Raw genomic sequence first — 57,671 nt, 5'->3', positions numbered from 1 at the left:
CTGCTGCGGGAGTCGAACGTCGCCGGGCCGTTCACCGCGTCGTCGTCCTCGGCCGCCGTCACGGTGAGAGGTTGAGGGACGTCCCAGTTGTCCGGGGTGAAGGTCAGCGGTGGTCCGGCGGACAGGTCCGTGTCGCCGGAGACCCGCGCGGTGCCCACGATGACGTTGCCCGGGGGCTGCTGGCTGAGCCGTACCTGGACGCCGGCCGTGCCGCCCTCGGGCACCGTGATCCTGGTGGGGGAGAGGAGGATCCGCAGCCTCGGGGGGGAAGGCGAGGGGCTGGGTGATGGGGTGGGACTCGGCACCACCTTGACCGTGCACGGCACGCCGTTGAGGGCGAAGTCCGTCGGCGGCGGGTTGCTGCCGGTCCAGGTTCCGTTGAAGCCGATGCCGAAGGTCCCTCCGGAGCCGATCGACCCGCCCCACGCGGGATTTCTGGCGGTGACCTGCCGGCCGCTCTGGCTCCACTGCGCGCTGAAGCCACTGGTGATCCGCTGGGTGCTCGGGAACGTGAACGTCAGCGCCCAGCCCGAGATCGGGTCTCCGGTGTTGGTGATGTCGATGAAGGCGGTGAAGCCGCCCGACGAGGTGCCCCAGCTGTGCGAGGTATAGGTCACAGCGCAACCGGCCGCCGCCTCGGCGGAGGTGGCCGTGCCGCCCATGACGGCCCCGGCCGCGAGCAGCGCGGTGGCCGCGGCCGACGTCAGAACCCTGTTCCGTGACAAGCCCTTACCAAGTCCCACGAATGATCATCCTCCCGTGAGCCGCCCCGTTGAGCCACCCTGTTGGCCGCCGCCCGTTCGCGCCGGCGGTTCCAGGTTCGGACGGTTCTCGGAGGATGTACAGACACCGTTGTCGCCCGTACGGTCATCGCCTCCCCGAGTCGGTGTGAGGCTTGGGAAAGAACCTTCGAGACCTCGGGAAACGCCGCCCTCGCGCCCGCTGTCCAGGTGGGGACGGCAAGGCGGAGCCGGATGAAAGATTCACCCGAAACCGCACCCGTGCTGCCCGCACGATGTGGCGCTGCACCAGGAACGCGATACCGCCGAGCGCTGCGTCAACCGGACGAAGGAGTGGCGGGGGCCGGATCTGCTTCCGATAGATCGTCTTCGTGACCACCGTGTTCCGAGCCGGCTTGTTCATGGTCTTTTTGATCCTCTGGTGATCAACTGGAGCACCAGTGGCACCGCTGTCATCGCTGCCCCCGCTTCCGTTGCCTGAGTGGAACTGATCAAAACCGCCCTTCTCGTTCTTGCCGGAGTCGGCATGATGGTCGGTGGTGGTGCGGCTGCAACCACGGATCGTAGGAAAGATGCCTCCGGCGGGGGCACTTCGGCTCCGGGATGATCGACATTCCGGCCGTCTCTGAGTTGTCGCCTCTCCGGGGTGGGACGAGGCAGACGGGAAGGTCAGGCAGGACCGGTGGTGTTTGCGGCGTCGCTCCAATAATCTAAGCGCGTCCTGATCTCCGAAAGGTGTGAAGTGCGCATACTTGTCACAGTTATTGCGGCTACGGCATTCCTGGTCGGTTGCACTCCCAGCGGCGGTAACGTGCCTGAGGCAAAGCGTGCCACCAGGACGACGATGTCAGGTGCGTCCCAGACCCTCGTCGACATTTCGCAAGGCGTCAAGACCAAGGTTCTACTGCACCATGTGGAAGAGCAGGGGCTGGTCTCCACCTGGAGCGCGGACATAGAGGTAGGAACGTCTTTCCGGCTCGCCACCGACTGCGTCGGCGCGGATGGGACGATGATGATACGAGTCGGAGGAGGCCAGTTCCCTCGACGATGTTCGACCGGTCCCGGCGACATACGAACCAGCACGATTCCCAATAGGGTGGAAAATCGCCGCATCAAAGTAGAGGCGCCACCTGGTGCCAAATGGGCCGTTCTCATCGCGCAGCCTTCGAAGACGGATCATTAACAGCGGAATGATCTGGCGGACGGTCATGCCGTCGTTCGGTTTCTATTTCCTGGGTCCGCAGACTCTGATTTTTCCGGCTTGATGTGCCGTCTGCTGAAAACACGGCGATATGGATCCCTCCAGATCCCACGTCGCCATACCCGTTCTAACGGGAACTTCCGGAGAGCGGGGCCGTCCAGATCGCCCGTGCCTCATTGATCGGCCAGGGAAGGGGCTCTTGGACCTGACGGCCACTGTCGAGTTGGAGGGTTCGCCGGATGAACGCTCCGCCGGAGACCTCACTGTTCATCCATGACCGGCACATGCCTGTGGGCCGGTTGGTCACGGCCGTCGGGCGACCGGCCCACAGCACTCATGGAACACGCGCTAGGTGGCGTCCCGCTGGTCCAGCCACTTCAGAATCGCCTGGTTGGTTTCTTCGGGCTTTTCTTGCTGGATCCAATGACCGCAGTCCAGGCTGACCACTTCCGCATCGGGTACGAAATCTGTCAGTCTTTCGAACTTCTGGATCACATCCCGGTCGCCGTAGATCATGAGTGTGGGCTGTTGGACGATCGGGTTCACGTCCGCCAGCAGGTGCCAGTTGCGGTCAAGGTTTCTGTACCAGTTCACACTGCCCGTGAACCCCGTCGATTCGAAGGCGGAGATGAAAACGGCCAGTTCGCCGTCGCTCATCAGGGGCTCACCGAGTGGTGTCTCCGCTCTGGCGAGGTCGATCAACGACATACCCGGCCGAGGCTCTCTGGGAGGCTCGTTCTTCCGGTACAGGTTGCGAAGGAACTGAGATGTGTTCTCCTCGAACACGGCGTCCGCGACGCCTGGCTGCCGATTGAAGTGGACGAAATAGAAGTCGCCGCCAAGCACGTCTTCCATGAACTCGATCCAGGGCTTTTCCCCGCGCTCCTGGTAGGGCAGGCTCAGGTTGATCACTTTGTTCACCCGGTTCGGATGCAGCAGGGTCAGTCCCCAGACGACCATCGCCCCCCAGTCGTGACCGACAAAGGTGGCGTCTTCGTACCCGTAGTGATCGAGAAGTGCGATGAGATCACCCGACAGGTGTTCGATGTCGTAGTCAGTTACCTCGGCCGGACGGGATGAGTTGCCGTAACCCCGCTGGTTCGGGACGATGACGTGATGGCCCGCCGCGGCGAGGGCGGGCATCTGGTGGCGCCAGGAAAAGGCATGCTCCGGCCAGCCGTGACAGAGCACAATGGGTTTTCCCGCATTCTGCCGCCCGGCTTCGAAGACTTCGAGTTCCACACCGTTGACGGAAACAAGGGTGGGCTCGGGAAAATCGGTTGGATCAAACATCGTATTTCCTCTTTATTTTTTCGGGGTGATCAGGGAGCGAACGTGCCCGAAGACAGCGTCGGCGCACCCCTGACAAGCCGAGGGGCGTTCGCTCGCGGTCGGCCTCGCCGGTGAGGTCGTGTCACCATCTTGCCGACCGAAACCGGTCACCTCATGACCGGTTTCATGTGAGAGGTTGTCGGCGTGCGAACCGACCGGCTGGTGGCCATCCTCCTCTTGCTGCAACGGCGCGAGCAGGTGACAGCGGCGGAGGTCTCCCGAGAGCTGGAGGTCTCCGAGCGCACCGCCCGCCGCGACCTCGACGCCCTGGCCATGGCCGGGGTGCCCGTGTACTCCACGCAGGGCCGAGGCGGCGGCTGGCGCCTCGTGGGCGGCGCCCGCACCGACCTGTCCGGGTTGACCGCGAGTGAGGCCCGCGCCCTGTTCCTGGTCGCCGGCCAGGCGTCGGCCGCGACGCCGGCCGTGAAAGCGGCTCTGCGCAAGCTCGTCCATGCCCTGCCGGAGCCCTTCCGGGTGCAGGCCGAGGCTGCGGCGTCGTCGTTGGTCGTGGACCCGCGACGATGGGGGTCGAGTCGGGTCGAGCACCGACCACCTCGCTTCCTCGACGAACTCCAGGACGCGGTGATCCGCGGCGTCCAGGTGCGGCTCGGCTACGTCGACAGCAAGGGCGCCGAGACCGAGAGAACCGTCCACCCGCTGGGCATCGTTTCCAAGGGTTCGTCGTGGTACCTCGTCTCCGACACCGAGACCGGCCGGCGGACCTTCCGGATCGACCGCGTGTCGTCCGCCGACCCGACCGGCGATCCCGTGCACCGGCCCGAGGACTTCGACCTCGCCGAGAGCTGGCGCGAGATCGCCGACGAGGTCGACCGCAGGCGAACGCCCCTCGAGATCCGGGCGGTATGCGCGCCCCACGGGATGGGCCTGCTCCGGATGGTGCTCGGCGGCCGGCTCGAGGTGGGAGGTTCCACGACCGACGGCCGTATCGAGGTCGTGATCCGCGGTTACAACGAGTACGCGCTCGCCGGCGAGCTCGCCGGGCTGGTCGAATGGCTCGAGGTGACCGGCCCCCCGGGTGTGCGAGACCACCTGGCCTCGATCGGCAAGGCGCTCGTCGAGCGATATGGCTGAGACCGGCCCGAGCGCTTGCCGACCGGTTCGCCCGCGAGCTCGAGAGGCACGGGAGAACAGATGTCACAGCCGCCGCGCCTCGGGTCAGGGGGGTTCGAGCCCCCCGTCGGGCCTGCGGACCCGGGCGGCCCATCGTTCGTGCGCGTGCGTCGAGGGCGGGTACTTCGCCGCCTGGACCTCGTCGAGCTCGATGCCCCAGCCCGGCGCGTCCGACGGGTACAGATGGCCCCGGCGGATCACCGGTGTTCCGGGGAACACGTCGTGGACGGCGTCGGCGTACACGTGGCCCTCCTGGATCCCGAAGGCCGGGGTGGTCACGTCGAGGGCGATGTTGGCCGCCATGCCGACGGGGGAGACGTCGGCGGGGGAGTGCCAGGCGGTGCGTACCCCGGTGAACTCGCACAGGGCCACCAGGGCGCTCGCCGGGGTGAGGCCGCCGATCGCCGACACGTGCAGCCGCAGCAGGTCCACCCCGCCGCCCATGACCAGCCGCGCGGCCTCGGTGGCCGAGGTGAGCAGCTCACCGGCGGCGACGGGCACCGGGGACGCGGCGCGGATCTCCGGCAGCCGGTCGAAGAACTCGGGCGCGACCACGTCCTCCAGGAAGAACAGCCGGTACGGCTCCAGCGCCCGCGCCAGCGTCACGGCCTGCTTGGGCGTGAGCCGGGAGTGGACGTCGTGCAGCAGCTCCACCTCCTCGCCCAGCTCCGCCCTGGCCCGGCGGAACAGCTCCGGCGTGGTGCGCAGGTAGTGCTGGACGTCCCACCCGTCGGGATGGGGCGCGCCGGGGTACCCGCCTCCCGCGCGGGGCGTGCCGTAGGAGCCGAACCCGGGCTGCGCCGTCTGCAGCCGCACGTGCGTGACGCCCGTCTCCATGATGGCCCGGGCCCGGTCGAGGGTCTCCGGGATCGTGGCGCCGCCCGCGTGCAGGTACACCGGGGCGGCCGTGCGGACCCGCCCGCCGAGCAGCTCGTACACCGGCATGCCCGCCCGCCTGCCCGCGATGTCCCACAGCGCCATGTCGACGCCGGAGATGGCGTTGTTGCCGACCGGCCCGTCCCGCCAGTACGACGAGAAGTGCAGCATGCGGAAGATGTCCTTGATGTCGGCCGGGTGCCGGCCGATCAGCATGGGCGCGAGATGGTGTTCGACGGCGCTCGCCACCGCGTGGAAGCGCTGGGTGAACGTCGCGCAGCCCAGCCCGTACAGCCCCGGTTCCGAGGTGTCCACGCGCACCACCACGAGGGGCACGCCGCCGGGGGCGGTGACGACGGGCCGCACCGAGGTGATGCGCAGGCCGTCGCGGGCGGGCCAGGGGCTCTGCGTCTCGGGCATGGGGACGCCCAGAGGGCTCGGGCCGCTCGGGGTCCTTGGGCCGCTCGGGAGGTTCGGGACGGGGGTCACGGGGCGGCTCCGGGTTTCATGACCAGGCGGGCGGTTCCCGACGCGCGGGGCGTCGTGGCGCGGAGGACGATCCGGTGCAGGTGGTCGCCCCACACAGCGGACAGCTTGGGGTCGTCGAGCGGCAGGCGCTCGACGTCGGCGGTGAACGCCTCCGGGTCGTAGTGGACGAGCAGCGGGCGCGACCGTCCCATGACGGACACCAGTCCGGGCGAGGTGCCGACCTCGCCGTGCGCCATCAGGCACAGGGCCAGCCTCGACGGGGAGCGCCGCAGCTCCCAGCGGTCCTCGACGGTCACCTCGGGGTCGTCGCCCCGTTCGAGCCGCAGGGTGCGGCGCCACTCGCGGACCCCGGCCTGTTCGGGCCAGGCGGGGGCGAGGTCGAGGGAGAGTTCGGCCCGGTCGGCGGTGAGCGCGCAGGAGACGTCGCGGGCGCGGTGCTCCGGGCCCGCGGCCTGCATGACGCCGTCGATCTCGGGGAGGTTGTGGTACGAGCTCCGCATGGTCCAGATGCCGTACCGGCCGGGGCCGAACGTCCGCGCGGTGTACTCGCCCACCCCCGCGTCGACCAGCACCGGACGGCCGTCCAGCGCGACGACGAACGACCCGACGTCGTTGTGGTTGTGGCTCTCCGCGTTGTGGCCGCCCTTGGCGGCGAGGAACAGCCCGCCGGGCGACCCGCGCCGCTCGCGCGCGACCATCACCTGCACCGACGGCAGCCAGGCGTGTTCGACGTACGGGGCCTCGGCCGGGGGCGCGTCACGCCACCCGGTGTCGAACAGCCCGGCCAGCGTGCGGCCGAGGCCGACCTCGTGGTGGACGAGCGGCGGCCCGGTCCGGCGCGTCGCGCGGGCGTGCGCGACGACGTCGCCGTCGCCGGTGAGCAGTCCGGCCCGGTGGGGGATGTCCAGCGCCGTCTGGTCGGGCAGGTGCGCCCTGCCGTCGGCGAAGTTGACGTACCAGTCGCCGCCGATGTGCATCCGGTGCAGGTAGGCGACCATCTCCCGGACGACGGGGACGGCGAACGCGTCGAGCCGGCCACCGCTCGCCGAGCGCAGCGTCTGCAGGCTCTCGGCCAGGCACGCCCCGGCCCGCCACCAGTACGACACGCCCTCCTCGCACCCGCCGTCGGGCCCGTACCCGGCGACGAAGCCGTCCAGCCCGCGAACCGCCCGCACGACGGTCTCCAGCATCGCCTCCCGGCTCCCGGACAGCAGGAGCGCGCAGGTGAGGATGTTGGAGTGGATCCACGGGTTCCAGTTGTTGACCGGCCTGACCCGGTCGTCGTACCAGTGCCAGTGACGGGCGAGGTAGGGGGTGAGGAGCCGGTGGCGCACCTCCTCGCGAAGCCTGCGGCGCACCACGGCGGAGGGCGCGTCCAGCGCGGGGCCCGCCACCAGGTCGGTCCAGGCGAGCAGGGCGGCGGTCTCGGCGGCGAACAGGTCGACGAAGGGCCGTCGCGGGTCGGGCAGCTCGCCCCCGTCCTCGCGGGCGAACTCCTCGTGCGCGGGCAGGCACCAGGTGCTCTCCTCGCACAGCAGCCAGACGCCGTCGCGCACCTCGTCCAGCCACCGCTCCTCCCCGGTCACCCCGGCGGCGAGCACCGCGGCCGCGAGCCTGCGCCGCCGTTCGAAGTACGGCCGCTCGAAGCCGACGCGGTCGCCCGTCCGGGCGTAGCCGGAGAACAGGCTCGCGGGCAGGGGCGGCCAGGGGACGGCGGCCGCGCGCCGGGCCTGCTCGACCAGGCTCCGCCGGGTGGCCGGCTCGATCCGTTCCCAGGCGGGGTCTCCCAGGACGGGGAAGGGGCGCCACGCGCCGGGTTCCGGCAGGTGGGCGGCGAGCTCGCGAGGTGAGAGGACCGCCTCCAGCGGCCGGTCGCCCCTTGGCGGGTGAACGGCCTCCAGTGGCCGGTCGGCCTCGACAGGGCTCACGGGGTCGACGCTCTCCGGTGGGTGGTCCATTCCGGTGGAGGCAACGCGATCGACACTCTCCGGTGGACGGCCCGTTTCGGGGGGAGCCACGCGGTCATCCCTTCAGCCCGGTGAAGCCGATCCCGCGCACGATGTGCCGCTGGAAGATCAGGAAGATCAGCAGCGGCGGGATCGTCGCGATGAGCAGGCCCGCCACGAGCAGGGCGGGATCGGCCGCCTGCGCCAGGCGGGGCAGTGCCACCGCGATGGGCTGGGCCCGCGGGTCCGTGATGGCGATCAGCGGCCACAGGAAGTCCTTCCAGGCGTTCATCACGGCGAACAGCGAGATGACGGCCAGGATCGGCGCGGACATGGGCAGCACGATCCTGCGGAAGACGATCCAGGCACCGGCCCCGTCCACCCGGGCGGCCTCGAAGAGCTCGCGCGGGATCGCGTCGAAGAACTGCTTGGCCAGCAGGATGTTGAACGCGTGCGCCCCGGCGGGCAGCCACACCGCGAGCGGGGTGTTGGCGATGGAGACGTTCAGGCCGGGCAGGTCGAGGATCGTCAGGTAGAGCGCGACGAGCGTCACCGTGGCGGGCACGAACAGCGTGACGAGGAACGCGCCGTAGACGTAGCGGCCGTACCAGGGCCGGATCACCGACAGGGCGTACCCGGCGGTGGTGGCGACGAGGAGCTGGGTGAGCCACGACCCCGCCACCAGCACGACCGTGTTGAGCAGGTAGTGCCTGATCTCCAGGGTGGTCCAGGCGTCGGTGAAGTTCTCCCACCGGGCCTGCGACGGCCACAGCGTCAGGGGGTCGCCCAGCAGGTCGGCGGTCGAGGAGACGGCGGCCTTGAAGGTCCACAGCAGCGGGCCGAGCCCGGCGAGCAGCAGGCCCGCCAGGAGCAGCACGTGGGTGATCCGCCACCCCGTGCCGGTGGCGGGCTTGCGCCAGTCGGCCTGCGAGAGCACGCCGCGGCCGGGGGAGGAGGTCGTCATCGGGCTCCCCATCCTCTCGTCAGTCGCAGGTAGAGCGCCGACACGACGGCGAGCACGCAGGCGAGCAGGACGCTCAGCGCGGTCGCGGTGCCGTAGTCGCCGAACAGGAACGCGTAGCGGTAGATCATCAGCAGCACGGTGACGGTCGCGTTCTCCGGCCCGCCGTCCGTCATGACGTACGGCTCGGTGAAGACCTGCAGGCAGCCGATGATCTGCAGCAGGAGCAGCACCAGGATCACCCCGCGCAGCTGCGGCAGCGTCACGTGCACGACGCGCCGGGCGACCGAGGCGCCGTCGGTCTCGGCGGCCTCGTACAGCTCCCTGGGCACCCCGGACAGGGCGGCCAGGTAGATCAGCACGGCCCCGCCCGCGCCCGCCCAGGTCGCCTCGATCACCAGGCTCGGCATCGCCCAGGCCGGTGACTGCAGCCACGGGTAGGGACCGAGGCCGACCAGCCCCAGCAGGCCGTTGACCAGGCCGGAGTCGGGGTCGTAGAACAGCTTCCACAGCAGGACCGACACCACGGGCGGCACGATGACCGGCAGGTAGACCAGCACGCGCGCCAGCCCGCCGAGGCGCCGCAGCTCGGAGATGAGCACGGCCACCGCGAGCGGCCCCGGCAGCCCGATCAGCAGCGACAGCACGGTGTACCAGAGGGTGTTCAGCAGCGCGGTCGGCAGCAGCGGGTCGGCGAGAAGGATCTCGAAGTTGCGCAGTCCCACCCAGACCGGCGGGTCGACCAGGTTGGTCTGCTGCAGGGAGAGCACCACGCTGCGGCCGATCGGCCACCAGGCGAAGAAGGCGAAGCACAGCAGCGCGGGGAGCAGGAACGCGAGCCCGGCCAGGGCGCGCCGGTCGCGGTCGGAGCGCCCGGCCCGGCCCCCGGCGCCGCGCCCGCCGGACCTCGCGGCGGACGCGGCGTCGGCGGGGGGCGGCGCGGTGGTGAGGACGGGCATCACCGCTGCTTCTGGAGGATGGCGTTCACCCGCGCCTCGGCGTCGGCCAGGAGCTTGGCCGGGTCGGCGTCCTTACGGGTGAGGACCGCCTGGGCGACCGGGTCGAGGGCCGCGTATATCTCCTGGCTGGCGACCTGCGGCTCGGGGGTGAAGGTGAAGGCGCCCAGCGACTTCACGTAACCGGCGAAGTTCTCCGCGGGTACGTTGGCGTGCGGGGTGATCGCCTCCCTGACCTTGTCCGCGGTGGCCTGGTCGAAGATGGGCAGGACCGGGACGCCGACCGGGGTGCCGTCGGCGGCGGCCGCCTTGGCGTTGGTGACCGCGGCCCCGGTGTCGAAGTTCGGCCGCAGGTAGCGGAACCGGATCCACTTGACGGCCGCGGCCCGCTGCGCGGGGGTGGCCTTGGCGTTGACCAGGTGGATCGTGCCGCCCACCAGCGTGGCCGACCCGGCGCCCTGCGGCATGGGCCCGCCGCCGAAGTCCTCCGGCTTGCCGCCGTTGGTGATGTAGGCGGGATAGATGTCGGAGGGGGAGGTGACCCACATCCCGACCTTCCCCGCGGAGAACTGGGCGATCAGGTCCTCCTGCTTGCCCAGCACGTTGCCGCCCATCGAGTCGTCCTCCCAGCGCATCGCGCGCCAGCGGTCGAGGACCTGGCGGGCCGCGGTGTCGTTGAAGGACGCGGCCCACTTCCCGGGCTGCGTCTCCTTGATCATCGACCCGCCCTCGCTGTAGGTGTAGGCCGTCAGGTGCCATCCGCCGCTGTTGTTGGTGGTGATCTCCCCGAAGCCCGTCGCACCCGTCTTCTCGGAGATCTGCCTGGCGTACGCGCGCACCTCGTCCCAGGTCGCCGGAGGCTTGTCCGGGTCGAGCCCGGCCCTGGTGAACAGGGAGCGGTTGTAGGCCAGGCCCAGGGCGTACGCCTTCTCCGGCAGGCCGTACGTCACGCCGTCCTTGGTCAGGTAGGACATGATGTCGGGGTTCAGCGCGCCGAACTCGGTGAGGGCCGTGGCCTCCTTCGTGATGTCGGCGACCTGCCGCCGCTCGATCAGCCCGGCCGGTTCGGTGAGCGGGACGCGCAGCACGGTCGGCGCGCTGCCCGCGGCGAGCATGGGGGCGAACGTCTTGACGTCCCAGGGCAGGTCGGAGCCGGTGACCTTGATGTCCGGGTTGGCCTGCTCGAAGGCCGCCACCTGGTCCTTGAAGAGCTTGAGCGCCTTGGCGTTGGTCGCGGCCGGCATCCCCATGACGGTGATCGTGGTCGCGCCGCCCGCCTCGGGGGCGTCGTCCTGGGCGCAGCCCGTCGCGCTCACCGCGAGCGCGAGCAGGAGAGCGCCGGAATTCAACCTGCGGAACTGGGATTTCATCCTTGACCTCCATGAACGGAAGCGCGCCGCCCGGGACCGACGACGACATCGGTGTGACGCCGGGGTGCCCGTCCGGTTACGTCCTGGCAATAGTGGTCGGGCATCACACAAAAGACAAGACCTATGAAACATAAGTTTCTAAGTTGTATATTTTGTGTCGCAAGTGCTCAGTTCCTTGACCTGGCAGGAGCCCATCGCAGTGACCCAGCGGCCCGAAGCGCTCATCGTCATGGCGCGGGAGACCTATCGGCAGTTGTTCGACGACGCGCGCCGCGAACGCCTCGCACGCCTGGCCAGGACGGGCGCGCCGCTGTGGGCGACGGAGCTGGGTTCGGCGGCCGTACGGGAGCGGCTGGCCCAGGTGGAGGTCCTCATCACGGGATGGGGCTGCCCCCCGCTCACGGCGGAGGTGCTGGCGGGCGCGCCACGACTGCGGGCCGTCTTCCACGCGGCCGGCACCGTGAAGGAGCACGTCACCGGCGCCTGCTGGGAGCGCGGGCTCGTCGTGACGTCGGCGGCGCGGGCCAACGCGATCCCCGTCGCGGAGTACACGCTGGCCGCGATCCTGATGGCGGGCAAGCGGGCGCACCGGTTCGCCGCCGCCTACCGCCGCAACCCGGGGACGTGGGAGCCCTGGCGCGACGCCGTGCCCGACCCCTCCAACTACCGGCGTACGGTCGGCATCGTCGGCCTGTCCAACGTGGGCCGCAGGGTGGCCGCGCTGCTGCGCCCGTTCGACGTCACCGTGCTCGCGGCCGACCCGCACGCCTCGGCCGCGAGCGCCGCCGCGCTCGGCGCGTCGCTGGTGGACCTCGACACCCTGCTGCGGCGCAGCGACACGGTGACCCTGCACGCGCCGCAGCTCCCCGAGACGCGGCACCTGCTGGACCGGCGGCGGCTCGCCCTGCTGCGCGACGGCGCCGTCGTGATCAACACCGCCAGGGGCGGCCTGGTCGACACCGCCGCCCTCACCGAGGAGTGCGCCGCGGGGCGGCTGGACGCCGTCCTCGACGTCACCGACCCCGAGCCGCTCCCTGCGGGCTCGCCGCTCTACACGCTGCCCAACGTCGTGCTCACCCCGCACATCGCCGGGGCGCTGGGCTCGGAGACGTACCGGCTGGCGGACGCGGCGCTGGACGAGCTGGCGTGCTTCGCGGAGGGCCGGGCGCCGCTGCACGCGGTGGACGGCGCCGACCTGCCGAAGATCGCCTGAGCGCCTTCTCCCGGAGATCGCCCGAGCGCCTGGACGGCCGGGCGCCCTGTCCCGGCGGGGTCATCCGCCGGGACAGGGCGGGCGGGTCAGTTCACCGTGGGGCCGGTCTGCACGGCGGTTCTCACCAGCGGTGACGTCGTGTCGGTGGTCCGTACGTAGGAGGAGTGCACCCCCCTGGGCAGCCAGACCTTCAGGCGGTACGCCTTGCCGTCGGTGTAGACGGTGTCGGACGGGGTGACCTCGGCCATCCTGCGGACGACGCCGTCGAGGACCAGGTCGACGGAGAACGGCGGCCGGTTGTCGGCGTCGGTGTAGGTGGCGGTGAAGGTGAACGCGGTCGTGGCCGTGCCGGTCGCGGGGCTGAGGGTCACCCCGCTCAGCGCCGGCGCGGTGCCCTCCGGCTTGCCGGTGAAGGAGACGTCGTCGACGTGCACCTCACCGTCGGCGTCGGCGGTCTGCTGCAGCCAGATCTCCATCTTCACCCTGGACTTGTCCATCAGCGGGAACGCGTTCAGGTCGAAGTCGTAGGTCGTCCAGGTGTTCGGCACGGTCAGCGGCGCCGTCCCCGAGACCCGGTAGCCCTTCGTGCCGTCGTTGAGCGCGACCCACACCCGCGCCCCCGGCGACGGGCTCTTCATCACGACGCTGAGGTAGCGGTAGCCGGAGGCGTCCACGGCGTGGTGCCAGGGCTGGAACTTCGCCTGCGAGGAGGCCGAGGCCGGGTTCTGGAAGAACCGGCCCGCGGTGCGCCCGTCGATGGTCTGCCTGGTGTAGATCCCGATGCCCGCCTGGTTGTTCCACCAGTTCACCCACGCCATGTTCTGCGAGCCGAAGACCCCTCCGCCGCCGAAGTCGTCGTAGACCAGCGGCGTCTGCGGGGTCGGCGGCGGGGGCGCCACCGTGAGGTGGGTGGAGGAGTAGGTGTGCGCGCCGTTCGCCTGCGTCCCGCGCACGTCGACCCGCCGGTTGGTGTACGGCGTGACGCCGTCGACGTTGACCGTGCCGGTGTGGACGCCGTTCACCAGGGGCATCGGGGTGTGCTCGGGCCCGAGGTCCGCGCCGCTCAGCGTGGCGGCGGGCTGGGCGAAGACCGTGACGTCGCCGGTGACGAGGTCGCCGATGACCGGGGAGGTGACCGGCAGCCTGATCGGGGACTGCGCGGCGCTGCTCGGGTTGCCGTTCGACCTGATCAGACCCATGATCGTGTAGAGCAGCCCGGCCTGGATGCTGATGCTGTACTCGTTGTAGCGCCACTGCTGGGCGCTGTCCTGCCACATCGGCCGGTCCGCGTACCACGGGCTCGCGCTCCTGGGGTCCTGCGGGTCCCTGGCGTTGGGCCCGCTCACCATCGCCCCCGGAACCACCACGCCGGTGCCGGTCTGGTCGTCGGCCTCGGCGTCCAGCCTGGTGTGCAGGAACTTCACGTGCCTGGCCCCGACGCCGGACACCCAGCTGACGTTCCACGGGTTGGCGCCGAACACCCAGTACGTCCCCTTGAGCACCGCCCGCAGCACCCGCTGGTCCCCGAACAGCTCGTAGTAGCGCATCATGTCGCCGAGATAGGAGACGTGCGGCTCGTTCACCCCGAAGTTCTTGAACTGGTTGAGCACGCCGTACGGCGTGTCGTCGGCCATCGACAGGAAGAACTCCACCTGCCGGGTCAGCAGCTCCTTGATCTTCTGCTTGGTCGCGGCGTTCGCCACCGGGTGAAACTCGGCCATCGACAAGGGCCGCAGGTCCCAGTAGTTGGTCGAGGCGAGGTCGTCGAAGGTGAGGGCGCCGATCTTGGCGGTGGCGGCCTGGCCGTAGGGCGCCTCGCCGGTGAGCAGGAACAGCTCGACCTCGGCGAAGAGCAGCGAGTTGGACAGCCCGCCGCGCGTGGAGTAGGAACCGATCGGGTCGTCGGGGTGGGCGGCGGCGTAGTCGTGGAAGGTCCTGGCCGTCTCCTCGCAGAGCTGGGCGAACGCCTGGAAGTCCGCGACCCTGCCCGCGGCGACGGCTCCCGTGCTCAGGGCGCCCTCGATGGCGCGGGCGGTGGCGGCGAGCGCGCCGGCGGCCTTGGCGGAGCCGCCCACGCCGAGCCCGCTGATCCTGCGGTCGTCGGAGGTGCCGGGGACGTTGTCGGTCTGCGTCTCCGGGGGGTCGAAGGTGCCGTTGCCCCGCACGTCGTACATCGCGCCGTCGGCGACGGCGGCCATCTTGACAAGGTACTCCGCGCCGAACCTGGCCTCGTCCAGCAGGTCGGGCACGCCGTTGGCGTCGTTGTCGAACCGCACCCGCGCCGAACCCTGGTTGCGGAGGTAGGCGAGGGCGATCTGGCCGCCCACCCACTGGTTGCCGCCGTACTTGCCGTAGTCGCCGGCGTCGTACCACCCGCCGGTCAGGTCGTGGTGGACGGTGCCGTCCGCGGAGGCCGCGTCGTCGAGGTGCCCGGCGCCGTGGAACACCTTGGCGGAGGGCGCCACGCTGCTGTATCCGGCCGGGTAGACCGAGGAGGTGGCCACCGAGGCGCGCTGCAGCCGGTAGAACGCCGTCATCTCGTCCTTGTAGCCGTCCCAGACGTCGTCCGCGACGTCGAACGGGGGCGAGGAGACGCCGTTGACCCGGAGGGTGTACCCGGTGCCGAGCTGGGTGAGGGCGGTCAGCTCCACGCTGTAGACCCGCCTGCCCCACACGACGCCGTGGTCGGCCAGGACGCAGCCCGGCAGGACCACGGCGCCGCCGCGCACGACCTCGCAGGTCCAGGGGGAGAGCTTGTCGGTGGCCACGACGTAACCGGCCTTGTAGGAGCCGGAACCGTATCCGGCCTGGCTGACGGCGACCTGTTCGACCGTGCCCGCCGCCCGCGCCGGGAGGGCGGGCAGCAGGGCGGCCACCAGTGTGGACAGCACGGCGACGACCGCGACCGGCAACAGGCGCCGGAGTGATCGAGCGTGTGGGGGGAGGGACATTGTTGGGCTCACGCTCCTTCCATCTGGCTCATGTTCATACACACGAAACCAGATGGCAAGAAGTGTGAAATATTTAGATAGTTCGGTTTGCTTCTTGTTCCATCGGGGTCGCGATTCGCGGGTCCCACCCTTCCGGGAGCGGGTCCGGGCGCGGGCACGTGGAGGCGACGTCGACGAACTCGCCCCGCTCGGCGGACTCGCCGATCGAGGTCATCACGTCCAGCACGTGCAGTCCCAGCTCGCCGCTCGCCCGGTGCGGGCGGCCCCGCCTGAGGGCGATCGCCATCTCGGCGACGCCGACGCCGCGCCCGGTCACCGTCCCGGGCACCGGCAGCGCGCTCCACCCGGTCTCGCCCGCCCGGCGCGACCGGAGCGGGCCGCCGAAACCGTTCGGGTTCGGCCCGGCGACGGTGGCCTCGGTGCAGGTGAACTCCAGGAAGTCCTGGCGGCCCAGCGGGGAGTCGAAGCTGAAGACCGTGGTGGCGACCGCGCCGGAGGCGAACTCCAGCAGCGCGGTCACGTGCGTGGCGACCTCCACGGGGAAGCTCGTGCCCGCGCGCGGCCCCGCGCCGATGACCCGCCGGTCGAGCGACCTGCCCGACATCGCCGTGACGCGGGCCACCGGCCCCAGCGCGGTGACCAGGGCCGTCAGGTAGTACGGCCCCATGTCGAACAGCGGCCCGCCGCCCGCGCGGAAGAGGAACTCCGGATCGTGGTGCCAGCGCTGCGGCCCCGGCCCCTGCATCAGGGCCACCGCCGAGAGCGGCCGGCCCGCGCCGCCCCCCGTGAGCAGCCGGAGCATCGCCTGCAGGCCCGCGCCCAGGAAGGTGTCCGGCGCGCTCCCCACCCGGACGCCCGCCCGTCCGGCCGCCGCCAGCAGCCGCCTCGCGGACTCGCGGTCGAGCGTGAGCGGCTTCTCGTTGTAGACGTGCCGGCCCGCGGCGACCACGGCCTCGGCGACCTCGGCGTGCGCGGCCGGGGTCGTCAGGTTCACCACCAGCTCGACCTCGGGCAGTCCCAGCGCCTCCTGCGGGCCGCAGGCGTGCGCGACACCGTGCTCGGCCGCCGCGGCCTCGGCCCTCGCCCGGTCGAGGTCGGCGCACGCCACCACGCGTACGGAGGGGAAGTCCGCGAGGTTGCGCAGGTACTGCCCGCTGATGACGCCGCAGCCCACCACGGCCACACCGACCGGCCTGTCGCCGATGTTCACGGAGCTCGTGCCGCTCACGGAGCTCGTGCCGCTCATGCCGGGAGTCCGGTGAGGCCGGAGAGGTAGTGCCGCGACCGGGCCAGCGCGTCCAGCATGTCGCCGTCGCACCGGTCGAGCTCCACGATCCGCCACGCCCCCGGGGGCGCCGCCGCCAGGATGGCGGGGATCGGCAGGGTGCCCGAGCCGACGGCGGTCATGGGCGCGTCGACCGTGCCGGGACCGTCCTTGACGTGCAGGTGGGAGACCCGCTCTCCCAGCCGCCCGAGCAGCTCAGGCACGTCGGCCCCGCCCACGTGGGCCCAGTAGACGTCGACCTCCAGCAGCGCCTCGGCCTCCAGCAGGTCCGCGAACAGCTCGAACGCGGGACGCCCCGCCACGACCTGGGCGAACTCCCAGTGGTGGTTGTGATAGCCGAGCCTCAACCCCGCCCGGGCCGCCCATCTGGCGGCCTCGTTGACGCGGCGGGCGCTGTCCTCGACGCTCGCCCGGTCGGCGAACCCCTCCGCCGCGATCGCCGGGACGATGACGGTGTCCGTGCCGATCCCCCTCGCGGCGGCGGCCACCGCGTCCCTGCGCTCGTCGAGCAGCGGACCGTGCAGGGACGATACGGTGAGCCCGGCCGAGGCCAGCGCGTCGCGGAAGGCGTGCGGGTCGTCACCGACCAGGCCCGCGGTGGGCTCCACGGCGCGGAACCCCATCTCGGCGACGGACCGCAGGATCGCGGCCGGTCGCGTGGCGATCTCGGTGCGAACGGAGTAAAGCTGTACAGCGGGAACAGGCACGAACAACCCCTCATAACTTTACATTTTGGCGCATTTATGTTACGAATACTTTTCGTTAGTGGTCAATAGTTTCAATCAAGATGAGATTCCACGCCTCGGCGACAGGGGGTCACAGGTGCTGAGTGCTGAGCGAAGGTCGCGGATCCTGGAGTCCGCGCAACGTGAGGGGGCCGTCCGCGTCTCCCAGCTCGTCGGCGAGCTGGGCGTCTCGCACGTCACGGTCCGCCGGGACCTGGAGGCCCTCATCTACGACGGCGTACTGGAGAAGGTCCGCGGCGGGGCGATGCTCAAGAGCGTCCCCGCCGAGTCCGCGTCCCCGGGCCATGGCTCGGGCGGCGCCCCGGCGCCCCACCGCACGCTGGGCGTGCTGATACCGGCCGCCTACTACTTCCGCCGCGTGGTCGACGGCATCCGGTCGGTCACCGCGGGCACGGGCGGCGACGTCCGCCTCCTGCTGTCGAACTACGACCGGGCCGAGGAGCCGAAGCTGGTGGCCGAGCTGGTCTCCACCGGATGCGCGGGTCTCCTGCTCGCCCCGTCGGTGGGCGGGAACGACCACGACGCCCTGGCCTACCTCGACGACGTGCCCGTGCCCGTCGTGCTCATCGAACGCGCCGTGCCCGGCGAGGAGCTGGGACGGCTGTCCACGGTGCGCTCGGCGCACGAACGCGGGGTCGCCAGCGCCATGCGCCACCTGCGCGACCTCGGGCACACGCGGGTCGCGCTGATCAGCAGGGGTGACTCCCAGAGCGCCGTCTTCGTGCGCCGCGGCTGGGTCGACGCCATCGCCAGGTACGGCATGGACGCCGACGTGCCCAACATCACCGGCGAGAGGCTGGGCACCGGCCCGGCCTGGGGGCCGGGCGGCCCGGCGGCCGTGCTGGAGGAGCTGACCTCGGCCGGGGTGACCGCCCTGCTGTGCCACGGCGACGAGGACGCCCTGGTCCTGCTGCAGCACGCGCGCACCCACGGCGTCTCGATCCCCGGGGACCTGTCGCTGGTCGCCTACGACGACGAGCTGGCCAGCCTGGCCGATCCCCCCCTGACGGCGGTCGCGCCGGGCAAGGAACAGGTGGGCGTCGTCGCGACACGGCTGCTGTCCGACCTGATCGAGGGGCGGCTGGGCGAGTCGCCCGTACACATCCAGATCGAGCCCCGGCTCCACATCCGCCAGACCACCGCCCGGGCCCGCAATGCCTGACCGGGTGCTGGTCACCGGCGCGGCGGGCCACGTCGGGCGCGCGGTCCTCGACCTCCTCGCCCGGGAGAACGTGGCCGCGACCGCCCTCGTACTCCCACCGGGGGATGGGGCACCGGGGGATGGGGCGCCGGGCGGCGGGCCGTCGGGGGGCGGGCTGCCGGGAGGAGGCGTGTCGCAGGGCGGAGCGTCAGGGGGCGGAGTGTCAGGGGGCGGGCCGCCGGGGGGTCATCTCGGCGGCGAGCTTCCCGCCGACCGGGTCGTGGTCGGCGACGCCCGTGACCCGGACGTGGTGGCCGAGGCCATGAAGGGCGCAGACGGCGTGATCCACCTCGCCGCGCTGCCCTCGCCCCGGCTGGGCACGCCGGAGGACGTCTTCACCGGCAACGCGCGGGCGACCTTCGTCGTGCTGGAGGAGGCCGGGCGTCGCGGGGTGGGCAACGCGGTGATCGCCAGCAGTTACGCGATCGGCGGGCTGCCGTTCGCGGTGCGGCCGACGTCGCCGCCGTACCTCCCGGTCGACGTCGCCACCCCGTTGCGGATCACCGACCCGTACGCGCTGTCCAAGCGGGCGGACGAGGCGACCGCGGAGATGATGGCCCTCCGCCACCGGATGACCACGGTCGCCCTGCGGTTCCCCTTCGTCGGCGACGCGGAGCGCAGGCTGCCGGAGACGGCGGCCAGATACGCCCGCAGCCCGGAGGCGGGCGCGGCCGACCTGTGGAGCTACCTCGACATCCGCGACGCCGCCCGCGCCCTGCTGCTGTCGCTGTCCGTCACCGTCCCCGGCTCCCACGTGCTGTACGTCGCCGCGCCGGAGACTCTCTCCCCGCTGCCCACCGAACACCTTCTCGACCTCTGTCACCCCGGGGTTCCCCGGCGGCGCCGCTTCCCCGGCCGTACCGTGCCGATCGACCTCGAACCCGCGTCCGCCCTGCTCGGTTTCACCGCGCGGCACCTCCACCCGGTGCCCGCCGAGGACTGACCGCCGTCCCCCGGCCCGTCCTTGACAGTGTTGTCGACGGGAGGACAATCTGTTGCGGGAAGCGCACTTCGTTTCGGACTGCGCAACGACGGAGGTGGGTATGCCGGGCCGACGCGTCGTCATCATCGGGGCCGGGGTCGTCGGGGCGGCCCTCGCCGACGAGCTCTCGGCCAGGGGCCGGGATGACGTCACCGTCGTCGACCAGGGCGCCGTGCCCGCCACCGGGGGATCGTCCTCCCACGCGCCGGGCCTGGTGTTCCAGACCAACCCGTCCAAGACCATGGCGGAGCTGGCCCGCTACACCGTCGAGAAACTCGTCGCCCTCGACTGCTTCCTCCAGGTCGGTGGCCTGGAGGTGGCCACCACGCCCGAGCGGCTCACCGAGCTGCACCGCCGCCACGGGTGGGCGACCTCCTGGGGGATCGAGGCGCGCCTGCTCACCCCCGGCGAATGCGTGGAGCGCCACTCCCTGCTCGACCGGGACATGATCCTCGGAGGGTTGTTCGTCCCCACCGACGGCCTGGCGAGGGCCGTACGCGCCGTCGAGGTCCAGCTGGCGCGCGCCCGGGAGCGGGGCGTCCGGGTCCTCGACCGGCACGAGGTGCTGGACATCCGCGTCGAGGACGACCGGGTCACGGCCGTCGTCACCGACCGGGGCGAGATCCCCGCCGACCTCGTGGTCTGCTGCGCCGGGATCTGGGGCCCGAAGGTGGCGGGCATGGTCGGCATGGCGCTGCCGCTCACCCCCCTCGCCCACCAGCTCGCCTGGACCGGCCCCGTCCCCGCTCTTTCCGGGCAGGCCGAGGAGGCCGTCCGGCCGATCCTGCGCCACCAGGACGCCGACCTGTACTACCGGGAGCGGTTCGACCGGCTCGGCGTCGGCTACTACGGCCACCGGCCGATGCCGACCACCGCCGAGGAGATCCTCCCGATCGCCGACGCCGAGGTCATGCCGTCGGTGCTGCCGTTCACCGCCGAGGACTTCGCCCCCGCCTGGGCCGAGACGAAGGCGCTGCTGCCCGCCGCCGGGGAGGCCGGGCTCGAACCGGGGATCAACGGCCTGTTCTCCTTCACCACCGACAACATGCCGCTGCTCGGGCCTTCGCGCGACGTGGAGGGCTTCTGGGTGGCCGAGGCGGTGTGGGTCACCCACTCGGCGGGGGTGGGCCGCGCGATGGCCGAGTGGCTCGCCGACGGCCACTGCTCGTCCTTCGACCTGCACGAGTGCGACGTCAACCGGTTCGAGGCCCACCAGCTCGCCCCCGAGTACGTCCGCACCCGCGACTGCCAGAACTTCGTCGAGGTCTACGACATCATCCACCCGCTCCAACCGGCCGAGAACCTGCGCCCGCTGCGCACCAGCCCCTTCCACGCCCGCCAGCGCGAGCTGGACGCGTACTTCCTGGAGGCCTCCGGCTGGGAGCGCCCCCAGTGGTACGGCGCCAACGCGCCCCTGCTCGACGGGCGTGACATCCCCCGCCCCAACGACTGGGCCGCCCGCCACTGGTCGCCGATCGTCGGCGCCGAGGCCCGGGCCACGCGCGAGGCCGTGGCCCTGTACGACATGAGCGCGCTCAAGCGGATCGAGGTCGCGGGCCGCGGGGCCGCCGCCTTCCTGCAGCGGGTCTCCACGGGCGACGTCGACAAGCCCGTCGGCTCGGTCACCTACTGCCTGCTGCTCGACCACGACGGCGGCATCCGCAGCGACGTCACGGTGGCCCGGCTGGGCCGCGACCTGTTCCAGGTCGGCGCCAACGGCAACCTCGACCTCGACTGGCTCCGCCGCCACCTGCCCGCCGACGGGTCGGTCACCGTCACCGACCTCACCCCCGGGACCTGCTGCGTCGGCGTCTGGGGCCCCCGGGCCCGCGAGGTCGTGGCCCCGCTCGCCGGGCCCGCCTTCGGCCCCGGCGGTTTCCGCTACTTCCGCGCCGCGCGGGCGTACGTCGGCACCGTGCCCGTCACCGCGCTGCGGCTCTCCTACGTCGGCGAGCTGGGCTGGGAGCTCTACACGACGGCCGACATGGGCGCGAAGCTGTGGGACACCCTCTGGGAGGCGGGCCAGGAGCACGGGATCATCGCGGGGGGCCGCGGCGCCTTCAACAGCCTGCGGCTGGAGAAGGGCTACCGCTCCTTCGGCACCGACATGACCTACGAGCACGACCCGTACGAGGCGGGACTCGGTTTCGCGGTGCGCAAGGCGGACAAGGGTGACTTCATCGGCCGTGCGGCCCTCGCCGAGCGCGCCGCGACCCCCCGGCGCAGGCTCACCTGCCTCACCGTTGACGACCCGGCCGCCGTCGTCATGGGCAAGGAGCCGGTGTACGACGGCGCGTCCCCCGTCGGATACGTCACCAGCGCCGCCTACGGCTACACGACAGGCAAGGGCATCGCCTACGCCTGGCTGCCGGCCGAGCTGTCCGTGCCGGGGCGGGAGCTGCGCATCGGCTACTTCGACCAGCGGGTGGCCGCGGTCGTCGCCGAGGAGCCGCTGTACGACCCGGCGATGGAACGCCTGCGTGGCTAGCGGCGCCGGCGGGGCCGGCGGGATCGAGAGGGGACGACGATGAGCACCGAGGCGCTGCCCGAGCACCCCGACCGGCTGTGGAGCAGTCCCGAGCCGAAGGCCTCCTACGACGTGGTGATCGTCGGTGGCGGGGGCCACGGCCTGGCCACCGCGTACTACCTGGCGAAGAACCACGGGATCACCGACGTGGCCGTGCTGGAGAAGGGCTGGCTGGCGGGCGGCAACATGGCCCGCAACACCACCATCATCCGGTCCAACTACCTCCTGGACGAGAGCGCGGGCATCTACGAGCACTCGCTGAAACTGTGGGAGGGGCTGGAGGAGGACCTCGGCTACCCGATCCTGTTCAGCCGGCGCGGCGTGCTCAACCTCGCGCACAGCCTCCAGGACGTCCGGGAGGGCGTCCGCCGGGTGAACGCCAACCGCCTCAACGGCGTCGACGCCGAATGGCTCGGCCCCGAGGAGGTGAGGGAGGTCTGCCCGATCGTCGACGTCTCGCCCGACGCGCGCTACCCGGTCCTCGGCGCCACCTACCAGCCGCGCGCCGGGATCGCCAAGCATGACTACGTGGCCTGGGGATTCGCCCGCGCCGCCGCGGCGATGGGCGTCGACCTGATCGAGCACTGCGAGGTCACCGGCGTCGACGTCGTGGACGGGCGGGTGGAGGCCGTACGCACCACCAGGGGCCGCATCGCCGCGGGCCGGGTCGCGATGTGCGCGGCCGGGCACTCCTCGGTCGTCGGCCGGATGGCCGGGGTGGAGCTGCCGGTGCAGAGCCACCCGCTGCAGGCCCTGGTCTCGGAGCTGCTGGAGCCCGTACACCCCACGGTGGTCATGTCCAACGCGGTGCACGTCTACGTCAGCCAGGCCCACAAGGGCGAGCTGGTCATGGGGGCGGGCATCGACGCGTACAACTCCTACCGGCAGCGCGGCGCGTTCCACATCATCGAGCGGCAGATGGCGGCGGCGCTGGAGCTGTTCCCCGTCTTCGCGCGGGCCCACGTGCTGCGGACCTGGGGCGGGGTGGTCGACGTCACCCCCGACGCCTCGCCCGTCGTCGGGCTCACCCCCGTCGACCGCCTCTACGTCAACTGCGGATGGGGGACCGGCGGCTTCAAGGCCACCCCCGGCGTCGGGTGGTGCTACGCGCACACGATCGCCCACGGCGAGCCGCATCCCCTCAACGCCGCCTTCACGCTCGAACGATTCACCACCGGCGCGCTCGTGGACGAGCACGGCGCCGCCGCGGTGGCCCACTGAAGGAGCCCGACCGATGCTGCTGATCCCCTGCCCGTGGTGCGGTCCACGGGACGAGGCCGAGTTCCACTACGGCGGGCAGGCCCAGGTCGCCTACCCCGGCGACCCCGCCGCGCTCTCCGACGAGGAGTGGGCCCGCTACCTGTTCTTCCGCGACAACCCCAAGGGGCCGTTCGCCGAACGCTGGCAGCACGGGGCCGGATGCCGCCGCTGGTTCAACGCGGTCCGCGACACCGCCACCGGCGAGTTCCGCGCCGTCTACCACATCGGCGAGCCAAGGCCGGTGGACGCGTGAACCGCGCGGTGACCGGCGCGGGTCTCCCGGTTCCCGACGTGGACCTCCGGGTCTCCGGTACGAACCTCCGGGTCTCCGGTACGAGCTTCCGGGCTTATGGCACGAGCTTCCGGGTCTCCGGCGGCGCGGGCGTTCAGGCTGTCGGCGGCGTGGGTCTCTCGGATCCCGGTGGCGCGGGCGTTCGGGCCGCCGGTGAGGGAACGGTGCGCCGGTGAGCGGGCAGCCGTTCCGCCGGGCGGGCCGTCGCGGGGAGGTGCTGCCGTTCCGGTTCGACGGCCGCGACTACGAGGGCCACCGGGGTGACACGCTCGCCGCCGCGCTGCTCGCCAACGGTGTCCGTACGGTCGCGACGAGCGTCACGCTGGGCCGCCCCCGCGGGATCTTCGCCGCCTGGACCGAGGAGCCGAACGCCGTCGTCCAGATCGAGCACCCCTTCCCCGAGCCGATGCTCCAGGCCACCGTCGTCGAGCTGTACGCGGGACTGGTGGCCACCGGCCTGCCGGGAAGGGGCAGGCTCGCCGACGTGCCCGACCCGGCACGCTACGACGGCGTGTACGCGCACTGCGACGTCCTGGTGGTCGGCGCGGGCCCGGCGGGCCTGGCGGCGGCGACCACGGCGGCCGCGTCGGGCGCCCGGGTGATCCTCGCCGACGACCGGCCGTCGCCCGGCGGCAGCCTGCCCGACACCGGCGAGACCGTCGACGGCGTCCCGGGCACGGAGTGGGCCGCCACCGCGCTGGCCGCGCTGCGGAGCCACCCTGAGGTGCGGGTGCTCACCCGCACCAGCGTGTTCGGCCACTACGACGACAACTACCTGGTCGCCGTGGAGCGCAGGGGGGAGGACGCCTCCTCCCGCGAACGCGTCTGGCGTATTCGGGCCCGCCGCGTCGTCCTCGCCACGGGCGCGCACGAGCGCTCGATCGCCTTCGCGGGCAACGACCTGCCGGGCGTCATGCTCGCCGGTTCCGCACGCGCGTACGTCAACCGGTACGGGGTCCTGCCCGGCCGCCGCGCGGTGGTGTTCACCAGCGGGAACAGCGCCTACGCGGCGGCCCGCGACCTGGCCGCCGCGGGTGTCGAGATCGCCGCCATCGTGGACACGCGTGCCGCCGGAGACCCGGGCCGCGACGGCCCGGACGGTCCGGGTGGCTTGGGCGGCCTGGGTGGTTCGGGCGGTCCAGGGGGCTTGGACGGTCTGGGCGATGCCGAGGTGCTCACCGGTCACTTCGTCACCCGCGCGAACGGCGAGCACGGCGTTGTCTCCGTGACCGTCTCGGAGAGACCCGCCGCGGGCGGCACGCCTTCCGGAACACTCATCTCCGGAACGACCTCTTCCGAGAGGGGGCCCTCTGCGGTGGCCGGTTCTGGGGCCGCTTCTTCCGGGACACCCGCCTCCGGAGCGGTCCCTTCGAGGGCGGTCCCTTCGAGTGTGATTCCTTTCGGCGGACGCGAGATCGAGGCCGACCTGCTGCTCGTCTCGGGCGGCTGGAACCCGGCCGTTCACCTGTTCGGCCAGGCCGGGGGGACGCTCCGCTACGACGAGGCGCTCGGTTCGTTCGTCCCCGGGAGCACCCGCCAGGCCGTCGAGGTCGCCGGGGCCGCCCGAGGGCTTCTCAGCCTGGCCGCCTGTCTGGAGGACGGCACCGCCGCCGGGGCGCGGGCCGCCGAGGCGGCCGGGTTCCGGACCCCTTCGCCTTCCGGCGCGTTCACCCGGAGAGCAGGGGAGGCGTCCCCGGGCGTGGAGGCCCCCGGAACCGCCCCCGCGGAGCACGTGTGGCTCGTCCCCGCCGACGACTACCGGACCCACTTCGTCGACCTGCAGCGAGACGTCACCGTCGCCGACGTGATGCGCGCCACCGGGGCCGGGCTCCGCTCGGTCGAGCACGTCAAGCGCTACACCACCGCCGGGACCGGGCACGACCAGGGCAGGACCTCCGGCGTGCTCACCAGCGGTGTCGTCGCCTGCGTCCTCGGCGTGGACGTCGGGGAACTCGGCACCACCACCTTCCGCGCCCCCTACCTGCCGGTCTCCTTCGCGACCCTCGCCGGGCGCGACAGGGGAGCGCTGCACGACCCGGTCCGGGTCACCGCGCTGCACGAGTGGCACGCGGCGTACGGAGCGTACGGGGCGCCGTTCGAGAACGTCGGCCAGTGGAAGCGGCCCTGGTACTACCCCCGCGAGGGCGAGGACATGGAGGCCGCAGTCCTGCGCGAGTGCCGGGCCGTGCGGGAGGCCGCCGGGGCCATGGACGCCTCCACGCTCGGCAAGATCGACATCCAGGGCCCCGACAGCGCGGAACTGCTCGACCGCCTCTACACCAACCTGATGAGCACCCTCAAGGTCGGCTCGATCCGCTACGGGGTGATGTGCCGCCCCGACGGCATGGTCTTCGACGACGGCACGGTGATCCGGCTGGCCGAGGACCGTTTCCTGGTGACCACCACCACCGGCAACGCCGCCGCCGTCCTCGACTGGATGGAGGAGTGGTTGCAGACCGAGTGGCCCTCGCTGCGGGTCTACTGCACCTCCGTCACCGAGCACTGGGCGACGGTCGCGCTCGCCGGGCCGCGCTCCCGCGAGATCCTGGCCGGACTCGCCCCCGACCTGGCCGTGGACAACGCGAGCTTCCCGTTCATGACGTGGCGCGACACCCGGGTGGCGGGTCTCGACGCGCGGGTGTGCCGGATCAGCTTCTCCGGCGAGCTGGCGTACGAGATCAACGTCAGCGCCTGGGACGGGCTCGCCCTGTGGGAGGCCGTCCAGGCCACCGGCGCGGTCACCCCGTACGGGACCGAGACCATGCACGTGCTGCGGGCCGAGAAGGGTTACCCCATCGTGGGCCAGGACACCGACGGCACGGTCACGCCCGCCGACCTCGGCATGGAATGGGTGGTGTCGAAGAAGAAGGCCGACTTCCTCGGGAAGCGCTCCTTCACCCGGGCCGACACCGCCAGGCCCGACCGCAAGCACCTGGTCGGCCTGCTGCCGCTCGACCCGGACGTCCTGCTGCCCGAGGGCTCCCAGCTGGTGGCCGTCGACCGGCTGCCCGAGCCGCCGGTCCCGATGCTCGGGCACGTCACCTCCAGCTACCGCAGCGCCGTGCTCGGCAGGACCTTCGCCCTCGCCCTCGTCAGCGGCGGGCGCGAACGCGTCGGCGAGCGGCTGTACGTACCCGTCGGGGAGGAACTGCTGCCCGTCACCGTCACCCACCACGTCCTCTACGACCCCGAGGGAGCGCGCCGCGATGGCTGAGCCGCCCGTGACGGAGCCGTCCGTGACGGAGCCGCCAGGAACGGAGCCGTCCGTGACGGAACCGCCAGGAACGGAGCCGACCGTGACGGAGCCGACCGTGACGGAACCGCCTGTGACAGAGCCGGCCGGGCGGTTGAGCCCGCTGGCCCGGTTGGAACCGGTGTCGAGCCGGGACCTCCGCGTCGCGGAACTGCCCTTCCTCACCCAGGTCGACCTGCGGGTGGACCCCGCGAGCGGTACCGCCGCCGACATCGCCCGCGCCCTCGGCGTCCCGCTTCTTCCCACCGAACCCGGCACCCTCGTGAGCACCGGCCCCGACACGCCGCCGTACGCCACCTCCGCGAGCACCGGCCCCGACACGCCGCCGTCCGCCACCTCCGTGAGCGGCCGCCAGGTGCTGTGGCTCGGTCCCGACGAGTGGCTGGTCGTCGGGCCTCCGGGGGACACCGGCCTGGAGGCCCGCCTGCGAGCCGCCGCCGGGACCGGGCACGCCGCCGTCACCGACGTCTCCGCCCAGCGGACCGTGCTGCTCGTGACCGGCCCGAAGGCCCGTGACCTGCTCTCCCACGGCTGCGCCCTCGACCTGCACCCCCGCGCGTTCGGCCCCGGCCGCTGCGCCCAGACCATGCTCGCCCGCGCCCAGGTCATCCTCGCCGCCCGCGACGAGGACGGGTTCCACGTCTTCGTACGCTCGTCCTTCGCCGACTACCTCGCGGCCTGGCTCCTCGACGCGGCGGGGGAGTATCTGAACGGTTGAGGTGACCCCGGGCTCCGGCCCCACCGGCGAGCGGCCACGGCCCGCCGCAGGGGGTCACGCCCTTACCCGCCGGAGCCGAACCGGCCCGGCCCGGCGTGCGGTGGGAAGCACGGCGCGTACACCGGTGACTTCACGGCGGCGCCGAACGTGGCCGACGGGGCATCGGCCGACATCCCCGCGGTGGTGACGTGGCGTCGATCCTCGCACCGGGGACCCGTCGGCGAGCGCGTGAAGATCCATGGTGTCCCTGTGCGGCTAGGATCTCGGCGACCGGTGACGCCGTGGTGGGCGCGTTCGCCGAGGCGGAACTCAGCGGATGACAAGGATGACATTTCCGATGGTCGACGACAGCGGCTGGCGGGCGTACTTCTATCTCCACGGCGATCCCCTGGAGGAGACCGGCGGCTGGCCCGGCTGGGTGGAGCCCCCCTACCCCCCGGTGGACATCGGCCCGTGCTCCGTCTGCGGCCACCCGACGAAACGGTCCACCACCTGGCGGAGCCGCCGTGAGACGGCGACCGGTTACGCGTGCGTGTGGTGCCAGGCCGCCGTGGACGTCTTTCACACCGGCCCGCCCGGCCACACCCCCACCTCGACTCGGCCGTCCTACGCACCGCCGGACCAGCGCTGGAACGAGGACTTCGGCGGGGAGCCCCGGCGCTACCACGCTTCGGGGCACTGGAGGCTGACCCTGTGCGGACTGGACGCCGACGACCTCACCGGCTCTGATGCGCAGTGGCGGCCCGGCCGTACCGACGCCTGTCCCGGGTGCCTGACGGCGGCCGCCGAGATCGACGCGCGCTGGCCCGCCGACCGGCGTACCGGCGGGACCTTCATCGTGGCCTGCCCCTGCCACGTCTGCCGGAGCCTGATGAGGGCAGGCCGATGAAGGAACCGCTGTCCTACGCCGAGCGCGTTCTCACGCCGGCGGGCGGCGTTCGAGAGCAACGGCCTCGCCACCCCGGCCTCCCGCCACCTCGGCACCGAGGGCGACCGCTCATCGACGTCGTGGAGAGCGCCCTGAGACGGATGATCTGAGCCTCACACCTGGCTCCCCGCCGCAGCCGGCCCGCGGGCGGGCTCGGCCTGCGGCTTCTCGCCGCTCGCGAGGAACCGGACGATCAGATCGGCGAGGTCGCCCGGCCGCTCCGCGACCATGTTGTGGCTCGCGGCCAGCTCGGTCACGTGAACGGTGCCGGGGAGGTCGCGAAGGTCGCGCCGTACCCCTCGGCGGAAGGCGACCATGAGCTCACCGCCGTCCATCCCCGCCGGGTCCCGGTCGGCCAGTACCACCAGCGCGGGGCACGTCACCGTACGCAGGAGGGGGATCGTGTCGCGAAACTCCGGGGTGTAGCGCAGCGCCGCCAGGATCTCCGGGCCGGGGCGAAGATAGCTGTGGCCGTCCCGGGTGGTGAGGGCCCTTCGCGGGAGCATCGGCACCTGTTCGGCGGGGACCGGCAGGCCCATCGCAGCGGCCTGGGCGTCGAAGGTGGCCTTGAGCCGATCGAGGGCCGTCCCGAGCGCGTCCCGCGCCATGCCCGGATAGTTGCCCGGGTCGTTCTCCGCGGACCTGAGGCCGTCGAGGTTGACGATCGCCGGGCATCCGGGGTGGCGTCGCGCCCACATGACGGCGAGCATGCCGCCGAGGGAGTGGCCCACGATCGCCGGACGGTCCAGGCGGAAACGCTCGACCACGGCGTCGAGGTCGTCGAGAACCGCGTCCCACTCCCAGGGCGCGTCCCCCGACAGCCCGTGGCCGCGCAGGTCCACGGCCACGACCCGGTGCCTTCGCGCGAGGAGCGGTGCGAGCGCGTCCCAGGCTTCGAGCGTCCCGCCCAGCCCGTGAAGGAGCACCACCGCGGGGCCGTCCCCGCCGTGGTCGCGGGCCGCCAGGGGAACGACGTGGTCAGTGATGGTGATGTCCTGAGGGGACACGCTGCTCCTTCGGTTGGTTGAGCCGGGCGCGCACGGACTCCGTGGTCACCCCGCCGTCGGGATGGCGTGCGAGCTTCGCGCGCTTGACGAGGTCGTGAACCCCCTGGCGGGTGATGCCGAGCATGGCCGCGGCCGTGGCGTACGGTACGGCCACGGCCCCCGGGTGTCCCACGCGGCGGGCGACGGCCCGCCCGAAGGCCGAACGCCACCACGCCTCCGGTGGGTCGAACGGCTCGTCGCCGGGGAAGGCCGCCGCGATCAGCCGCGCCGCCGTACGGACCGCGAGCCTGTCATCCGGGCCGAGCAGCTGTGCCGCCCACACCTCGGCCTCGACGCGCAGGCGTTCCCGTATCGGCCGGACCTGGTCATCCGACTCGAAGAGGATCTCGAGCGGGTCGACGATCCGGGTTTCCATCAGCCGGACGAGCTCTCCGGCCAGTTCGACGTGCTCCGCCGTACTCGCATGGTTCACTTGACGAAAGATAGCAAGTACTTGGCAGTGTATGTCAAGTATGAAGGAGGTGCCGCCCGAGTTCGCGTCGAGCCGGGAGAGGTACGCCGTCTCGGCCGGTCTCTGGAGCCGCCCTCGGCGGGACCGGCGGTCGGAGCCGATCACCGTGTCGCCGGCGGTCGTGCCGCCGGTTCGCCCGCGCCGGCGTGTTCAGTCCTTGCCGCGTCCGGTGACGGCGTCGCGCATCCGGTCGACCAGCCCGACGAACGGTCCCAGCACCTTGTTGGCGGGCGGGGTGTCCGGCGCGGCCGGATGCGGCCGGGTCGGCGCGATCTTCTTTATCGCCTGTACCTTGTGCCCCAGTTCGGCCAGCTGCTCCGGGGTGGCGTTGTCGCGCAGCCGGGGAAACAGCTCGCCTTCCTCCTCCCGCACGTGCGTGCGGATCACGCTCATCAGCTGGCCCAGCAAGATCTCGTAGTCGGGGTCGTCGGCGTCGGTCTGTTCCAGCAGCTTCATGGTCTGCTCGGCCTCGGCGTGCTCGGTCAGCTCCCGGTCGGCCAGCTCCCCGCCGCCGGGCACCAGTTCCCGCACCGCGGGATACAGGTAGGCCTCCTCGGCGACCGAGTGGCGTACCAGCTCGATGATGACCTTCTCGGTCAGCTGCCGGCGCCGGTCGACATCGCTCTCGCCCAGCCGCTCCAGCTCGCTGAACATCTGCTCGACCTCGCGGTGGTCGTGCGTCAGCACCGCGATGACATCGGTGTCCTGGGTCGTGCTCATCCGCCTTGTCCTCTCCTCGTGCGCGGGCCGCTCCGAAGCGGTGATCACCAACGAGATCGCGAAAGGGACGCGGCGCCGCGGCGGACACCGGCGAGCAGGACAAGCTTTTGGCGGCCGATACCTGTCCGGTGACCTTCCCGCGTCAGGAAGGCCGCTCGGGGCCGCTCACCCGTTCGGGGCCGCTCGCCCGTTCAGGGAAGGGTGACGAACTTCTTGAGGAAGGCCCGGGCCTGAGGGGTGTCCAGGCGGTAGTCGTAGTTGGTCATCTTGCAGGCGTCGTCGTCCCCGCTGATCGTCGTGGCCACGAGCAGGTCGGATGTGGGCCCTCCCAGGAAGTTCGGGCCGCCCGAGTCGCCGAAGCAGGTGCTGCCGTCGCCCTTGGAGGCGAGCGAGAGTTTGAGCCACCTGCGGGTGAGGTCCTTGAAGGAGATGGACGCCTGGTGACGGGTGTCGTTGTAGGTCAGCCGAACCCTCTGCTTCCCCTTGGTCGAGGCGTGCTTTCCCTTGGCCGGGACGTTGGCCGCGGCCACGGCGCCGTACCCGACCGGGGTGAACCGCGTCATCTCCAGGGCGTTGGCGGCGTCGAGGCGGTCGAGCAGGCCCTCGGAGGGCAGCCTGGCGGGCTTGATGTCCGGGACGGCCGTGTCGAAGATGACAACGGCCATGTCGTGAAGATCGGACTTGTCCTTGTACCGCGAGTCGAGGACGTAGCGGCCCGTGTGGATCTTGTCCCCGTCCTGGTAGCGGTGGGAGAAGGAGACCCGGGCGGTCTTCTGCCCCTCTTCCGCGCAGTGGGCGGCGGTGAGGAAGACGGTCGGCGAGATGAGGGTGCCGGTGCAGTAGGACCAGGTGCCGTCACCGTTCGGCTTGTCGCCGATGACGGCACCCACCTGCGGGTGAGCGGTCAGGTCGGGCGATCCGTTGGTGATGGCCAGGGCGGGGGAGGCGGGGAAGGCGGCGGTCGCGGTGAGCGTAACGGAAATCATGACAAAGGGGATAAAACGCACGCAGGAACTGTAACCGCCCAAGGGTTACATTTGATACGGAGTGCGCAAAGATCTACTCGCTGCTTGCCGAACCCCCGATCAGGTACGACGAGGCGGGGCCGGCCGCCGAACCGGATTTAATCTCACCTGATACCGTTTCGAATGGGATCATGTTCGGTAATATGCCCTCATGGGTGCCGATGTTCCTCGCGAAACCACCACCTCGCGTGCGACCGACCGCCCGGGGGACACCTCGCCGTTCGCCCTCGGTCTGCTGCTGCGCCAGGCGCACTGGCGCGCGGCCACGGTGATGGCGGAGGCGCTCAAGCCGCTCGGCATCGAGCTGCGGCATTTCGCCGTGCTGATCGTGCTGGTCGACCGCGGGGCCACGGTGCAGCGGGACCTGGCCGTGGCGACGGGGTCGGACAAGGCGGGAATCATGCGGGTCGTGGACGACCTGGAGCGTAAGGGGCTCGCCGTGCGCAAGGCCGTTCCGGGAGATCGGCGGGCGCGGGCGGTGGAGGTCACGCCCCGGGGTGTCGAGCTTTTCGACGCGGCCCACGTGGCGGCGGAACCGCTGGCCGAGCGTCTGGTCGCCGGGCTCGGGCCCGGCGAGCCCGAGCTGCTGAGGGATCTGCTGACCCGGCTCGCCTATCCCGCGGGCGACAAGGCATAGGCGCGCCCGCGAGCCCTTCGCCCGCCTCATGGGCGCGCTTCGTCCCGCCTCGTGGGCGCCCTTCGTCCTGCGGTGCAGGCGTTCTTCGTCCCGCCGTGGAGGCGCGCTTCATCCTGTGGCGGGGGCGTCTTTCGTCCCGCGCGGCTTTCGTGAGGAGTCCGGCCCTGAGGGCTGCGGCGTCGGCGTCCCGGGTCCGGCCGGGGTCCGGCCTCGCCGTGCATGACGAGACTCACATGCCCTTGTATGGTATTAAATGATACTATCGGCAATGATACCGTCGCTAACGTGACTAAACCGGATGCGTTCTCTTCTGCGGCGTGTCGATCGGGTTCGAGGACGTCACGGTGGATCACGCCCGTACGGGCCGGGCGCCGCTCGGCGAGACGGTCGCTTTCGTCGGGGGACAGCCCGGCGGGCACGCGAGACGCCCCCGAGGATGCACGACGCCCGTGCCCCCGAAACCAGAAGCTCGAAGACCTCACCGGCCGGACCGTCGGCGTCGACGGCGGCACGTTCATGCCCTGAGAGGAAAGCAATGACCTACACCGTCGGTTACATCGTCGGAAGCCTGTCCCGGAAGTCGATCAACAGGAAGCTCGCCCTGGCCCTGAGCCGTCTCGCGCCGCCGGAACTCCGTCTTTCGGAGATCCCCATCGGCGAGCTGCCCCTGTACAGCCACGACCACGACCCGGACTACCCCGTCGTGGCCCAGGAGTTCAAGGACGCGATCAAGGCCTCCGACGCCCTCCTGTTCGTCACCCCGGAGTACAACCGGTCCATCCCGGGCGCGCTGAAGAACGCCATCGACTGGGCGACCCGGCCCTACGGGACCAGCGTGCTGAACGGCAAGCCGGCCGCGATCGCCGGAGCCTCACCCGGCCCGATCTCCACCGCGGTCGCGCAGCAGCACCTCAAGAGCATCCTGTCCTTCACCAACTCCCCGGTGCTCGGGCAGCCCGAGGCCTACATCCGGTTCACCGAGGGGCTGATCGACGAGCAGGGCGACATCCAGGTGCCGTCCACCGCCGAATTCCTGACCGGATACATGCGCGCCTTCGCGACGCACATCCGGCGCCACCACCACGACCTCCCGGACCTGTAGTTCCGAGCGGACGCGCACCGCGTGGCGGATCTGCCCCGGGCGGGATTGCCCACCGCGACGACGTTCGCCGGAAGGTCGAGGGTGACCACCGCGCCGGCGCCCACGACGGTGTTCTCCCCGATCGTGACCCCGGCCAGGACGATCACCCCGCTGCGCGGATCACGCCTGCTTCACGCTGATCTGCTTGGGCACGGGCCCTGGGCCCGTCGGCGCCGATCAGTGACCTCGTTCCCGGCCGAGGAAGCACGACAGGAGTCGCCCGAAGTCGTGCGGGTGCTCGAGCGCCGGCACGTGCCCGCATCGGCCGAACACGTGCAGACGGACATCGGCCAGGTGTTCGAGCAGGGGCAGGGCCGCCGTCCCGAGCGGGGTGACCCGGTCCTCGGCGCCGTGGACGAGCAGCACGGGCGCGCGGATCCCCGCCAGCGTTCGCGCCGAGAGGGTGAGCTCGTCGGCCCAACGTGCCCTGGGCGGAGGGAACAGCGACGCGAACGCGGCCGCCCCCGCTCGCATCGCGGCCGCACGGGCGGCGACGGCCGACTCGGTCACGAGCGCCTGGTCGAGGACGAGGCGGCTCAACATGTCCCGCGCCCCGAGCGGGCCGGCGGGGGCGGCCCAGATCGCGTCGAGCTCGGCGGACAGCGGTGCCCCGGGGGCGCCCATCGTCGAGACCGCCACGACACGGGTCACCTGCCGGGGACGCGCGGCCGCCAGCGCCAGCGCCACGGCACCGCCCATGGAGTGGCCCACCACGGCGTAGTGCTCGGCACCGAGAGCGTCCATCAGGCCCGCGGCCTGTTCCGTCCACAGCCGGAGCCCACCCCTGGAGCCCTCCGGGATCGGTGTACGGCCGAACCCCGCCTGGTCGGGAGCCACCAGGTGCCAGGACGGGCCCAGCGCCTGTGCCGTCGTCGCCCAGGCGCCGGATCCGGTCGTACCGGGTCCGGAGCCGTGCAGCATCAGCACCGCGGGCCCGGTGCCGCTCTCCAGGACGTGGACGGGGGAGCCGTCGACCGCGACGGTCCGAAGTGCCGTCACCGAGGCAGGTCCGGTGTGCTCATGCCGATGCGGGGTCGACGGACTTCGAGAAGACCTCCATCATCGCCCTGCCGAATTGCGGCATGTCAGGCCATCCCCGGCAGGAGACGAGGTTGCCGTCCACGACGTCGGGAGCGTCGACGACCGTCGCGCCCGCGTTCTCCATGTCACCGGTGATAGGGGGGAAGCACGCCGTCTTCCGCCCCTTCAGCAGCCCGTACACGGCCGGCACCTGCGCGCCGTGGCACACCAGCGCGATCGGGAGGTCGCGCGCGAAGAAGTGCTCGGTGATGCGCCTGACGTCGGCGTCGACCCGGATCCACTCGGGGGCACGTCCCCCGGGGATGATGAGGGCGTCGTAGCGCTCGACGTCGACCTCGGCCCAGGGCACGTCGACCGGCAGCTTCCGGCCGTTCTTCTCCACGTAGGCGTCGGAGTTGGGGTCGAACTCGTGGATGACCAGCTGAACGTCACGCATCGTCCGTGACGAGACGTCGACGTCCCAGCCGCCCTCCTGCACGCGATAGTAGGGATACATGGTGTCGAGCTCCTCGGCGGCGTCGCCGGTCAGGAGCAGTGCTCTGGGCACCTGCTTCTCCTCGCATCTGGGGCGGGTGAAGTGGATCCAATCCGATCCAATCCGATCCGATTGGGTTAGCATTCCTCGGCCCAGCCCGCCCGTCAAGCCTCCGTCGCCATTCCGTCCGCGCCCTTGGCCTCGTCGAACAACCGCCGGAACCGCTCGCCGGACAGCAGGATGTGCCGGCGCATGGCGTAGGCGGCGGCGTCGGGGTCACGCGCGGCGATCGCGGCCAGGACCTCCTCGTGCTCGGCCATGGCCAGGTGGGTGACCTGGGTGTCGTGGAGAAGCCGGAACAGGTGCACGTGCGCGTGCAGGCGGGCGAGCGCCTCGCGGATGACCTGGTTCTCCGCGCTCAGGGCGACGAGATCGTGAAAAGCGGCGTCACGCAGCCCGAAGGCGCCATAGGCCATGAGCCCGTCGCCCCCCTCCAGCTCCGCCATCTCCTCCAGCATTCGCCGCAGACCGGCCACCTGCTTCGAGGACGCGCGTTCGGCGGATCTGCGCGCCGCCGCCGGCTCCAGGAGCAGGCGGACCTCAAGCATGTCCTCGAATCGGTCACGAGTGATCTGAGGGGGAATGCGATAGCCGGCATGGGGCACGCGCACGACCAGGCCCTCGGCCTCCATGCGGTTCAGGGCGTCTCGGATCGGCGTCTGCGAGACCCCCAGCTCTCGCGCCAGGGCGTCGATCGTGACGCGGGAGCCAGGCTCGATCCGTAGCGACATCAGCTGTCCGAGCAGCGTGTCGTACACCTCGTCGGCGAGCCGGCCGCGAGATCTTCCCGGCGGCGTCCCGCCCGTCATGGCCCCACGGCGCCGCGCGATCACCGCTTCGTCGTCCATCGTGACGTGAGGTCCTTTCCTGCGTCTTCGGGAACCTGTCGACATCGGTCGCAACGCTACGGGATGTTGACGCCCCCACCCGGATCGTATAGGAAAGGTGGCGGATGCCGGCCATCCTTCACCCATCGGGGAACCGCCCGCCGTCGCTCCGCTTCGATCGGTTGGAGCTCTCATGAGCATGCTCGACGTCCTGCTCGGTTCGCCACCGGGTCCCACAAGGACCGAAGGACTTCTCGACTGCCTGAAGCCCCGTTACGTCGCGGCGTACCCGTGACGCCGGTCCGCGGGTCAGCCCCTGCGACAGCCGGCGACACGCCTGAACAACCCAGCCACCGCTCGGCGGAGCACGCAGCAAGGCTCCAGAGGTCCACCCCCCAGAAAGCAGGCAAGAAGATGCGGTATCCACAGCGAACAGGACGACTGTCCGTTCCCGGTCGAAAGGTTCAGCTGGCGACGGCGGCCATGTTGGTGGCCACGACCATGGCGGCTTGCGGCCAGGACGACGGCGCGAAGGCGAGCGCCCCCAAGGCGCCGGCGACCATCCCGGAGCTCACCAAGGACCCGCTGACCCTCAGCTTCATCTGGTTCGACTGGCCCCCCGCCCACGCGCTGGAAACCTTCGCGAACGCGGAGTACACCAAGGAGCGGTCGAACGTGACCATCAAGGTCAACACCGTGCCGAACGCGAACTGGCACGACGCGATGTTCACCCAGTTCGCGGCGCACAAGACCGACTTCGACATCCCGATCCTGGACTCGCAGCACATCGGCGAGGCCGTGACGAACGGCAACATCCTCGACCTCACCGACTTCGTCAAGAAGAACATCGACGTCAAGGCCTACAACCCGTACCTCCTGGCGGCCTACGGCCAGTACCCCCAGGCGGAGACCGGCAAGCGCGACGAGAACGCCAGCCTGTACGGACTGCCGCTGCTCGGCGACACCTGGACGATGATCTACCGCAAGGACCTGATCGGCGACAGGCCACCGCAGACGTGGGACGAGATGATCTCGGTCGCCGAGAAGTGCCAGGCGGACAACCCCGGCGTCAGCGGGCTGGCCTTCCACCAGGCCAACGGCTCCGACGCCGCGGCCGTGACCTACAACACGGTCAACGGCGTCTACGGCGGCAACCTCTGGGACCCCAAGACGCGCAAGATCGAGGGCGTCATCAACGACACCGCGGGCCAGCAGGCGATGGACGTCCTGGTCAACAAGATGAAGCCGCTGACCGCCAAGGGCTCCGGCAACTGGTTCATCGACGAGGTGAACGCGGCGGTCGCCCAGGGCAAGGCATGCATCGCGTTCAACTGGATCGCCGCGAGCGGCGGCCTGCTCGACCCGAAGCAGTCGACGCTCGGCACCACGCGGGAGCAGATTCTCGACAAGCTGGGTTTCGCCACCCTGCCGAGCCAGAAGACGAACCTGGTGCCTCTCGGCGGCATGGGGATGCACGTGTCGGCCTATTCCCCCGCGGCGAACCAGGCGGAGGCCCTGAACTTCATGAAGTGGTTCGAGCAGGCCGACATCCAGAAGAAGTGGGCCGCGGCCGGTGGCGTGCCGTCGCGTACGGACGCCCTGGAGTCGCCCGAGTTCCTCAAGGCCGGGCCGTTCAACCAGGTGTACGCCGACTCGGTCTCGCGGATGCGGGACATGTGGAACGTGCCCGAGTACGCGCGCCTCGTCGACATCGAGAACACCAACGTGAACGCGGCTCTCAACGGTGCGAAGACGCCGAAGGACGCGCTCGACGACATCGCCAAGGAGCAGCAGGGCGTACTCGACTCCGGCAACCGCAAGGGCGGCGGCGGACTGTGAGTGATCCCGCCTCTGTGACGACCGACCGCCCGGGGCAGGTGGCGTCCGCGACGCCGCCCGCACCGGGCCGGTCCGGCCGGTTGAGCGACCGCTGGCTCAGCGTGGCCTTCATCTCCCCCGCGCTGCTGCTGTTGCTCGCCATGTCGGTGTTCCCGTTGCTGTGGGCGTTGTACCTGTCCTTCACCGACTACTCGGCCACCCGCGGGGGGCCGGCCCATTTCGTCTGGTTCGAGAACTACACCGCCATCCTGACGTCGGCGCAGGTCCACCTGAGGGCCATGACGACGTTGGTCTACGTGGTCGGCGCGGTCGCCCTGCAGACCGTGCTCGGTTTCACCATCGCCTACCTGATCTCACGGCGCACGCACGGGCGAGGACTGCTGACCACCCTGTTCCTGGTTCCGATGATGCTGTCGCAGGTCGTGGTCGGGCTGTTCTGGAAATTCATGCTCGACGCGCAGTTCGGCGTGGTCAACAGCATGCTCGGCTCGCTCGGCCTGGAGCCGGTGGAGTGGCTCACCCGGCAGCGGACGGCACTGATCTCCCTGATCGTGGTCGACACCTGGCAATGGACGCCGTTCATCATGCTCATCGCACTCGCGGGCCTCACCGCGGTCCCCAAGTACCTGTACGAGGCGGCCTCGATCGACCGGGCGTCGGAGTGGTTCCGGTTCCGCACCATCACTCTTCCGCTGGTGTGGCCGCTGCTCCTCATCGCCGTGTTGTTCAGGGCCATCGAGGCCTTCCGGCTGTTCGACCTCGTCTACATCCTCACCAGCGGAGGTCCGGGGGTCTCCACCGAGACGTTGTCGTTCCACGTCTACAAGGTCGCGTTCCTGGGCTTCAACACCGGAACCGCCTCGGCGTACGGGATCCTCATGGTCCTCGTCGTCATCGTCCTCACGCAGCTCTACCTGCGCTACTTGAACAAGCTCAAGGAGGACTGATGGCCCTCTCCGTCGACGAGGCCGTGTCCCCGGGTCCTGTCCGGGACCGCACGCCCCCCGCACGCCGCTTCGGCGGCCGGGGCCGCTCCGTGCTGGAGGTCGCGCTGCTGACCGTGCTGGCCGTCGTGATGCTCTTTCCGGTGCTGTGGATGATCGAGACGTCCCTCAAGGAGAACCGGGACGTCTACGCCATCCCGGCCAAGTTCTTCGACTTCACGGTCACTCTGGACCACTTCAAGGACGTGTTCGTCGCCTCCGGCGGCGGTCGTTCGACCTTGTCCGTCGCGTTCCTCAACTCCGTCCTGGTCGCCGGGGCCTCCACGGTGCTGGCCACCGTGCTGGGGGTCCCGGCGGCGTGGGCCTACTCACGCTTCGCCGTGAAGGCCAAGAAGGACCAGCTGTTCTTCATCCTGTCCACCCGCTTCATGCCGCCCGTGGTGGTCGTGATCCCGATCTTCCTCATGTACCGCCAGATCGGGCTCATCGACACCAAGCTCGGCCTGATCCTCATCTACGCCGCGTTCAACGTCCCGTTCACGATCTGGATGATGAAGGGGTTCGTCGACGAGGTGCCCGCGGAGTACGAGGACGCCGCCATGCTCGACGGCTACACCCGCCTGCAGGCGTTCTGGCGATTCACCCTTCCCCTGCTGCTGCCCGGCATCGCCGCGACGGCGGTCTTCGCACTCATCTTCTCGTGGAACGAGTTCGTGTTCGCCATCTTCCTCACCTCCAGCGACAGCGTGCGGACGGCCCCACCCGCCATCGCCGGCCTCATCGGTGGAACCACCGTGGACTGGGGTCTCGTGGCCGCCGCCTCCGTGGTGTTCGCCCTGCCGGTGCTCGTCTTCGCCTACCTGGTGCGCAAGCACCTCGTCGCCGGTGTGACGCTCGGGGCGGTGCGACGCTGATGGCGGGCATCGAGGTGACCGCCCTGCACAAGCGCTACCCGGACGGGACGGTCGCGGTCGAGCACGTGGACCTGTCCGTCGGCGACGGCGAGCTGTTCGTGATGCTCGGCCCTTCGGGGTGCGGCAAGACGACCACGCTGCGGGCCATAGCCGGCCTGGAGAGGCAGACGACGGGCGACATCCGCATCGGCGACACGCTGGTCAACGACCTGCCGCCCGCCGAGCGCGACATCGCCATGGTGTTCCAGTTCTACGCCCTCTACCCGCATCTGAGAACCCGCGACAACCTGGCGTTCCCCCTGCGGGCCGAGGGACTGCCCAAGCAGGAGGTGGACGAGCGGGTCGACGAGGCCGCCCGGCTGATGCGGCTCGGTCCGCTCCTGGACCGGCGACCGCGCCGGCTGTCGGGCGGGGAGCAGCAGCGCGTCGCGCTCGCTCGCGCCCTGGTGCGACGACCGCGCGCGTTCCTCATGGACGAACCCCTCACCAATCTGGACGCGGAGCTGAGGGCGGACATGCGCACGGAGATCAAGCACCTGCAGGGGGAGCTGGGGACGACGATGGTCTACGTCACCCACGACCAGGTCGAGGCGATGTCGCTCGGTCACAGGATCGCCATCCTCAACAAGGGCCGCGTCGAGCAGATCGGCACGCCGCTGGAGGTCTACGACCGTCCGGCGAGTCTCTTCTGCGCCGCGTTCATCGGCTCCCCGCCGATGAACCTGATCGAGGTGGAGGTGGCCGACGGGAAGCTGCGCGGTCAGGGCGGACTGGTCCTCACGCCACCGCCAGGCCTGCCGCGCGACCGCCGCCTGGTCGCGGGCGTCCGGCCGGAGGCGCTGGAAGTCACGGAACCAGGGGCGGAACGTTCGGTCCCGGCCCGCGTGGTCTCGGCGGAGTGGCTGGGCGACGAAATCATCTACGTGGTCGACCACGGCGATCAGCGCGACGTACGGGTCCGGATGCCACCGACTGTCCGTTTCGCCGCTGACGCACCGGTCGGGCTGCGGCACACCGGCGGGCCCCCGCCGGTCTACGACGTGAGCACGGAAGAGCTGGTGGCCTGATGGGAACCGTGGCAGTCCACGGGCTGTGCAAGTCCTTCGGCAAGGTCCAGGCCCTGGACGGGGTGACGCTGGAGGTGCCGGACGGCTCGTTCTTCGTCGTGCTCGGGCCCTCCGGGGCGGGCAAGACGACGACCCTGCGAGCGATCGCCGGCCTTGAGAAGCTTGACGCCGGGTCGGTGCGTCTGGACGGCAGGGACGCGACCGGTGACACCCCGGCCGCACGCGACCTGGCCATGGTCTTCCAGAACTACGCCCTCTACCCGCGACACACGGTGTACGAGAACATCGCCTCGCCACTGCGGGCACGCCGCTGTTCTTCGAGCGAGGTCGCCGCCGCCGTCGAGCGGATGTCGAACCTGCTGCACATCGAACGTCTGCTGCGGCGTCGTCCCGCGCAGTTGTCGGGCGGTGAGATGCAGCGTGTCGCCCTGGCCCGGGCGCTGGTCCGTCACCCGCGCGCGTTCCTCATGGACGAGCCGCTGACGAACCTCGACCTCAAGCTCCGCGTCGAGATGCGCACCGAGCTCACCCGCATCCACCGGAGCCTCGGGGCGACCTTCGTCTACGTGACCAACGACCAGGTCGAGGCCCTGTCCATGGCCGACCAGGTCGCGGTCCTCAAGGAGGGGAAGGTGCAACAGGTCGGAACGCCGACCGAGGTGTACGAGCGGCCGGCCAACCAGTGGGTCGCGGGATTCGTCGGGAGCCCGCCGATCAGCCTGCTCGCCTGCCACGCCGAAGGAGATCGTCTGGTCGGTGCGGAAGAAGGCTGGACGCTGCCGCGGCCCCGCTGGACCACGGCCGAGGACGGTCGTCCGCTGCTGCTGGGCCTGCGCGCGGAGGACCTGTCCGTCGAGCGGCGTGGGAACGCGTCGTTGCCGGGTGAGCTCTACGGCCTTGAGCCGCTCGGTGACCGGACGGTGGTCGACGTCCGAGTGGGGACGGAGATCCTCAAGGTCAAGGCACGACCCACCGTCACCGGTACGCCGGGCGAGCGGCTGCATGTCACGGTCGACCTGGACCGTGCGCACCTGTTCGACGCCGGCACCGGGCTGGCGCTGTCCGAGGCCGGCAGGTAACCGCGCGGGGCGGCGACGTCGACACGCGCCCGCACGTGGCGATCGAGCCTCGGCGGACCGTCACCGGTGAGCACCGGTGAGCACGGCCTGACGACGCCGAAGCGGACATGGCCCGAGAAGGCGACCGGTGGCGCGGGGCGTCGCCCCGCGGCCAGGGCCCAGGGCTGACGGCCACGTCCGGCCCGCTCGGCGACCCCGACCCCTACCCCGACGAGGCCGTGCGACCCGTCCGTCGACGCGCGTGGCGCGATCGCCGAGGTCACGCCGGACATCACCAAGAACATCACAGGAGGCGACGCGATGAGTGACCCGATGAACGTCCTGGCCCCCGAGCACCGGCGGCTCCGGATCGGCGACGCCTGGCGCGACGCCGCCGGCGGAGCCACCTTCGCCGTCGAGGACCCGGCCACCGGCAAGACCATCGCCGAGGTGGCGGACGCCGGCGTCGTCGACGGGCTCGCCGCTCTGGACGTGGCGAGCAGGGCGATGGCGGAGTGGGCGGCGACCCCGCCGCGAGAACGGTCGGAGTTGCTGACCGCGACGTACCGGGCACTGACCGAGCGGTCCGAGGAGGTGGCCCGGCTGATAACGCTCGAGATGGGCAAGCCGCTCGCCGAGGCTCGGGGAGAGGTGGCCTACGGCGCCGAGTTCTTCCGCTGGTTCGCCGAGGAGGCGGTGCGCGTCGAGGGGCGCTACAACACCGCTCCCGCCGGTGGATATCGCATCCTCACCGTGCCGAAGCCGGTCGGACCGTGCGTCTTCGTGACGCCCTGGAACTTTCCGTTGGCCATGGGTGCCCGCAAGATCGCTCCCGCGCTGGCGGCGGGCTGCACGACGATCACCAAGCCGGCGGCCCAGACGCCACTCACCATGCTGTTCCTGGCCCGCATCATGGAGGAGGCCGGCGTTCCCCCTGGCGTCGTCAACGTCGTGACGACCAAGCGTGCCGGCGAGGTGGTCTCAGCACTGCTGGCCGACCGCCGGACCCGCAAGCTCTCGTTCACCGGGTCCACCGAGGTAGGGCGCGTGCTGCTACGACAGGCGGCGGACAACGTGCTGCGCACCTCCATGGAACTGGGCGGCAACGCGGCCTTGATCGTGTGTGCCGACGCGGACCTGGACGTCGCGCTCGACGGTGCCATGGTGGCCAAGATGCGCAACATCGGGGAGTCCTGCATCGCGGCCAACCGAATCTACGTCGAGGAGCCGGTGCGCGAGGAGTTCACGGCGCGCTTCGCCGAGCGGATGGGCGCGCTCTCGGTGGGCCATGGTCTCGACGACGGCGTGGACGTCGGGGCGTTGATCGACGAGGCCTCGGTCACCAAGATCGACGAGCTCGTCGCCGACGCGGTCGATCGCGGCGCCCGTGTCCTGGTGGGCGGCGAGCGTCCGGATGGGCCGGGCCACTTCTACCCGCCCACGGTCCTCGTCGACGTGCCCGAGGACGCCCGGATGCTGGAGGCGGAGATCTTCGGCCCGGTGGCGCCGATCATCTCGTTCACGTCCGACGACGAGGTGATGGCGAAGGCCAACGACACCGAGCACGGACTGGTCGGATATGTCTTCACCCGTGACCTCCAGCGGGCGCTCCGGTTCACCGAAGGGCTGGAGACGGGGATGGTCGGCGTCAACCGTGGTCTGATCTCGGACCCGTCGGCTCCGTTCGGAGGCGTGAAGCAGTCCGGGATCGGCAAGGAGGGGTCACACGAGGGCATTCTTGAGTACCTCGATGTCACCTACGCGTCGATCGACCTACCGTGACCGGCCCGCCGCTCCGGGTGCCCGCCGAGGGTCGCCGCGCCCTGCGCGCACATGACCTGACCGGCCTCCCCCCGTGGGGCGGGACCCGGGCCACGATGGACCCGAGGGCACCCGGGCACGACCGAGTCCGGGAGCCCGGCGCGCGCGCCCGCGCCACCCGGCAGCCAACCTCGCCGACGCCGTCCCGGTCTCACAGGTGACCTGGACGTCCGCCCGGCCCATCACCGCCGACGTTCCAGAGAGGCACCGACATGCTTGAGACCGTCCGCGGACCACGCCAGCTGATAGTGGGCGAAGGGGTCGCGCAGAACATCCCGCGAGTGGTGGCCGAGTGTGGCTCGCGAGTCCTCATCGTGACCGACCGGGTTCTTCTGGGACAGCCGGGCGTGGCCGAGATCGTGGCCGCCGTGGGGGAGAAGGTCGGAGTCGTCGGGGTGTTCGCCGACGCGACTTCGGACGTGCCACTCACCGATGTCGCCCTGGCCGTCTCGGCCGCCGCAGAGGTGGACGCCGACGTGATCCTCGCCATCGGGGGTGGCACGGTGATCGACCTCGCCAAAATCGTCGGCGTCATCCGGCGCCACGGTGGGACGCCGCGCGACTTCTACGGCGAGTCGAAGGTGCCGGGGCCGACGATTCCCCTCGTCGCGGTCCCGACGACGTCGGGCACCGGCTCCGAGCTCACGCCCGTATCGGTGCTGACCGACCCGGACCGCGAGCTGAAGGTGGGGGTCTCCAGCGTCCACATCGTGCCCGACTTCGCCATCGTCGACCCCGAGCTCACCTACTCCTGCCCCGCGACCGTCACCGCCCACTCCGGCATCGACGCGTTCTGTCACGCGGTGGAGAGCTACACCGCGCGACCCCGGGCCCACGGACCGCGCGACCCGGTGGAGCAGGTCTTCCTCGGCCGCAACCCGATCACCGATCACTACGCGCTCCTGGCCGCGGAGCGGATCGCCCGCAGCCTGCCCCGTGTCGTCAGGGACGGAGGCGACAAGGACGCGCGCGCGGACATGTCCTACGGGTCCATGCTGGCCGGGCTGGCGTTTTCCCACGCGGGCAACGCGGCTCCGCACGCCCTCCAGTACCCCATCGGCGCGGCCACCCACACACCGCACGGCCTGGGCGTCGGGCTGCTGCTGCCCTACGCGCTGGACGCGGCCAGGGACGCCATCGGCGACCGGTTGGCCGTCCTCGCCAGGGTGTGCGGGCTCGACGTGACCGACGCCTCGGACGCCGAGGCCACGGATACGTTCCTCACCTGGCTCGACGTGCTCCTCGCCGACATCGGCATCCCCGCCACCTTGGCGGACATCGGCGTGGCACGCGCGGACCTCCCGCGCTTCGCCGAGATGGCCGGTGGCGTCACCCGCTTGATCCAGAACCATCCAGGCCCGACCGACACCGCCAGCCTGACCGCGATCCTCGAAGCGGCCTGGATCGGGGACCGGACCCGACACGTCCTGACTCCGGAGCAGAGATGGTGACGGGCCTTTCACGTGACGACGAGTTCCCCGCGCGAGAACGTGAGCCGGCAGGCAGTCCGCGACGTCACCACTGTGAGCGGATGCTCCCATGAGTGACCTGAACAGCCTGCGGTTGACGGTTATGGCCGCAGGTCTGCTCTCCCGCCCCCTTAGAGGAGTTCGCCGACGAGGCCGGCGAACTCCTCGGGGCCGACGATGCGCACGCCCAGGGTCTCGGCCTTGGCGCGTTTGGAGCCCGCGTTCTCCCCGGCCACCAGCAGGCTGGTCTTCTTCGAGACGCTGGAGGAGGACTTGCCGCCGGCGCGTTCGATCAGCTCGTTCATCTGGTTGCGGGTCAGCGCCTCCAGCGCTCCGCTCATGGAGCCGGTGACCACGACGGACATCCCGGCCAGCGGCAACCCGGAGGTGTCACCCGGCTCCGCGTCCGCCTGCGCGTCGGAGGCGGGGGCGGGTGGTGTCCAGCCGGGCTCGGTCATGGTGACTCCGGCCGCGACCAGCTTGTCGATCATCGGCGCGAGCTCGGCCAGCTCGGCCACCACCGATGGCGCCTTCTTCGGGCCGATGCCCTCGACCGCCTCGATCGCCTGGGCGTCGGCGGCGCGGATGGCGTCCATGCTGCCGAAGTGCTTGGCGATGCGGCGGCTCATGGAGCGGCCGGTGCCGCGTACGCCCAGCGCGCAGAAGACCCGGCTGAGCGGCTGGGCCTTGGCCCGTTCGATGGCGGCGAGCAGGTTGTCGGTGCTGGTGGCGCCCATCCGCTCCAGGCCCAGCACCTGCTCGCGGGTGAGGTGGAACAGGTCGGCGAAGTCGGTGATCAGCCCGGCGTCGAGCATCTGCTGGATGCGGTTCTCGGCCAGGCCCTCGATGTCGAGCTGGTCGCGGCCGGCGGCGTAGCCGATGGAGGCGATCGTCCGGCAGGCGCGGCCGCGTACGCACCGCCACCGCTCCTGGGAGGCGTCGATCTCGTCGCCGCACAACGGGCAGGCCTGCGGGATCGGGATCGGCCGCTCGTCTCCGGTGCGCAGGTGCACGACCGGGGCCTCGACGCGGGGGATCACGTCGCCGGCCTTGTAGACGGTGACGCTGTCGCCGAGCATCAGGCCCCGGCGGGTGATGTCGGCGACGTTGTGCAAGGTGGCGTAGGTGACGGTGCTGCCGTCGAGCACGACCGGCTCCAGCACGGCGCGCGGGGCGATGATGCCGCTGCGGCCGACGTTCCATTCGACGTCGAGCAGTTTGGTGATCTTCTCGGTGGCGGGCAGTTTGTAGGCGATCGCCCAGCGGGGGGCGCGCGAGCTGAAACCGGCCTGCGCCTGGTCGGCGGCGAGATCACACTTGATCACGATGCCGTCGATGCCGAACGGCAGCTCGGCCCGCTTGGCGGCGATCTCCTCGACCCGCTCCTGGATCCGCTCCAGGGTGGTGGCGACGATCCCGCCGACGTCGGTGACGGCGGGGGTCCGCACGCCCTGCCCGGCGACCCACGCCATGACCTCGCTGTGCGGCAGCTCGCGCAGCCGCGTCGCCGTCTCGGAGGTGTCGTCGGGGTGCGACAGCGCGCCGTAGCCGAAGAACGTCAGCTCGCACACGTACGGCCGGTCCTGGGCGCGCAGCGTGCCGGCGGCGGCGCTGCGCGGGTTGGCGAACGTGGTGCCGTCGTGCGCCTGGCGCTTGGCGCACGCGTCCTCGAACTGCGAGGTGGTCATCATCACCTCGCCGCGCAGCTCCACCGTGACCGGCTCGGCCAGCCTGGCGGGCAGCCCCGCGATGGTGCCGATCGCGTGGCTCACGTCCTCGCCCGCGACGCCGTCGCCCCGGGTGACCAGCTGGGCCAGCCGCCCGTTGCGGTAACGCGCGGTGATCGCCAGCCCGTCGAGCTTGGGCTCCACGCTCCACCGCGTGACCGGCCGGCCCAGCCTGCGCTCCAGCGACGCGGCCCAGTCGGCGAGCTGCTGGGCGCCGAAGACGTTGTCGAGGCTCAGCATCGGCACGGTGTGCGGCACGTCGCCGACCACCGCGCCCCCGGCCACCTTGCCCGTCGGCGAGGTCGGCAGCACCTCGTCGGGATGCCCGTCCTCGTAGGCCTGGATGCCCCGGACCAGCCGGTCGTAGGCGTCGTCGTCAAGAGTGGAGGTGCCGTCACCGTAGTAGGCCGCGGCGGCGTCCAGGGCGAGCTGGACGGCCTCGGCGTAGGCGGTCTGATCGGCGAGAAGGGTGCTGGGGGGTGCGTCGTTCATGATCCCATCCTCTCGCCCGGCACCGACAGTTTCGGCTCGCGGAATGTGCCCCCGAGCTGGAGCGGCCCTCGTGTCAGGGACTTGGCAGGAGCGGCAGGGCCACGAACCGGATCGTGGCCCAGACCGCGTAGAGCAGTGGCGCCGTTCCTAGCAGCACGCCGAAGACCGGTTCGAGCAGCACCATGCCGACGGCGAGCGCCAGCACCATCAGCGCCGGCAGTGTCAGATACCAGCGACGCGCCACCAGGTACAGGCACGGCAGGACCAGGCCGCGGACCGGACGCGACGACTCGGCCACCACGACCAGCACCGTCACCGTCGTGGCCACGACCAGCGCGCCCGCGGTGACGAAGAACGGCAGCAGCGCCGGACCCCACGAGGTGCCACCGACCACCATGACGTCCACCACGAGCACGCCCACCACCGCGGCGCCCGCCAGCCAGGTGGCCAGCGCCCGCGCCGCCGCCCGCCGGTAACCGTTCCAGAAGGTCGCGAACACCGCCGTCGACCCCTCGCCGAGCAGGGCGAAGCACCGGAACGCGCCCGCCAGCGCCGGCGCGCACACCGCCGAGAGCGCCGCGAAGAACGGCCACGACGCCGACGGACTCCGTACCAGGGCCAGTGCCGCCAGCAGCGGGGCGCACGATACCGCCAGCAGCAGGTTCGTCGTCAGCCCGACGTAGACCATGCCGAAGACCTTCTCGTACGTCTCCTGCCGGGCCGGCCGCAGCAGGCCGCGCATCGCGCTCACCCCTTCAGCCCGCTCGTCGCCACGCCCTGGATGAAGTAGCGCTGCCCGAACAGGAAGAGGACCAGGATCGGCAGCACGGACAGCACCGCGCCCGTCATGATCATCGCGTGTTCGGCCTCGTACTGGCCGACGAAGGAGCGCAGGCCGAGCTGCACCGTCCACAGGTCGTTGCTCGTCAGGTAGATGAAGGGCCCCATGTAGTCGTTCCACGTGTTGACGAACGTCAGCAGCGCCAGGCTGGCGAGCGCCGGCTTCGACAGGGGAAGCATGATCCGCCGGTAGATGCCGTACTCGCTGAGCCCGTCGATCCTGGCCGCCTCGCACAGCTCGTCCGGGATCGACATGTAGTACTGGCGCATGAGGAACACGCCGAACGCGCCGAACGCCTGCAGCAGGATGAGCGACCAGTACGTGTCCGTCAGCTCCAACCGCTGCATCATGATGTACTGCGGCACCATGTAGGCCTGCCACGGCACCGCGATGGTGGCGAGATAGCCCAGGAACAGCGCGTCGCGCCCGGGGAAGCGGACCTTGGAGAACCCGTAGGCGGCGAAGCTGCCGGTCAGCACCTGCAGGAACGTGATGGTGACCGACAGGAACAGTGAGTTGCCCAGGTAGGTCGCCATCGGCACGCGTTCCCAGATCTCCACGAAGTTCGACCAGCGAAGCTCGTCCGGAATCCACTGGATCGGGATCGCCAGGACCTCGCTGTCGCGCTTGAGCGAGGCCGACAGCATCCATCCGAACGGCACCAGCGTCAGCAACGTCACCGTGACGAGCCCGAGGTAGGCCAGCGTCCTGCGGGCGGCGGGGTGCCGGGAGCCCGGCGACCCGGTGTTCCCGGCGTGTCGTGGCGGCCGCTCTGTAGCCGAAGGAGCATCGCGCAACGTGGTCATGACGCGCCTCTCCGCTCGTTGATCCGGAACTGGACGATGGTCACGGTGAACACGATGAGGAACAGCACGAGCGCGATCGCCGACGAGTAGCCGAACTGGCCCTCGGTGATGCCTTCCCGGTAGACGAGCTGGGCCAGCACCAGGGTGCTGCGGCCGGGGCCGCCCCCGGTCATGACCACGATCAGGTCCAGCACCTTGAAGCTCTGGATGGTCAGCATGACCAGCACGAAGAAGGTGGTGGGCCGCAGCGAGGGCAGCGTGATGCCCCAGAACCGCTGCCAGGCGTTGGCCCCGTCCACTTTGGCCGCCTCGTAGTACTCCCTGGGAATGGTCTGCAGACCGGCCAGGTAGAGCACCATGTAGTAGCCCATGTCGCGCCACACGCTGGTGATGATCACCGCGGGCATCGCCCAGCCGGTGCTCGACACCCAGCGCGGGGGGTCCTGGACGCCGATCGCCTCCAGGAGCAGGTTGATCGGCCCCGCCGTCGGGTTGAACAGCATGTTCCAGACCACGGCCACCGCGACCAGGGAGGTGATGTACGGGAAGAACGCCGCGGTGCGGAAGAAGTTCACACCGCGCAGCCTCTGGTTCAGCGCCATCGCCAGGGCGAGGGAGGCGACCAGGGTCAGCGGGATGTGACCGAGCGCGTAGTAGAACGTGTTGCGAAGGGCGACGTGGAAGTTCTCGTCCCCCCACAATCGTTCGAAGTTGCTCAGCCCCACCCACTCGGGCGTTCCGTAGGAGTCCCAGTCCATGAACGCCAGCACGAACGCCGCGATCACCGGGACGAGCGTGAACAGGGCGAAGCCCAGGAAGTTCGGCAGGATGAAGCTCCACCCGATCAGGGTGTTGCGCCAGGCCCGACCGCCGTGGGGCACCCGAGGTTCGCCCGGCTCGGTTGGCGCGGGCTGCGGCATGACATGGGCCATGGTCGTCCTTCGTGACTTCTTCGCAGGCCGGGTGGGCAGGCGGCGGACCGCGGGGCCCGCCGTGGCCGTCCTTAGTTGAGGACCTCGTTCTTGACGCGCTCGCCCATCGATCGGGTGCCGTCGGCGACCGACTTCTCACCGACCATGATCAGCTGGTGCTCCTCGTTGAGGATGGTGTCGACGTCGGAGCTCTTGTCGCTCACCGGCATCTCCAGCACGACCTTGCCGGGCTCGAACGCCTTCTTCGACAGCTCGTCCGACGGCATGCCCTCGAGCTTGAAGTAGGCCTCCGTGATCGCCGGGTCCTGCAGCGCCGGAACCACGCCCACCTGGGCGATCGCCTCCGCGCCCGCCTTGCCGGCGGCGAACCGGACGAACTTCTTGGCGAGGTCGGCGGACTCGCTCCGCTTGTTCACCGCGAACCCCGTCGGGGAGCCGAAGGTGACGACCTCGCCGGAGCCGCCCGCCCGCTGCGGCATCGGGGCGAGCGCCCAGTCGACCTGGCTCTCGCCCTTCTTCTTGGCCTCCAGGATGCCCGAGATGTACCAGGTGCCCATGGGCATCATCGCCGCCGAGCCCGTTCCGAACATGTTCCGGTAGTCGGCCTGCTGGGCGCTCGCGGTGCCGAAGTCCATGACCGCCCCCTTCTTCTGCAGGTCCAGGGCCATCGTGTACTGGTCGGTGAAGAAGGTGTAGTCGCCGCCGAGCTGGTCGCCGCCCGTCTGTGCCGCGGAGACCGCCTGGACCACCGAACGCCACGTGTGGTGGTAGGCGCCGTAGACCTTCTTGCCGTCCTTGTCCCCGGTGAGCCGCTGGGCGTACTTGGCGTAGTCGTCCCACGTCATGGCGCCGGTGAGCTTGATGCCCGCCTTGTCGAGCAGGGTCTTGTTGTAGTAGAGCAGCCAGAAGTCCTGGCGGTAGGGGAGCGCGTAGTAGGTGTTCCCGGTGTTGTAGGCCTGCAGACCCGCCAGCTTGGAGGCGTCGGTCGACGTGGCGAGATCGGTGACGTCGACGAGCTGCCCGCGGCTGGAGTAGCGCGCGTAGTCCGTCACGTTCTTTATCGTGATCACGTCCGACTTGTCGCCACCGGCGAGCATGGTGGTGACCTTCTCCTGATAGTCGTCCGCGAGGATGTCGACCGGCTTCACCTTGACGCCCGGGTTCGCCTTCTCGAACGCCTGGAACAGCGCGGTGAACTCGGGGGTCTTGGCGAGGTTCCACACGGTGACGGTGAGGGTGGTGGGTCCGCCGCCCTCGGCCGGCTCGCCGGAGCCGCCGCACGCGGCGAGCGCGAGCGCGATGACGGTCATCCCCGTGGCCTTCACGACGTGGCGCCGCGTCCGGGTCCTGGCGGGTGGAACGGGATTGAACATCGGTGTGGTTTCCTTTCCCTGAGGCCGGGCTCAGGCGCTCACGGCGAACTCGTCGGCCGTCACCACCGCGCGCGGCGGACGGCCGGACAGGTAACGCTCGAGTTCGTCGAGGGCGCTGTCGCTCATTCGCCGGGTCTCCGATCCCAGGGATCCGGCGATGTGGGGGGTGATCATGACGTTGGGAAGGTCGTACAGGGGCGAGTCCGCGGGCAACGGCTCCGGGTCGGTCACGTCGAGAATCGCGTCCAGGCGTCCCCTCGCGCACTCGGTCTCCAGGGCGGCGGTGTCCAGGACGGTGCCGCGCGCCGTGTTGATGACGGTCGTGCCGTCCTTCAGCAGGGCGAGTTCCGGTGCCCCGATGAGGTGACGGGTGGAGGGAAGCTCCGGGACGTGCAGGGTGAGCACGTCGCAGCGCGACAGCAGTTCGGTCAGACCGACCAGCCGCCCGCCCGCCTCACGGACCTCGGCGGCACCGGCGTACGGGTCGTACACCAGCACGTCCACGTCCAGGCTGCGCAGCCTTTCGGTGACCCGGCGGCCGACCCGTGAGAAGCCGACGACGCCGATCGTGCGCCCTCGGTTGGACAGCTCGCCCCGCCGTTCCAGGTAGGACCAGTCGTCGCGATGCCTGCGCGCGTCCTGGGCCAGGAACGGAGCCTTCTTGCCCGCGAAGATGATCGCGGCGAGGGTGAACTCGGCGACCGGGACGGCGTTCTCGTCCGCCGCGCTGGTCACCAGCAGCCCGCGCCGCCAGACCTCGTCGGTGACGAACGGGCGCACCGTTCCCGCGCAGTGGAAGATCGCCCGAAGCTCCGGCGCGCAGTCCAGCCGCTCCTTGGTGAGCGGGGGACAGCCCCACGAGGTCACGAGCACCTCGACCTCGCGGAGCCGGCGGCGCACGAGCGGGTCGTCGAGGTCCGCCGTGGCCACGGGGTCGGTGAGCTCGACGAGATCGCGCAACCGCCGCAGCTGTGGCTCCTGGAACTGCACATCGACGTACACGGGATCCATCACCAGCAGAGCCTGTGATCGTCGGTCTCTCACACCGGTCCTCTCGCCAGCCAGTGCTTGCCAGTGCCGCCGATCATGACCGATCGTTTCAATCAGGTCAATAGATTGTTAACGCTAATATGATCGATACTGATCAATCCGATCATCTGAGGATTCCGGTGGCCGTCAACGATGATCAGTGTGAACGCTTTTGATTCATTGATGCTTGACGTGTTCCCCGGGGCGGTGCCAGCATCGCGGAGTTTCGTTCGGAGTCACGACGGGAGACCTGATGCGCTGGCTACGAGAACTGGACGACCGGCGGCTCTCGCCCTACACCGGCTGGACCAGGGATCACTGGGCCGCCCTGGCCGACCATCTGCTGCTGTCCGCACGGCGATACGCCTCCCCCTCCCACGCGCGGATCTCCTTCCCCGGCGAGCCGGGAGGGTACGGGCCGGACGTCGACGCGCTGGAAGGGTTCGCCCGGACGTTCCTGGCCGCGGGTTTCCGGGTGGCGGGGGACGGCGGCCGTGACCCGCACGGCTACATGGAGTGGTACGCACGCGGCCTGGCGGCCGGGACCGACCCGGGCTCTCCCGAGCGCTGGGTGCGGCTGGAGGAGCACGACCAGGCCAAGGTCGAGGCCGCCTCCATCGCGCTGGTGCTGCACCTCACCCGTCCGTGGCTGTGGGACCGCCTCGACGACGGGGTGCGCGAACGGGTGATCGGCTACCTGGCCCCGGCGATCGGCGGCCGGTATCCGCCGATCAACTGGATCTGGTTCCAGCTCGTGGTCGAGCAGTTCCTCACCTCGGTGGGCGGCCCGTCCTCGCGTCCGGACGTCGAGACCGGGCTCGCGGTCACCGACGGCTTCGCCCGGGAGGAGGGCTGGTACTCCGACGGCGAGCGGCGCGGCTACGACCACTACGTCGGCTGGGCCCTGCATTTCTACCCGTTGCTGTGGACCGAGATGGCGGCCGGCGACCCGGCCGCCGACACCCGTCGGGCCGCCTACCTGTCCCGGTTCACGCGCTATCTCCACGACGCCGTCCACCTGGTGGGCGCGGACGGATCCCCGCTCATACAGGGCCGCAGCCTCACCTACCGGTTCGCGGCCGCCGCCCAGTTCTGGGCGGGAGCGCGGGCCGGTGTCGCGACTCCCGCGCCGGGTCTCCTGCGCCGCGCCGCCTCCGGCATCGCCCGCCACTTCGCCGAGCACGGCAGCCCCGGCGACGACGGAATCCTGACACTCGGCTGGCACGGCCCCTGGCGGCCGATCGCCCAGTCCTACTCCGGCACCGGCTCCCCGTACTGGGCCACCAAAGGCCTGTACGGACTGGCGCTGCCCGCAGACCACCCGGTGTGGACCTCGGTCGAGGAGCCGCTGCCGGTCGAGCGGGAGGACTTCCAGCTCGTGATCCGATCACCGGGCTGGCTGGTCTCCGGCACCCGCGCGGACGGCGTCGTGCGCGTCGTCAACCACGGCACCGACCACGCCACACCCGGCGACCACCGCGCCGACTCGCCGCTGTACGCGCGCCTCGGATACTCCAGCGCCACCTCGCCCGTCCTGGCCGGCCCGCACGCCGGCGACCCCCTCGACCAGTCGGTCACGCTTCTGGACCCGGACGGGCGGCCCAGCCACCGCACCGGCTTCGAGGCCCTCCTCGTGGACCTCCTGCCGACGGGCACCGCCGTCGGCGCCTCCCGCTGGCGGGCCCACTGGGTGGACCCGGACCCCGACACCGCCGACCACGGCTACGGCCGGCCGGGCACCGCCGTCCTGGGGCCCTGGATCACCGTCCTGTCGGCGTTGCGAGGCGCATGGGAGGTTCGCCTGGTCCGCGTCCTGCCCCCGTGCGCGACCCCCCTGCGCCTGGGCGGCTGGCCCGTCCCCGCCGACACCGCGTCGTCAGGGCTGATCTCGCGCGTCGTCCCCGGCCCCGGCCTCGACCTGTCGGACGTGACGCTCGCCGAGAACGCCACCCCGCTCTCGGACCGGACCCTCGTCCCCTGGTGCGGCACCAGCATGCCCGCCGAGCCGGACAGATGGTATGAAGCGCGCATTCACCTCGGTTCGAGTGCGGCCTCAGCCCCTCCGGAGGTCAGCTGGGCGAACGCGGCCGCCCGGATCGTCTGGCCGGACGGCGCCGAGGACACGCTGGATCCCGTGTCCCTCCTGCCGTGAACGGCCCTGCCTCAGGACGAGGAGGAGCGCACGATCAGCCGAGGCTCGATGACCACGCGATGCGTCGGCCGATGCGGGTCCTGATCCGTCAGGCGAGCCTGCAGCAGGCCGAACGCCGCCCGCCCGATCGCCTTCCTGGGCGGGCGGACCGCCGTCAGCGGCGGATCGCACAGCTCCGCCACCTCGTCGTCATAGGTGACCACCGCCAGGTCCGCGGGCACCCGGACCCCCCTCTCCTGACACCGCTCCACGAGGCTGATCGCCTCCGGGTCGGAGTGGACCAGCAGGGCGGTGGTGCCCGTGTCGAGGCACGAACCGAGGATCCGGTCCATGACCTCGTTCCACTCGGGGTTGCGCTGGTCGACGGTGGTGAGGTCCGGGGTGCCGTCGAGTTCCAGGCCGAGCTCCTGGCAGGCCTGCCGCCATCCGCGCCGCACGTGCGGCGTCGTCGGGCTGTGCACGGTCGTGACCACCCCGATCCGCCGGTGTCCCAGCGCCGCCAGGTGGCGCACGGCCATGGCCGCCCCCAGCGCGTGATCGCTGATGACGGACTCCATGGCCTCCTCGTACGGCCCGACGGCGGCGGCCCGCTCGATGAGCACGACCGGCACCGGTGCCCGCCGCAACCAGCGCACCAGTTCCTCGCCGTCGTCACCGGTGGTGGTCGGCGCGACCAGGAGCCCGTCCACGCCGACGAGGTCCATCAGCCCCGACAACTGCCGCCGCTCGTCGGCGGCCTGGTAGGTGGCGCCGCGCAGCACGACCCTGGCCCCGGCCGCCGCGGCGGCCTCGCGGACGCTGCGGATCACCTCCGGCCAGTAGTAGTCGAGCGACGGCACGACCATCCCGATCGTGAGCCGCCGTCCGTCGCCGGCGCCCTCCTCGGCGACCGGCCGGGGCGAGGCCTCCTCACCGGACTCGTCGGACTCGACGGCGGGGGCGCCGCCGCGCAGCACGGCCCCGCCCCGCACCCGCCGGATCAGCCCTTGCGAGGCGAGGAGCGCGATGTCACGGCGGACGGTGATGACCGAGACGTCCAGCTCCTCAGCCAGGTCGGCGACCCGGACGGAGCCACGCCGCCGCAGCAGCTCGACCACCCGGGTGCGGCGCTCGTCGGGCAGCGAGGCCGGTGGGCCGGACAGGGTCATGGCCGCACCTCCACGCGTACCAGGAGCGATCCGCTCGCGGTGCCGGGCAGCTCCAGCCGCAACCGGGTCAGCCGGTCGCCCCACACCGCGACGAGCAGGGGGTCGTCCAGCGCGCGTTCGGTCAGCGACCCGGCCGCGCGCTCCGGATCCCAGGAGAGAACCGCGGCCCGGCCCCCGCCGGGCGGCCGTATCGTCACCCGCCCCGGCGCGTCCCGCCGCACCTGGCCGGACAGCAGGAACCGCACCTCGCTGGGCGGGCCCGCGTCGGTGAAGGCCCAGGAGTCCTCGATCGTCACGCCGCCGTCCTCCCGGTCCAGCCTGGCCGTGCGCCACCACCGCTCAAGCCCCTCCACGGGGTAGGCGCCCGCGAGGTCGAGCCTCACCTGGAAGGCGTCCGGCCCGTCGGCCACCGCGACGTCCCGGGCCGAGAAGGACGCGCCCTGCCCCTGCGGGGTGCCGCGCACCTCGGGCACGCTGTGCCAGCCACTTCGCATCGTCCAGATCGCGTACCGATCGGGTCCGAACGTCCGCGCCGTGTACGTGGGCCGCCCCGCGTCGACCACGGCGGGTGTCCCGTCGACGGCGACGACCACCGAGCCGACGTCGTTGTGGTTGTGGTTCTCGTCGTTGTGGCCGCCCTTGACCGCGAGGGCGAGACCCCGGTCGGTACCGTGGGCGGTGCGGGCGACGCCCACCTGCGTGCCGGGCAGCCACGCCGAGGCCACCAGCGGCGGTCCGGCCGGGCCGGCCTCCAGCCAGGTGGTGTCGGCCAGCTCGCTCAGCGCCCGTCCCAGCTCGGCCGCGGGGGTGACGGTCCCGGCGCGGTGGGCGGCGGCGTGCCGCATCCCGTCGGGATCACCGATCCGCCGTGCCCAGCGGTGCAGCACGTGCCAGGGCTGCTCGGGGGGCGGCAGCGCGCGGGCGTCGGCGAAGTTGACGTACCACGCCCCGCCCAGGTGCATCCGGTAGGGGAACCGCACCGTCTCGCGCACCACCGGCACGTCGGCCGCCCTCAGCTCCCCGGACGTGGCGTGCTCCAGCACGTCGAGTGCCTCCAGGGCGCGGCAGGCGCCGTTCCACCAGTACTCGTAGCCCTCGTCCACCGACCCGTCGCCGGGCAGCGCCGCCAGGTAGCGGTCGAGGCCCTCGATCGCCAGCGCGACCTGCCGGGCCCGCTCCGCTCCCGGTTCGGCCAGGCGCAGCGCGGCGACGAGCACGTTGCCGCAGATCCACGGGCACCAGTTGTGCACGCGGCCGTCGAGCCCCAGCCAGTGCCAGTCGCGCCTCCGGGTGAACGGCTCCAGGACCCGCCACCGCACCTCGGCGCGCAGGCGGTCCCGCAGCCCGGGGAATCGCTCGTCCAGCCGCTCGCCGAGCATGTGGTCGGCCCAGGCGAGCTGGGCGGCCACGTCACCGGCGCCGAGATCCAGGCAGGGGGCGGCCGGGTCGGGCACCACCGTGCCCCGCGACCGGCAGGACTCCTCATGGGCGGGCCAGCACCACGAGCTCTGTTCGCACACCAGCACGATCCCGTCGGCGGCCTCGTCCAGCCACTCGTCCGACCCGTTCGCCGCGGCCATGAGCACGGCCCGGGTGAGCCGCTCCTGGCGCCCGAACACGCCGCTCTCGTAGACCGTGCGGTCGCCGTCCCGAAAGTATCCGGCGTACTGCGTGGCGAGCGGCTGAGGCCACGGCGACCCGCGCTCGGCCTCCGCCCGCTCCCGCACGCGCTCCAGTGCCCGCGCCGGCGGCTCGCCGCTCAGGGAGGGCAGGGGCAGCGCACGGCCGGGAGGCGCCAGGACGCCGATCAGCGCATCCGGCGAGGCGGTCGTCCCCCACCTGCCGAGCAGCGGGCCTGGAGCGACGCCCTCCGCGAGCCGGACGCGGGAGCCGCGCGCCGCCGTACTGGTCATGGTCCTCCTCGGTGCCTCCTCATAGTACCGATCGAACCTGATCGAAGTTGATCCCCTGGCGAACTTCGGGAATGGAATGATCGAAACGATGTTTGTTCGATCAGGTAAGGAGTCGCCGTTCTCGCGACTCCGTGCCTTTCCGCTCGGCGGCGATCCGGTTCACCCGCTCCTCCGGATCGCCGCCGAGGTCTCACGACCCGACATCCGCCGGCACCGGGCCGTGCGCCTGCGGGGTGGTGTTCCTGTTTTTCGTCAGGAGATGGTCCACTGCTGGGCGTTGTTGCCGTTGCAGGTCCATTGGCGCACCTCGGAGCCGGCGGTGGTTGCGAAGTTGTAGTTGTCCA

At 71.1% G+C, this 57,671-nt stretch carries 45 protein-coding genes and 1 pseudogene (1 of these 46 running past the window's edge); 20 read left to right on the top strand and 26 right to left on the bottom strand.

Translation table 11 applies throughout. The features are described 5' to 3' along the window. Positions 1 to 743: the 5' portion of a cellulose binding domain-containing protein gene (locus ACFYWM_RS35860; RefSeq protein WP_389923343.1), read on the bottom strand. 58 nt of this gene lie to the left of the window's left edge; 743 of the gene's 801 nt are visible here — the first part of the coding sequence; its start codon is at positions 741 to 743; the stop codon falls past the left edge of the window. Between the two features lie 1,546 nt (positions 744 to 2,289). Next, on the bottom strand, positions 2,290 to 3,234 hold the full coding sequence (locus ACFYWM_RS35855; protein ID WP_389923340.1) for an alpha/beta fold hydrolase: 945 nt from the start codon (positions 3,232 to 3,234) through the stop codon (positions 2,290 to 2,292). 183 nt (positions 3,235 to 3,417) lie between these two features. On the opposite strand from ACFYWM_RS35855, the gene ACFYWM_RS35850 reads away from it, so the two are divergent. Beyond that, complete coding sequence (locus ACFYWM_RS35850; RefSeq protein WP_389923337.1) at positions 3,418 to 4,365, top strand: helix-turn-helix transcriptional regulator; 948 nt, start codon at positions 3,418 to 3,420, stop codon at positions 4,363 to 4,365. Positions 4,366 to 4,449: 84 nt separating this feature from the next. On the opposite strand, the gene ACFYWM_RS35845 is transcribed toward ACFYWM_RS35850, so the two are convergent. From ACFYWM_RS35845 to ACFYWM_RS35825, 5 genes are all read right to left on the bottom strand, one after another. Further along, complete coding sequence (locus tag ACFYWM_RS35845) at positions 4,450 to 5,700, bottom strand: enolase C-terminal domain-like protein (protein WP_389923334.1); 1,251 nt, start codon at positions 5,698 to 5,700, stop codon at positions 4,450 to 4,452. A 65-nt stretch (positions 5,701 to 5,765) separates the two neighbouring features. Further along, positions 5,766 to 7,697 carry a heparinase II/III family protein gene (locus ACFYWM_RS35840; RefSeq protein ID WP_389923331.1) on the bottom strand — a complete coding sequence of 644 codons (1,932 nt, stop codon included), beginning with the start codon at positions 7,695 to 7,697 and terminating at the stop codon, positions 5,766 to 5,768. Positions 7,698 to 7,791: 94 nt separating this feature from the next. After that, the gene (locus tag ACFYWM_RS35835; protein WP_389923328.1) at positions 7,792 to 8,679 is read right to left on the bottom strand and encodes a carbohydrate ABC transporter permease; all 888 of its coding nucleotides are present in this window, start codon (positions 8,677 to 8,679) and stop codon (positions 7,792 to 7,794) included. After that, entirely contained in the window at positions 8,676 to 9,635 is a 960-nt protein-coding gene (locus ACFYWM_RS35830; RefSeq protein ID WP_389923325.1) for a carbohydrate ABC transporter permease, read from the bottom strand. Before ACFYWM_RS35830 ends, ACFYWM_RS35835 begins: the two co-directional genes overlap by 4 nt. Further along, complete coding sequence (locus ACFYWM_RS35825; protein WP_389923322.1) at positions 9,635 to 11,002, bottom strand: ABC transporter substrate-binding protein; 1,368 nt, start codon at positions 11,000 to 11,002, stop codon at positions 9,635 to 9,637. Before ACFYWM_RS35825 ends, ACFYWM_RS35830 begins: the two co-directional genes overlap by 1 nt. A gap of 163 nt (positions 11,003 to 11,165) precedes the next feature. Here ACFYWM_RS35825 and ACFYWM_RS35820 point away from each other — a divergent pair, with 163 nt between their 5' ends. Beyond that, on the top strand, positions 11,166 to 12,215 hold the full coding sequence (locus ACFYWM_RS35820; protein WP_389923319.1) for a hydroxyacid dehydrogenase: 1,050 nt from the start codon (positions 11,166 to 11,168) through the stop codon (positions 12,213 to 12,215). Positions 12,216 to 12,301: 86 nt separating this feature from the next. Here the strand turns inward: ACFYWM_RS35820 and ACFYWM_RS35815 are convergent, their stop codons facing one another. The 3 genes from ACFYWM_RS35815 to ACFYWM_RS35805 form a co-directional block, all read right to left on the bottom strand. Continuing rightward, entirely contained in the window at positions 12,302 to 15,166 is a 2,865-nt protein-coding gene (locus ACFYWM_RS35815; protein ID WP_389923316.1) for a glycoside hydrolase family 9 protein, read from the bottom strand. A gap of 73 nt (positions 15,167 to 15,239) precedes the next feature. Further along, positions 15,240 to 16,412 (bottom strand): Gfo/Idh/MocA family protein, encoded by a 1,173-nt coding sequence (locus ACFYWM_RS35810; protein WP_389923314.1) that lies wholly within the window; start codon positions 16,410 to 16,412, stop codon positions 15,240 to 15,242. Continuing rightward, complete coding sequence (locus ACFYWM_RS35805; protein ID WP_389923311.1) at positions 16,409 to 17,158, bottom strand: sugar phosphate isomerase/epimerase family protein; 750 nt, start codon at positions 17,156 to 17,158, stop codon at positions 16,409 to 16,411. Before ACFYWM_RS35805 ends, ACFYWM_RS35810 begins: the two co-directional genes overlap by 4 nt. A 115-nt stretch (positions 17,159 to 17,273) precedes the next feature. On the opposite strand from ACFYWM_RS35805, the gene ACFYWM_RS35800 reads away from it, so the two are divergent. The 8 genes from ACFYWM_RS35800 (at position 17,274) to ACFYWM_RS35765 (ending at position 28,319) form a co-directional block, all read left to right on the top strand. Continuing rightward, positions 17,274 to 18,359, top strand: a complete 1,086-nt coding sequence (locus ACFYWM_RS35800) for a substrate-binding domain-containing protein (RefSeq protein ID WP_389923308.1) — start codon at positions 17,274 to 17,276, stop codon at positions 18,357 to 18,359. Continuing rightward, the gene (locus ACFYWM_RS35795; RefSeq protein WP_389923305.1) at positions 18,352 to 19,341 is read left to right on the top strand and encodes an NAD-dependent epimerase/dehydratase family protein; all 990 of its coding nucleotides are present in this window, start codon (positions 18,352 to 18,354) and stop codon (positions 19,339 to 19,341) included. The genes ACFYWM_RS35800 and ACFYWM_RS35795 overlap by 8 nt, the downstream gene beginning before the upstream one ends. A 100-nt stretch (positions 19,342 to 19,441) precedes the next feature. Further along, positions 19,442 to 21,868 (top strand): FAD-dependent oxidoreductase, encoded by a 2,427-nt coding sequence (locus tag ACFYWM_RS35790; RefSeq protein ID WP_389923302.1) that lies wholly within the window; start codon positions 19,442 to 19,444, stop codon positions 21,866 to 21,868. Positions 21,869 to 21,907: 39 nt separating this feature from the next. Beyond that, the gene (locus ACFYWM_RS35785; RefSeq protein WP_389923299.1) at positions 21,908 to 23,128 is read left to right on the top strand and encodes a sarcosine oxidase subunit beta family protein; all 1,221 of its coding nucleotides are present in this window, start codon (positions 21,908 to 21,910) and stop codon (positions 23,126 to 23,128) included. Between the two features lie 13 nt (positions 23,129 to 23,141). After that, complete coding sequence (locus ACFYWM_RS35780) at positions 23,142 to 23,420, top strand: sarcosine oxidase subunit delta (protein ID WP_389923296.1); 279 nt, start codon at positions 23,142 to 23,144, stop codon at positions 23,418 to 23,420. Between the two features lie 211 nt (positions 23,421 to 23,631). Continuing rightward, the gene (locus ACFYWM_RS35775; protein WP_389923293.1) at positions 23,632 to 26,673 is read left to right on the top strand and encodes a 2Fe-2S iron-sulfur cluster-binding protein; all 3,042 of its coding nucleotides are present in this window, start codon (positions 23,632 to 23,634) and stop codon (positions 26,671 to 26,673) included. Between the two features lie 112 nt (positions 26,674 to 26,785). Further along, entirely contained in the window at positions 26,786 to 27,430 is a 645-nt protein-coding gene (locus ACFYWM_RS35770; protein ID WP_389923291.1) for a sarcosine oxidase subunit gamma, read from the top strand. Between the two features lie 325 nt (positions 27,431 to 27,755). Beyond that, positions 27,756 to 28,319, top strand: a complete 564-nt coding sequence (locus tag ACFYWM_RS35765; RefSeq protein WP_389923288.1) for a hypothetical protein — start codon at positions 27,756 to 27,758, stop codon at positions 28,317 to 28,319. 152 nt (positions 28,320 to 28,471) lie between these two features. On the opposite strand, the gene ACFYWM_RS35760 is transcribed toward ACFYWM_RS35765, so the two are convergent. From ACFYWM_RS35760 to ACFYWM_RS35745, 4 genes are all read right to left on the bottom strand, one after another. After that, on the bottom strand, positions 28,472 to 29,365 hold the full coding sequence (locus tag ACFYWM_RS35760; RefSeq protein WP_389923285.1) for an alpha/beta fold hydrolase: 894 nt from the start codon (positions 29,363 to 29,365) through the stop codon (positions 28,472 to 28,474). Then, the gene (locus ACFYWM_RS35755) at positions 29,337 to 29,837 is read right to left on the bottom strand and encodes a hypothetical protein (protein WP_389923282.1); all 501 of its coding nucleotides are present in this window, start codon (positions 29,835 to 29,837) and stop codon (positions 29,337 to 29,339) included. Before ACFYWM_RS35755 ends, ACFYWM_RS35760 begins: the two co-directional genes overlap by 29 nt. A gap of 189 nt (positions 29,838 to 30,026) precedes the next feature. Further along, the gene (locus tag ACFYWM_RS35750; RefSeq protein WP_389923279.1) at positions 30,027 to 30,596 is read right to left on the bottom strand and encodes a hemerythrin domain-containing protein; all 570 of its coding nucleotides are present in this window, start codon (positions 30,594 to 30,596) and stop codon (positions 30,027 to 30,029) included. A 191-nt stretch (positions 30,597 to 30,787) separates the two neighbouring features. Then, positions 30,788 to 31,582 carry a trypsin-like serine protease gene (locus ACFYWM_RS35745; RefSeq protein WP_389923276.1) on the bottom strand — a complete coding sequence of 265 codons (795 nt, stop codon included), beginning with the start codon at positions 31,580 to 31,582 and terminating at the stop codon, positions 30,788 to 30,790. 190 nt (positions 31,583 to 31,772) lie between these two features. Between ACFYWM_RS35745 and ACFYWM_RS35740 the strand changes: the two genes are divergently transcribed. Further along, the gene (locus tag ACFYWM_RS35740) at positions 31,773 to 32,258 is read left to right on the top strand and encodes a MarR family winged helix-turn-helix transcriptional regulator (RefSeq protein WP_389923273.1); all 486 of its coding nucleotides are present in this window, start codon (positions 31,773 to 31,775) and stop codon (positions 32,256 to 32,258) included. 535 nt (positions 32,259 to 32,793) lie between these two features. Next, the gene (locus ACFYWM_RS35735) at positions 32,794 to 33,360 is read left to right on the top strand and encodes an NADPH-dependent FMN reductase (RefSeq protein WP_389923270.1); all 567 of its coding nucleotides are present in this window, start codon (positions 32,794 to 32,796) and stop codon (positions 33,358 to 33,360) included. Between the two features lie 35 nt (positions 33,361 to 33,395). Here ACFYWM_RS35735 and ACFYWM_RS35730 read toward each other — a convergent pair. From ACFYWM_RS35730 to ACFYWM_RS35715, 4 genes and pseudogenes are all read right to left on the bottom strand, one after another. Beyond that, a pseudogene (locus tag ACFYWM_RS35730) lies at positions 33,396 to 33,509 on the bottom strand (sugar O-acetyltransferase); the annotation flags it as partial. 67 nt (positions 33,510 to 33,576) lie between these two features. Further along, positions 33,577 to 34,398, bottom strand: coding sequence for an alpha/beta fold hydrolase (locus ACFYWM_RS35725; protein ID WP_389923266.1), 822 nt, complete (start codon positions 34,396 to 34,398; stop codon positions 33,577 to 33,579). A 19-nt stretch (positions 34,399 to 34,417) separates the two neighbouring features. Continuing rightward, entirely contained in the window at positions 34,418 to 34,987 is a 570-nt protein-coding gene (locus ACFYWM_RS35720) for a DJ-1/PfpI family protein (protein WP_389923263.1), read from the bottom strand. Positions 34,988 to 35,079: 92 nt separating this feature from the next. Then, a complete protein-coding gene (locus ACFYWM_RS35715) occupies positions 35,080 to 35,823 on the bottom strand; it encodes a GntR family transcriptional regulator (RefSeq protein ID WP_389923260.1) in 744 nt (247 codons plus the stop codon). 468 nt (positions 35,824 to 36,291) lie between these two features. Between ACFYWM_RS35715 and ACFYWM_RS35710 the strand changes: the two genes are divergently transcribed. From ACFYWM_RS35710 to ACFYWM_RS35680, 7 genes are all read left to right on the top strand, one after another. Further along, positions 36,292 to 37,641: an extracellular solute-binding protein gene (locus ACFYWM_RS35710; protein ID WP_389923257.1), complete on the top strand. Its 1,350-nt coding sequence runs from the start codon at positions 36,292 to 36,294 to the stop codon at positions 37,639 to 37,641. A gap of 14 nt (positions 37,642 to 37,655) precedes the next feature. Beyond that, positions 37,656 to 38,588, top strand: a complete 933-nt coding sequence (locus ACFYWM_RS35705) for a carbohydrate ABC transporter permease (RefSeq protein ID WP_389923254.1) — start codon at positions 37,656 to 37,658, stop codon at positions 38,586 to 38,588. Next, positions 38,588 to 39,499: a carbohydrate ABC transporter permease gene (locus tag ACFYWM_RS35700; protein ID WP_389923251.1), complete on the top strand. Its 912-nt coding sequence runs from the start codon at positions 38,588 to 38,590 to the stop codon at positions 39,497 to 39,499. Before ACFYWM_RS35705 ends, ACFYWM_RS35700 begins: the two co-directional genes overlap by 1 nt. Then, positions 39,499 to 40,566: an ABC transporter ATP-binding protein gene (locus tag ACFYWM_RS35695; protein WP_389923248.1), complete on the top strand. Its 1,068-nt coding sequence runs from the start codon at positions 39,499 to 39,501 to the stop codon at positions 40,564 to 40,566. Before ACFYWM_RS35700 ends, ACFYWM_RS35695 begins: the two co-directional genes overlap by 1 nt. Continuing rightward, entirely contained in the window at positions 40,566 to 41,645 is a 1,080-nt protein-coding gene (locus ACFYWM_RS35690; RefSeq protein ID WP_389923244.1) for an ABC transporter ATP-binding protein, read from the top strand. Before ACFYWM_RS35695 ends, ACFYWM_RS35690 begins: the two co-directional genes overlap by 1 nt. 300 nt (positions 41,646 to 41,945) lie before the next feature. Then, the gene (locus ACFYWM_RS35685; RefSeq protein WP_389923241.1) at positions 41,946 to 43,406 is read left to right on the top strand and encodes an NAD-dependent succinate-semialdehyde dehydrogenase; all 1,461 of its coding nucleotides are present in this window, start codon (positions 41,946 to 41,948) and stop codon (positions 43,404 to 43,406) included. Between the two features lie 251 nt (positions 43,407 to 43,657). Then, complete coding sequence (locus ACFYWM_RS35680) at positions 43,658 to 44,896, top strand: iron-containing alcohol dehydrogenase (protein ID WP_389923238.1); 1,239 nt, start codon at positions 43,658 to 43,660, stop codon at positions 44,894 to 44,896. Positions 44,897 to 45,045: 149 nt separating this feature from the next. Here the strand turns inward: ACFYWM_RS35680 and ligA are convergent, their stop codons facing one another. From ligA to ACFYWM_RS35650, 6 genes are all read right to left on the bottom strand, one after another. After that, positions 45,046 to 47,133: an NAD-dependent DNA ligase LigA gene (gene ligA, locus ACFYWM_RS35675; RefSeq protein ID WP_389923235.1), complete on the bottom strand. Its 2,088-nt coding sequence runs from the start codon at positions 47,131 to 47,133 to the stop codon at positions 45,046 to 45,048. 73 nt (positions 47,134 to 47,206) lie between these two features. After that, positions 47,207 to 47,875, bottom strand: coding sequence for a hypothetical protein (locus ACFYWM_RS35670; protein WP_389923233.1), 669 nt, complete (start codon positions 47,873 to 47,875; stop codon positions 47,207 to 47,209). Positions 47,876 to 47,880: 5 nt separating this feature from the next. Then, entirely contained in the window at positions 47,881 to 48,780 is a 900-nt protein-coding gene (locus tag ACFYWM_RS35665) for a carbohydrate ABC transporter permease (RefSeq protein WP_389923230.1), read from the bottom strand. Next, on the bottom strand, positions 48,777 to 49,712 hold the full coding sequence (locus ACFYWM_RS35660; protein WP_389923227.1) for a carbohydrate ABC transporter permease: 936 nt from the start codon (positions 49,710 to 49,712) through the stop codon (positions 48,777 to 48,779). Before ACFYWM_RS35660 ends, ACFYWM_RS35665 begins: the two co-directional genes overlap by 4 nt. A 71-nt stretch (positions 49,713 to 49,783) precedes the next feature. Then, the gene (locus ACFYWM_RS35655; RefSeq protein WP_389923224.1) at positions 49,784 to 51,085 is read right to left on the bottom strand and encodes an ABC transporter substrate-binding protein; all 1,302 of its coding nucleotides are present in this window, start codon (positions 51,083 to 51,085) and stop codon (positions 49,784 to 49,786) included. 30 nt (positions 51,086 to 51,115) lie between these two features. Then, positions 51,116 to 52,096 carry a hydroxyacid dehydrogenase gene (locus ACFYWM_RS35650; protein ID WP_389923476.1) on the bottom strand — a complete coding sequence of 327 codons (981 nt, stop codon included), beginning with the start codon at positions 52,094 to 52,096 and terminating at the stop codon, positions 51,116 to 51,118. A 271-nt stretch (positions 52,097 to 52,367) separates the two neighbouring features. On the opposite strand from ACFYWM_RS35650, the gene ACFYWM_RS35645 reads away from it, so the two are divergent. Next, positions 52,368 to 54,266: a DUF2264 domain-containing protein gene (locus tag ACFYWM_RS35645; RefSeq protein WP_389923221.1), complete on the top strand. Its 1,899-nt coding sequence runs from the start codon at positions 52,368 to 52,370 to the stop codon at positions 54,264 to 54,266. 11 nt (positions 54,267 to 54,277) lie between these two features. Here ACFYWM_RS35645 and ACFYWM_RS35640 read toward each other — a convergent pair whose 3' ends face one another. Continuing rightward, entirely contained in the window at positions 54,278 to 55,414 is a 1,137-nt protein-coding gene (locus ACFYWM_RS35640) for a substrate-binding domain-containing protein (protein WP_389923218.1), read from the bottom strand. Beyond that, the gene (locus tag ACFYWM_RS35635; protein WP_389923216.1) at positions 55,411 to 57,327 is read right to left on the bottom strand and encodes a hypothetical protein; all 1,917 of its coding nucleotides are present in this window, start codon (positions 57,325 to 57,327) and stop codon (positions 55,411 to 55,413) included. The genes ACFYWM_RS35640 and ACFYWM_RS35635 overlap by 4 nt, the downstream gene beginning before the upstream one ends. Between the last annotated feature and the right edge of the window lie 344 nt (positions 57,328 to 57,671).

Origin of the sequence: Streptosporangium sp. NPDC002721, from assembly GCF_042888905.1 — a bacterium.
Taxonomy (GTDB): Bacteria; Actinomycetota; Actinomycetes; order Streptosporangiales; family Streptosporangiaceae; genus Streptosporangium.
The sequence above is the reverse complement of the archived record's forward strand: the minus strand, read 5'-3'. Positions and strand labels throughout refer to the sequence as shown.

What these genes read in the sequence shown, in the direction of transcription:
- ACFYWM_RS35855 (WP_389923340.1), bottom strand. Translation starts at nt 3,234, where the DNA reads ATGTTTGATCCAACCGATTTTCCCGAGCCCACCCTTGTTTCCGTCAAC.
- ACFYWM_RS35845 (WP_389923334.1), bottom strand. Translation starts at nt 5,700, where the DNA reads ATGCCCGAGACGCAGAGCCCCTGGCCCGCCCGCGACGGCCTGCGCATC.
- ACFYWM_RS35835 (WP_389923328.1), bottom strand. Translation starts at nt 8,679, where the DNA reads ATGACGACCTCCTCCCCCGGCCGCGGCGTGCTCTCGCAGGCCGACTGG.
- ACFYWM_RS35830 (WP_389923325.1), bottom strand. Translation starts at nt 9,635, where the DNA reads ATGCCCGTCCTCACCACCGCGCCGCCCCCCGCCGACGCCGCGTCCGCC.
- ACFYWM_RS35825 (WP_389923322.1), bottom strand. Translation starts at nt 11,002, where the DNA reads ATGAAATCCCAGTTCCGCAGGTTGAATTCCGGCGCTCTCCTGCTCGCG.
- ACFYWM_RS35815 (WP_389923316.1), bottom strand. Translation starts at nt 15,166, where the DNA reads ATGTCCCTCCCCCCACACGCTCGATCACTCCGGCGCCTGTTGCCGGTC.
- ACFYWM_RS35810 (WP_389923314.1), bottom strand. Translation starts at nt 16,412, where the DNA reads ATGAGCGGCACGAGCTCCGTGAGCGGCACGAGCTCCGTGAACATCGGC.
- ACFYWM_RS35795 (WP_389923305.1), top strand. Translation starts at nt 18,352, where the DNA reads ATGCCTGACCGGGTGCTGGTCACCGGCGCGGCGGGCCACGTCGGGCGC.
- ACFYWM_RS35790 (WP_389923302.1), top strand. Translation starts at nt 19,442, where the DNA reads ATGCCGGGCCGACGCGTCGTCATCATCGGGGCCGGGGTCGTCGGGGCG.
- ACFYWM_RS35785 (WP_389923299.1), top strand. Translation starts at nt 21,908, where the DNA reads ATGAGCACCGAGGCGCTGCCCGAGCACCCCGACCGGCTGTGGAGCAGT.
- ACFYWM_RS35780 (WP_389923296.1), top strand. Translation starts at nt 23,142, where the DNA reads ATGCTGCTGATCCCCTGCCCGTGGTGCGGTCCACGGGACGAGGCCGAG.
- ACFYWM_RS35765 (WP_389923288.1), top strand. Translation starts at nt 27,756, where the DNA reads ATGACATTTCCGATGGTCGACGACAGCGGCTGGCGGGCGTACTTCTAT.
- ACFYWM_RS35750 (WP_389923279.1), bottom strand. Translation starts at nt 30,596, where the DNA reads ATGAGCACGACCCAGGACACCGATGTCATCGCGGTGCTGACGCACGAC.
- ACFYWM_RS35745 (WP_389923276.1), bottom strand. Translation starts at nt 31,582, where the DNA reads ATGATTTCCGTTACGCTCACCGCGACCGCCGCCTTCCCCGCCTCCCCC.
- ACFYWM_RS35740 (WP_389923273.1), top strand. Translation starts at nt 31,773, where the DNA reads ATGGGTGCCGATGTTCCTCGCGAAACCACCACCTCGCGTGCGACCGAC.
- ACFYWM_RS35735 (WP_389923270.1), top strand. Translation starts at nt 32,794, where the DNA reads ATGACCTACACCGTCGGTTACATCGTCGGAAGCCTGTCCCGGAAGTCG.
- ACFYWM_RS35715 (WP_389923260.1), bottom strand. Translation starts at nt 35,823, where the DNA reads ATGGACGACGAAGCGGTGATCGCGCGGCGCCGTGGGGCCATGACGGGC.
- ACFYWM_RS35700 (WP_389923251.1), top strand. Translation starts at nt 38,588, where the DNA reads ATGGCCCTCTCCGTCGACGAGGCCGTGTCCCCGGGTCCTGTCCGGGAC.
- ACFYWM_RS35695 (WP_389923248.1), top strand. Translation starts at nt 39,499, where the DNA reads ATGGCGGGCATCGAGGTGACCGCCCTGCACAAGCGCTACCCGGACGGG.
- ACFYWM_RS35690 (WP_389923244.1), top strand. Translation starts at nt 40,566, where the DNA reads ATGGGAACCGTGGCAGTCCACGGGCTGTGCAAGTCCTTCGGCAAGGTC.
- ACFYWM_RS35685 (WP_389923241.1), top strand. Translation starts at nt 41,946, where the DNA reads ATGAGTGACCCGATGAACGTCCTGGCCCCCGAGCACCGGCGGCTCCGG.
- ACFYWM_RS35680 (WP_389923238.1), top strand. Translation starts at nt 43,658, where the DNA reads ATGCTTGAGACCGTCCGCGGACCACGCCAGCTGATAGTGGGCGAAGGG.
- ligA (WP_389923235.1), bottom strand. Translation starts at nt 47,133, where the DNA reads ATGAACGACGCACCCCCCAGCACCCTTCTCGCCGATCAGACCGCCTAC.
- ACFYWM_RS35670 (WP_389923233.1), bottom strand. Translation starts at nt 47,875, where the DNA reads ATGCGCGGCCTGCTGCGGCCGGCCCGGCAGGAGACGTACGAGAAGGTC.
- ACFYWM_RS35665 (WP_389923230.1), bottom strand. Translation starts at nt 48,780, where the DNA reads ATGACCACGTTGCGCGATGCTCCTTCGGCTACAGAGCGGCCGCCACGA.
- ACFYWM_RS35660 (WP_389923227.1), bottom strand. Translation starts at nt 49,712, where the DNA reads ATGGCCCATGTCATGCCGCAGCCCGCGCCAACCGAGCCGGGCGAACCT.
- ACFYWM_RS35655 (WP_389923224.1), bottom strand. Translation starts at nt 51,085, where the DNA reads ATGTTCAATCCCGTTCCACCCGCCAGGACCCGGACGCGGCGCCACGTC.
- ACFYWM_RS35650 (WP_389923476.1), bottom strand. Translation starts at nt 52,096, where the DNA reads ATGGATCCCGTGTACGTCGATGTGCAGTTCCAGGAGCCACAGCTGCGG.
- ACFYWM_RS35645 (WP_389923221.1), top strand. Translation starts at nt 52,368, where the DNA reads ATGCGCTGGCTACGAGAACTGGACGACCGGCGGCTCTCGCCCTACACC.
- ACFYWM_RS35640 (WP_389923218.1), bottom strand. Translation starts at nt 55,414, where the DNA reads ATGACCCTGTCCGGCCCACCGGCCTCGCTGCCCGACGAGCGCCGCACC.
- ACFYWM_RS35635 (WP_389923216.1), bottom strand. Translation starts at nt 57,327, where the DNA reads ATGACCAGTACGGCGGCGCGCGGCTCCCGCGTCCGGCTCGCGGAGGGC.